Consider the following 57049-nt stretch of genomic DNA (forward strand, 5'->3'; position numbering starts at 1 on the left):
TACGTCACCGTCACGAACACCGTCCTGCTCGGCCTGGTGGCCGGCGGTGGCGTCGGGGTGTACAGCGCGAGACAGCGCGAGGGCCAGCGCGAACTGACCCAGAGCGAGCAGCGGTACCGGTCGTTGACCGAGGACGTCCTCGACAGTTCCGACGTGGGGCTGTTCATCCTCGACTCCGACCTCAACGTAGTCTGGGTCAACGAGGCGACCGAGCGGTACTTCGACCTGGAACGGGAGTCGGTCATCGGGCGCGATGCCCGGACGCTCGTCGACGAGCACCTCAAGCACCAGTTCGACCAGCCCGAGCGCTTCGCCGAGCAGGTCACCGCCGCGTACGACGACAACACCGGCGAGGAGCAGTTCGAGTGCCACGTCGTCGGCGACGGCGACGAGGGACGATGGCTGGAACACTCCAGTCATCCCATCGAGTCCGGCCTGTACCGGGGTGGTCGCATCGAACACTACACCGATATCACCGAGCGCAAGCGGACGAACGACCGGCTCGAAGCCCGCGAACAGACGCTTCGCCGGCTGCACGATGTGCTGCTCGACCGGTCGACTCCCCTCGAGGACCGCACTGACGAACTCCTCGACCTCGGGCTTGAGATGCTCGACGTGGAGCACGCGGTGTTCGCACAGGTCTCCGACGACGAGGTGTTCGTCAAGTCGGTGCGAACCGAGATACCCGTCGACGTCCAGGAGGGGTACGCCATCTCCATCGACGGGACCTACGCGAAACGCGTGGTCGAGAGCAACGAACTCCGGTACGCGACCCACGTCTCCAAGGAGTGGCCCGAGTTCACCGAGTCGCGGTCCTACCAGGAGTACGGGCTGGAGTACTACGTCGGCGTCCCGGTCAGGGTCGAAGACGATCTGGACGGTGTCCTCGCGTTCGGGGACTCCGAGCCCCGCGAAGAGACGGCCGAGTGGGAACTCGCGCTCCTGGATATCATGGCGAACTCGCTGGCGCACGAACTGGAACATCGCCGCAACGAACGTCGGCGTGAGCAGGAACTCCAGGAGACCCGCGAGCAGTTCGAGTCGCTGGTCGAGGACGTCGAGGATTACGCCATCTTCCGGCTCAGCCCTGATGGGCACGTCGAGAGCTGGAACCGCGGGGCAGAGGACATCAAGGGGTACAGCGAAGCGGAGATCATCGGCGAACACGTCAGCTCGTTCCACACCGAGGAAGACCGCGAGGCTGACCGTCCGGGGACCCTCCTCCGGCGGGCGGCCGAGAAGGGCCGTGCCATCGACGAGGGGTGGCGTGTTCGCAAGGACGGCTCGCGCTTCTGGGCGAACGTCGTCATCACGGCCCTCCAGGACGACGACGGCGAGCTTCGCGGGTTCCTGAAGGTCACCCGGGACATCACCGAGCGCCGCGAGCGCGAACAGCAGATCGAACACGAGCGCGAGCGCCTGGAGTTCATGAACCGCATCATCCGCCACAACCTGCTCAACGGGATGAACGTGGTCGATGCGCGGGCGAGACTACTCGAAGGGCACGTCGATGAGGAGATGGCGACCCACCTCGGTACGATCCAGGCCCGTATCGCGGACATGATCGACCTCATCGAGACGATGCGGGCGTTCATGCGGGCCATCGTCGAAGGGAAGGAGCACGACCCCGAGCCGATGGCACTGGATACGGTCCTCGACGCCGAGATGGAGAAGGCGGCCGACGCGTACGACCACTCCCGGTTCGAATGGGAATCGTTCCCCTCGGTCGAGGTGCTGGCCGACGACCTCCTCCCGGAGGTGTTCGAGAACCTGCTGACGAACGCGGTCCAGCACAACGATAAGGAGACGCCCGTCGTCGAGGTCCGGACCGAGGTGACCGCGGAGACGGTCGCAGTCGAGGTCCGCGACAACGGCCCCGGTATCGACGAGGAGCTCAGGGACGCCGTCTTCGAGAAGGGCCGCAAAGGGTTCGACAGCCCGGGAACCGGCTTCGGCCTGTACCTCGTGCGTGAGATAATCGACTCCTACGGCGGCCGAGTCGAGGCGGAGAACGCCCCCGACGGCGGAGCGGTGTTCACCGTCTACATGCCGCGGGTGGACTGACCCGGCTGGGCGCTCGGTTCTCGGAACGTCTCGGCGCGACACGGGAGAATCGGGAGTGCAGCCGCTCTGGGGGGATACTGGTCGAAAGGGAAGGGGAAGGGGGCCTCTGATTGCGCGTCCGAAACTTAGTCGAACGCGATGATGCTGAACTCCGAGACGAGTTGCTTGTCCGGTCCGTTACCGTTGTTGCCCTTCTCGTCGTCGTCATCCTCCTGACCGGGCGCGTCGTTCGACGAACCGCCCGAGCTGTTGGTGCCACCAGCGTTGTTAGCCTTGTCCTCCGGTGGTCCCTGGTCGCCGGTCTGGCCGGGTGCCTCGGTCGGCGGTCCGGCGTGGTCCGGCGCGTTACCCGGGTTGTGTGCAAGCACCCACGATGCGATGAGGCGACCCGGCGTCGAGACGTTGTCATCACCCGTGACCTCCTGGACGTACGAGGTGAGCTGTGCCGAGAACTCGTTCAGCGCGTCCTCGGAGCTCTCCGTCGAATTGGTGGAGTTGGTGGAGTTCGTGGTATTCGTGGTGTTGGTCGTGTTGGTCGTATTCGTCGTGTTGGTCGTGTTCGTCGTATTCGTGGTGTTGTCGTCGGTCGTGTTGTTGTCACCGACGAGGTCGCTGAGCGACGGGGTGCTCGTCTGCACCGTCGTCTCCGGCGACGCGGTCGCCGCTGCGGGGGCGACCATCGCCACGAGCAGCATCAGCACGCCGAACACCGCGAGTGTCGTCTTGGAGCGCATCACGACCCAGGCTGAGACCACAGACACCATAAACCCGTACCGACGTTCACTTGGTTCAGTGGCTTTCCAGCGCCGTTCTCTGGTCGTTTAAACCGTTCAAAAACGGCTCTGGGAGTTTGTTTCTAAACTGTCAGGGTATTACTGAACCCAGCGTGCCGAACACCCATGACGCCACCGAACCGGTGATTTCCGACGGAAAAGGGTTGCCGGCCGGTTCAGGCGCGGTCGACCAGCGCGGTCGCGTGCTCCTGCGCGTCGGCTTTCACGCGGGCTTCGTCCAGCGTCAGCACCTCACGGTCGCGCATGAGGACCTCGCCGTCGCACATCGTGTGGCGGACGTCCGAGCCCGCGGCGGCGTAGACGAGGTGGCTCACGAGGTCGTGAGCGGGGGTCAGGTGCGCCGCGTCGAGGTCGAGTACGATCAGGTCGGCGGCCGCGCCGGGTTCGATGCGCCCGCCGGGGAGGTCGGCCGCGGCGGCGCTGCCCTCGGTCGCCATCCGGACGACAGCCTCGGCGGGGACCGCGCTGGCGTCGTCGGCCGCGAGCTTGCCGAGCATGGCCGCGTCGCGCATCTCGTCGAACATCGAGAGGTCGTTGTTCGAGGCCGCGCCGTCGGTACCCAGGCCGACGGTGACGCCCGCGTCGAGCATGTCCTGGACGGGGGCCATCCCGGAGGCGAGCTTCATGTTCGAGGCCGGGCAGTGGACGACCGCGGCACCGGTCTCGGCGAGCAGTTCGTGCTCGGTCGCGTCGGTGTGGACGCCGTGGGCGAGGAAGTCCTCGGGTGCGAGCAGGCCGTGTTCGCGGGCGTACTCGAGGGGACGCATCCCGTGCTCCTCGACGATGGGCGAGACCTCGTCGGCGGTCTCGTTGGCGTGGATGTGGACCGGGACACCGGCTTCCCGGGCCTGCGGGACGTACTCGTCGAGGAACTCGGTCGCGACCGTCGTCAGCGAGTGCGGCATGAACGCGGTCCGGACTCGGCCGTCGGCCGCGCCGTCGTACTCGCGGGCGACCCGGATGCTCTCGGCCGCATCGTCGTGGGCCGTGTCGGCTTCCTTCGCGATGGTGACGACGCCGTGGCCGACGCGAGCGCGCAGGCCGGCCTCGTCGATGGCGTCGACGATCTCGGGGACCTGGAAGTACATGTCCGCGAACGCCGTGGTGCCGGTCTTTATCATCTCCAGCATGCCGAGTTCGGTGCCGACGCGTACGTCCTCGGGGGTCAGCGCGGCCTCGGCCGGCCAGATATCCTCCTGGAGCCAGGCGTCGAGTTTCTTGTCGTCGGCGTACCCCCGGAGCAGGGTCATCGCGACGTGAGTGTGGGCGTTCACCAGTCCGGGCATGACGAGGCCGCCGGAGGCGTCGAGTTCGTCGTCACCGGTCAGCTCGTCGCCCAGCTCGACTATCTCGCCGCGCTCTGTGTCGACCAGCACGTCCGTCTCTCGAATCGTCAGGTCGGGCAGGAGCACTCGCCCGCCGCTGATGACGCGTTCCATGCCTCGCGGTTTTCCCCCCGGCGGCATGACTCCATCGGGACGGTTTTTCCGGTCGGCCGCCCAAGCATCGGGCATGTCCGCCGCCAGCGACCCCGCCGATACCGCCGCCGCCAGCGAGAGTGAGGTGGTCGACCCTCCCGCCGACTCGCCGCCCGCCCGTGACGACCCACCGTCGTGGACTACGGCTGCGCTTCGGCTCGCGTGGCGCGAGCACCGGCCCTACGTCGGCTTCTCGGTCGCGCTGTTTCTCGTCGGTATCGTCGTCGGCATCGGCATCTACAGCGCCGGCATCGACCTGTTCGCCGCGATGGGGCTGGAGTCGTTCGCGGACCTCCTCCCCGAGGACCCGACCGCGACGTTCGTCTTCCTGAACAACACGCGGGTGTTCTTCATCTTCATCTTCGGGGCGCTCACCGGTGGCCTGCTCACCCTCGTCGGCCTGCTGTTCAACGGGCTCCTCGTGGGGTACGTCGCCTCGCTCGCGGCGGCCCAGGCCGGCATCGGCTTCGTCCTGCTCGCGCTCGCCCCCCACGGGGTGCTCGAACTCCCGGCCCTGTTCGTCGCCAGCGCGGTCGGGTTCCGGGTCATCGGCGTCGTCGTAAGCTACGTCCTCGACCGGCGCGAGACCCTCTGGACCCGCGCCGAGGTGGAACGAACCCTGCTGCTCGTGCTGGTCGCGTGGGTCGCGCTGGGGGTCGCCGCCGTCATCGAGATGCACGTGACGACGTGGGTGCTGGAGCAGGTGTTCGGGACCTCGCCGGTGTGAACCGGCAAGTCACGAACAGAGGGAAAGGCAGTTCCCCCCTGACCGCGAACCCCCGGCAAATGCGAATCGCGGTGCCTAACAAGGGCCGGCTGCACGACCCGACCATCGACCTGCTGGAACGTGCGGGCCTCCACGTCGTCGACGGGGCGGACCGGAAGTTGTACGCCGACACCGTCGACCCGGACGTGTCGCTCCTGTTCGCCCGCGCCGCCGACATTCCTGAATATGTCGCCGACGGGGCGGCCGATCTGGGAATCACGGGGCTGGACCAGGTCTCCGAGGCCGGCGTCGAGATTGAAGACCTGCTGGACCTCGGCTTCGGACAGTGCCGCCTCGTCCTGGCCGCCCCGGAGGAGGACGACACCATCGAGACGCCCTACGACCTCGAAGGCAAGACCGTCGCGACGGAGTTCCCCCGAATCACGGAGAACTACTTCGCAGAGCGCGACATCCCGGTCGACATCGCTGAAGTGACGGGCGCGACCGAACTCACGCCCCACGTCGACATGGCCGACGCCATCGTCGACATCACGAGCACGGGCACGACCCTGCGGATGAACCGGCTGGGCATCATCGACGAGGTTCTCAAATCGTCGGTCCGACTGTTCGCCCGCCCGGACGTGGTGGATGAGGAGAAGGTCGACCAGATTCGGATGGCCCTGAACTCCGTGCTCACGGCCGACGGGAAGCGCTACCTGATGATGAACGCGCCCGAGGACAAACTCGACCGCATCCGGGAGGTCATCCCGGGGATGGGCGGTCCCACGGTCATGGACATCGCGGGCACCGACAAGGTGGCGGTCCACGCCGTCGTCGACGAGCGCGACATCTTCGAGACCATCAACAGGGTCAAACAGGAGGGTGCGAGCGACGTGCTCGTCACCGAGATAGAGCGCCTGGTCGAGTAATCTCTCTCTGTTCCTTACCGGCCGACCTGCGAGAACAGCACCTGCGCCACGCCGATAGCACCGACGACGACCGACTGGGTGACCAGGTTCTCGCTCGGAGTGTCCTGCTGGAGGAAGAGGACGATGGCGGCGACCACCGGGGCGAACCACACTGCCGCCAGAACCGGGTTGTCCAGAACCTGTGACGCGATGGCGACGGCGACGCCGAGGACGACCAGCGCGGCGATGATGCCGTCACTGGGGTAGGTTCGCGTCGCGCCGACCGCGAAGATGACGACCGCCGCCAGCATGAACGAGAGCCCGCCGCGAGCGATACCGGTGCGCTGGGACTGTTCCATACCCGGTCTGGGGGCGTCTCTGGCAAAAACCCCGCTATGTCGGGCCGCCCCACCGACCCAGCTACGTCGGGGCGGTCGACAGCAGCGACACCAGGTTGAACAGCGTGAACCCGAGGATGACCGCGACCGTGTAGTGGATGACGGCGACGAACGCCGTCTCGCGGCGGTCGAGGTCGTACACCCAGTGGATGGCGAACGCGTCGAGCAACAGCAACACCGGAATCACGACCGCGGGGCCGCGGCGCTGGAGCAACAGCGAGACGCCGGCGAGCAGCGGCCCCACGACGAACGCGAGTTTGACCGGCACGCTGCCGAGGACGTTCCGGGCGGCGATGTGCAGCGTCACCGAGTAGAAGAGGGCTGCGAGGAGGAACGTGCCGAGGAACGCCACTGGCGAGCCGGTGGCTGGGTCGAGCTGTGCGGGAGTGAGCATACGGGTGGTTAGGGGGCCGTCGGTTTGTGCCCTACTATTCCAGCAGACCGAGGTCTTCGAGGCGCGAGACGATCTTGTCGACCGCGTGCTCGGCGTCGACGGGCTTCTTGCCGCCGGTGATGACGAGCTTCCCGGAGCCGAACAGGAGTGCGACGACCTTCGGCTCGTCGAGACGGTAGACGAGGCCGGGGAACTGCTCGGGCTCGTACTCGATGTTCTCGAGGCCGAGACCGATGGCGATGGCGTTCAGGTTGAGGTTCCGTCCGAGGTCCGCGCTCGTGACGATGTTCTGGACGACGATCTCGGGGTCGTCGTTCACCTGGATGTTCAGGTCGCGGAGCTTGTCGAAGACGATGCGGAGGCTCTCGTGGACGTCGTCGGTGCTCTTGGCACCTGTGCAGACGATCTTCCCGGAGCGGAAGATGAGCGCGGCGGATTTCGGGTCCTGCGTGCGGTAGACGAGTCCGGGGAACTGCTCGGGGTCGTAGTCCGCACCTTCGAGGTCCATGGCGACGCTCTGGAGGTCGAGCTCCTGGCCGATGCCGGTCGACGCGACCACGTTTTCGATATTGATGGTCTCCTTGGGGTCGGTCATATCTCGACTTAAAAGTCGTATTTAAGGTTTATAAAGGTTGGTGCCATGTGCGTACAGAGTCCAGAATCGAGGGACGTGAGAGCGCTTTTCAGGCGAAAAAGCACTGAATATTGCCGGTATAAGCGTGACTTGAAGGCTTTCAGCGGGGGGTCTGACAGGTCGCGCGCACATGAAGTCGGGTTTCCGGGGCGGCCGGCTCTCGCGCGCGCTCCGCGAGCGACCCGGGTCGCATCACAATCGTATTCAGTCACAGCCGAGTAGGGAGGAGCGTGTATCTGCTGGAACTCGGCGGCGAGGACGACGCCTTCGCCGCCCGCGAGGCCGCGAACGCGGCGACGGGCATCGAGCGCATCGCTGTCGGGCTCGCGACGGCCGGAAGCGTCGCGCCCGAACGGGTGCGTGGCCTCGCGTACACGCACCGGGCGAGTGACCTCGTCGGCCGGACCGACGCCGACATCGACAGTGCGGTCGCCCTGCTCACCGCGGCCGGTATCGACCGCGAGGGGACGGTCGCGGTGCGTGCCAGGGACGTGCGGGGCGAGACCGGTATCTCGACGAGCGACGCCGAGCGCGCGCTGGGGCAGGTCCTCGTCGACCGCGGCTTCGAGGTGGACCTCGACGACCCGGACCACGAACTGCGAGCGATCTTCGCGCCGCTGGACGAGGACGAGACCGAGGTGGTCGAGACCGGTGCCGGGGAGGCCGGGGTCTGCGCACTGGGCTGGCTCGCGGTCGAATCGACCCGGGACTTCGGCGACCGCATGCCCACCGACAAGCCGTTCTTCCAGCCCGGCAGCATGGACCCCCTTCTGGCGCGTGCCGTCGTCAACATTGCCGGGGCGGCCCCGGGCCAGCGCCTGCTCGACCCGATGTGTGGTACCGGCGGCGTCCTCGTCGAGGCAGGCCTCGTCGGCGCGGACGTGGTCGGGACCGACGCCCAGGAGAAGATGGTCAAGGGCGCGACGGAGAACCTCTCACACTTCCTCGATTCGCCAGAACACGCCGTGGACGACCCCGGCGACTGGGACGTCTGCCGAGGCGACGCGACCCGCCTTCCCCTGCGTGACGACGCGGTCGACGCGGTCATCTTCGACGCCCCGTACGGCCGGCAGTCGAAGATAGAGACCCACGCGCTGGACGACCTCGTCGCCGGCGCACTCACCGAGGCCCGCCGGGTGGCCGACCGGTGTGTCGTCGTCGCGGACCGCTCGTGGGTCACCCAGGCCCGCGACGCGGGCTGGACGGTCGAAGACACGTTCGAGCGCCGCGTGCACCGGTCGCTGACCCGGTACGTGGTCGTGCTGTCCTAGCCTGTTACTCCGGCGGCGTCCAGCTCGCCAGCGCCCGCTCCCGCCGCTGCTCGTCCTCCTGCCCCTCGACCGTCAGCTCCGGCACACCAGTCGGTTTTCCGTCCTCGCCCAGCGCCACGAACGTGAAGCAGGCGCTAGTCGTCTGCTCGCGCTCGCCCGACCGGGGGTTCTCCCGGAAGGCCCGGAGGAACACCCGCACGCTGCTCCGCCCCGCCTCGAAGACGTAGGACTCGATGAGCGCCGTCTCACCGACGGGAATCGGTCGTTCGAAGGAGAACTCGTCGACTGCGGCGGTGACGCAGGTCTTGCCCGCAAAGCGCATGGCCGACATCGCACCCACCTCGTCCATCCACTTCATCAGGTTCCCGCCGTGGACGGCCTCGTAGTTGTTCGCGTGGTTCGGCTGGACGCGCTGGCGATTCATGATGTACGTCTCGGAGAGCGTCGGCATACCTCCCTGTTCGCGTGACGACGGCAAGAGTCCTCGCAAGGGTTCAAATACCAGCACGAGCCGAAGACCGACGTGACCTGAGCGTCGCCGTCGCGCGGTCGAGGCAGGTGTGTGGCCAGCCCGCGACGGATTCGAGAGCGGCCACCTGTTCGCCACGCTACCGAGCCACTGCTCTGGTGCCCGAAAACACGATTCTCCGACTCACACGATTCTCCGACTCAGGCCGTCCCGCGCCCGAGCTCCGCCAGCAGGTGCGAGAGATGCACTCGGTCCGAGGTGCCCCCGCTCATGTCCACGTCGATCTCGCCGGCGAGCTCGTGGAGTCGCGCCAGCCGGTCGCCGTCGTAGCGCTTGCGAGCCACCCGCAGGACCGAGTCCAGCACCTCCTGGCCGCTGTAGCCTTCGTCGACGAGCAGGTCGTCAAGCGTGCTCCGGGCGTCCGTGAACTCGCCAGCTTCGGCGTCGTCCAGCATCGACTGGATGACGTCCTCGTCGCCGACCTCACCGATGGTCTCGTAGGCGGTCTGCATCGTCACCTCGCCCTCGTTCGTGTAGACCGTCTGCGTCGCCAGGATGGCCTCACGAAGGTCGCCGTCGGCGTAGCCAGCGACGTACTGCAGGCCGTCGTCCTCGTAGTCGACCCCCTCGGCTTCCACGATGGTCTGGAGGACGTCGACCGTCTCGGCGTTCGTCACGGCCCGGAGCGACACCGGGAAACAGCGCGACCGGATCGGCGGGATGAGCTTCGTCGGCTGGCGCGTACAGATGACGAACTGCGTCGTCCGGTGGTAGCGCTCCATCACCCGGCGCAGCGCCTGCTGGAAGTCGACGCGGATGTCCTCGGCGTTGTCCAGCACGACGGTCTTGTACGTGCCCGAGACCGGCGCGTAGCTCGCGGACTCCTTGAGGACGTGGTTGATCATGTCGCGCTTGGAGAGGTCGGACTTGCCGACGAGGAACGACTCGAAGCGCGGGTCGTTCTTGATCTCGGTCTTCGTCCGCCCGAAGAAGTCCGCGACGTTGATCTCCACGAGGTCGTTCTCGGGGTCGTCGTGGGACTCACGGGCGAGTGCGCGCACCGCCGCGGTCTTGCCACTCCCGGGTGGGCCGTGAAGGATGAGGTTCATCGGTTCCGAGACGGCCTTCTCGAGGTACTCACGAGCCTCGTCTTGCGGGAGGTCCGCGAGGTCCGGGGCGTGTACGTCGGTCCACAGCGGCGCGTCCATCACGCACCGCTATGAGCGGGTCGGGTAAGAATCGGTCGGATTCCCGACCGCGGAGGGCGGGTCGCCGTTAGAAGAGGGCTGTGACTGCGGCGACGATGGCGTTGTTGCCGTTGCCGCCACCGTTGCCGTTGTTACCCGTTATCTTGCGTTCGAGCTCGGTCTCGGCGTCACCGTTCTCGACCTCTATCTCGAGGTCTTCGGCGTCCGGCACGTCGATGCTGAGCGTGCCGTCTGCGTCGGTCTGACCGGCTGCTTCACCGTTGACCGTCACGTTCGCGCCCTCGACGGGGCCGCTCGCGTTCGTGACCGTCAGGGTGACCGTCTCGCCAGCCTTGACCTGCCCCTGCAGTTCGGCGGTCAGCTCGGCGCTTTCGTCGTCGCTGTCGTCACCCGCGGCGCTTTCGTCGTCGACGTCGTCGATCTCGACCTGGTCAGCGGTACCGGACTCGCTGATGACCGGGCGGAGGACGTACTTGCCCGAGTTGCCGGCCTTGTGGATCATGATGTCGAAGACGAACTGGGTGTTCTCGCCTGCCTGGACGCTGAAGTCCTTCTTGATCTGGAGCTTCCCGCTGGGGAGCTTGACGTTCACCGTGTCGCCGTTCTTCAGCGTGCCTTCGACGTTGCTGACGTAGACGAACACCTTGTCGTAGTTCCCAGACTGGACCTGGAAGTCGGCGAGTTTCGAGGCGTTCGCGCCGCGCAGCTCGGTCAGGTCGACGGTCTTGCTGTCGACCTGGTGGGTCGTCCAGCCGTCTTCGGACTCGGCGTCGTCGGCTGCTGCGTCGTCAGACTCGGTTTCGGTCTCGTTGTCAGCCTCGGTTTCCGTCTCGGTTTCCGTCTCGTTGTCGGTCTCCGTGTCCTCTTGCTTCGCGTCGACGGACTGGTTCGTCATGGTGTCCGTCATCGTGTGCGTCGTCTCGTTCGGCTCCTCGACGGTCGTCGTGGTCGACGTATCCGTGGTGGTCGACGTGTCCGTCGTGGTGGTAGTCGTCGACGTGTTCGTCTCGGTCTCGGTCTCGTTCGCGTCCGACTCCGTGTCGTCGCCAGAGACGTCACCGGTCCGGTGCATGCCGACCTTCGTGATGGTCACGTTGAGGTGTTCGAAGTCATCGATCGCACCCGGGCGGTCGCTCACGTAGAAGGACATCGTGGCGTCGCCAGCGGAACCATCGGTTGCTGTACCGTCACTGTTCGGGGAAGCTGTCTGTGTGCCGTCGACTGTGGCACCCATGCAGCCGGCGGTCACGAGCAGGGCGGCCATCGCGAGTGCCGCCAGGACGTTTGATCGCGTCATTACACTGCCCTCTCCGTCTTCCGACCTGATAAACCGGTGACTCCGTTCCAGACCGTTCGGTTTATTCGGCGGATATCAGCAGTATTGAACGATATTGAACGGTTCTAGTTCTTATGTGAATCCTGTCACGGGGCCTGTTTCACGATTCGACACCGGTTTCACGCTTCCGGGCGGACGGGTTCGTATGTCGCTTCGCGTGACGTTCCTCGGGACCAGTGGGGCCGTACCGACGACCCAGCGCAACCCGTCGGCCATCTACTGCCAGCGCGAGGGTGAGGGGTTCCTGTTCGACTGTGCGGAGGGGACCCAGCGCCAGATGATGCGCTTCGGCACCGGCTTCGGTATCGACCACATCTTCGTCACGCACACGCACGGGGACCACGTCCTCGGGATTCCCGGCCTGCTCCAGACGATGGACTTCAACGAGCGCGACGAGGCGCTCGCCATCCACTGCCCGGCCGGTGAGCGCCGTCTCGTCGAGGGACTCGTCCAGGCGACCGGCAACCGGCCGTCGTTCCCGGTCCGGGTCCACGAGGTGAGCCCTGGCGATGTCGCCCTCGACCGTGACGAGTACGAGATTCGCGTCTTCGACGTGGAGCACCGCACGAATGCAGTGGGGTATGCGCTGGTCGAGGCCGACCGGAAGGGTCGGTTCGACCGGGAGCACGCGGAGGAACTGGGCGTGCCGGTCGGGCCGAAGTTCTCGAAACTCCACGAGGGAACCCCGGTCGAACTCGACGACGGTACCGTGGTCCACCCGGAAGAGGTCGTCGGGGACCCCCGTCCCGGCCGACGCTTCGTCTACACCGGCGACACGGAACCGGTGGGTGCGACGGCCGAGATAGCCGAGAACGCGGACCTGCTGGTCCACGACGCCACGTTCGCGGAGGACGGCCGCGAGCGCGCGGGCAAGACGGGCCACTCCACGGCGAAACAGGCCGCCGAACTCGCCCGTCGGGCCGGGGTCAAGCGCCTCGCGCTCACCCACATCTCCTCTCGCTACGCGAACGACGTAACGGCACACGAGGAAGAGGCGGAAGCGGTGTTCGACGGTGAGGTGTTCGTCCCGGAGGACGGCGACACCGTCGAGATTCCGTACCCGGAGAGCGAGTGACGGCAGTCGGGTAGTCGTCCGCATCGCGAAAACGGATGGTCGGCCCGGCGGTCGGCCTCGGTTGCGCCCTCTTCAGGTTGCGACGGTTACGGGTTCGACCGGCCCACCGGCCCGTCGCCAGCCGTCGAACCCGTCTTCGACCCGGATGACGTACGGGAAACCCATCTCGGCGGCGCGCTGGGCCGCGAGTGCGGCTCGGCTCCCGCCCGCAGAGTAGAAGATGAGCTCCTTCCCCGGGTCGATTTCGTCGATAGCGTACGGGCTCTTCGGGTCGAGATAGAACTCGAGCATCCCACGCGAGGCGTGTATCGCGTCGGGTATCTTGCCAGTTCTCCGGAGTTCGATCCCGTCGCGTACGTCGACGAACAGCACGTCGCTGTCGCCGAACCGTGCCAGTGCGTCTGCGGGCTGGTACGCCCTGACGGCCGCTTTCGCTTCCCTGACCAGCTTTCGATACCCCTTCTTCAGTGACACCTGCTGGCGGCGTCCCCCCTGTTCGCTGGACATACCTGTGTCTAGTGTGAACGTTTCCCAGACAGATAGCTCACTCCCCGTTTCTGGGCGGGTGAGAATCGGAGGTGGCGGTGTCGGGCGGGCAGGGGTGCGCCACGGGATTTATGGCCACTGATTGCCTACCCCGGCGTGTGAGCGCCCGTACCACGGCCCTCGACGCCGTCATCTTCGGCGTCGACATCCAGAGCGGGGACGTCCGGGGTGACGCACCTTCTTACGCGCTCGTCGTCTTCGACGGGGAATCCGTCGAACGCGACGTGGTCACCTACCGCAAGCTCCGCCGCCGCATCGACGCCGAGACGCCGGCCATCGTGGCCACCGACAACATGTACGAACTCGCCGAGGACAAGGACGACCTGGTCCGCTTCCTCGGGAGCCTCCCGGACGAGACACGCCTCGTCCAGGTGACGGGTGACGAACAGCCAGAACCCCTCTCCCGCGTCGCCTCGCGCTACGGGGTCCCCTACGGGAAGGACCCGATGCAGGAGGCCGAGGCCGCGGCCCGCCTCGCGGCCGGCAACGTCGGCTACGAGGTCAGCGCCTTCACCGACACGACACAGGTGAAGGTCTCGCGTGGTCGCTCGACAGGCAAGGGCGGCTGGAGCCAGGACCGCTACACGCGGCGCATCCACGGGAACGTCAAGAAGCGTGCCCGCGAGGTCGAGTCGACCCTCACCGAGGCCGCCCTCGACTACGAGATGGACGTGACCGAGAAGTACGGCGGCTACTCTAGCGCGGTGTTCTCGGTGGACGCCCACCCTGCCGACATCCCGCTCTCGCGGAACCGGTCGGGCGATACCCGCATCGAGATAGAACGCGAGCGCCGCGACGGCATCGAGTTCGAACCCCTCGCGAAGCGCCGCGACCACGTCATCGTCGGGGTCGACCCCGGCACGACGACCGCGGTCGCCATCGTCGGCCTCGACGGGCAGGTGCTGGACGTGCTCTCGACCCGGACCGCCGACATGGCTGCCGTCATCGAGTGGGTGGTCGAACGCGGCCGGCCCGTCATCGTGGCCGCCGACGTGACGCCGATGCCGAACACGGTTCAACGTGTCCGCACGAGCTTCGACGCCGTCGGCTGGGAGCCGACGAGTGACTTACCCGTCGACGAGAAGCAACACCGGACCCGCGAGACGGGGTACGACAACGACCACGAGCGCGACGCGCTCGCGGCGGCCCTGTTCGCCTACGACGACCACGAGGACCAGTTCGACCGCATCGCCCGGAAGACGCCGCCCCAGCTCGACTTCGGGACGGTCACGGCCAAGGTGCTCGCCGGCGAGGGCAACGTCGAGGCCGTCATCGACGACCTCACGGAGTCCGAGGACGAGGGCGAGGAGGAACACGAGCACGACCCGCGCGAACTCACCCCGGAGGAAAAGCGCATCCGTAACCTCGAACGGCAGGTCGAACGCCTCGACGAGCACGTCGATTCGCTCGAATCGACCATCGAGGAGAAGGACGAGCGTATCGAGGACCTCGAGCAAGAGCTCTCCGAGGCCCGGCGCGAGGAGCGTCGGGAGGCCCGCGAACGCCGGACCGTCACGCGACTGGAGCGCCGGAACCGGGCGCTCGAACGCGAACTGGACGAGAAGGACGAGGAGATCGAGGCCCTCGAGGGCAAGCTGAAGCGGCTCAAGGAGCTGTGGAAGCTCGACCACTCGAACTTCGCGGACGTTTCGGAGAAGAAGAAGGGCCTCGTCCCGGTCAAACCCGTCGACAAGTTCACCAAGGACGCCATCGACGCCGCCCACGAGAGCTACGGGCTGGCGAAGGGCGACGTGGTGTACCTGCGCGACGCCTCCGGGGCCGGCCCGTCGACAGCCGAGAAGCTGGTCGCCCACGAGCCTCGCGTCGTCATCAAGGACGGCGGTCTGTCGGAGGCGGCCGACCAGATCCTGTTCGAGCACCGCATCCCGGTCGGCCCGGCCGACGACGTGGCGATGCAGGAGGTCGACGAACTCGCGGTCGCCCGCGAGGACGACGTGAAGGCCGTCATCGCGGACTGGAAAGACCGCGCCGAGGAGCGCAAGAAGTCCCAGAAGAACGAGATGGTCGACCAGATTATCAGCGAACACCGGGCCGAGCGCGGCACCGGGCGGTTCTGAGCTACTCTGCTTATATTCCGCTGGCTCTGTCGAAATACGCTGATGATGACGGGAGTGGCCTGCTGAATAGAGAGGGTGCGTTCAACACGTGCCGGCGTCGGATCAGACTGGAGACAAAAGATGTTGGAACGCGGTTGCGACGGGTCACACTGCCCGGAACGGCGACTGCTCAACTTATAGTTTTTCCTCACCCATACCGAGTATGTCGACCTCCTCGCCACTGTTGCCTGTTCCTGTCTCGATTCGTCCATCGAGGTGGACGAGCGGTGCGTCCAGTGCGGTGACACTCCCACGGAACTGTTCTCCGTCGGAAAGCCCGTCGTCGTCCGTATCCCCGTCGCCCTGTTCGCCGAGGACTTTGACATTCACGGCATTGAGTCCTTTCCGTCCCTCATCGGTCTGTAGCGCCGTTGGAATCTCATCGCCATCGTCGTCCATGTCGTGAGCGATTATCCCCGAGCCGTACTCGCTCCGGTCGCGGGCGAACTGCTCGCGGATGCGGTTGTCGTAGTCGTTAGTCTTGATGTCTTCTGGGGTTACGCTCGCAATTTCATTCGGGCCTTCGTCGAACAGGAGCGTCACCGAGTCCTCGTATAGGGCGCCTTCGTCGAGTACCCATCCGCCGGCGTAGATGAGTTGGTCGTCGTGGTGGATTCGCCGGACGTAGAACAGCCCTGGCAGCGGGCATGGGCTGTCCGCGGGCGTCACAGTGACAGGGCAGACCAGCGTCGGTGTTACGGAGATGGTGCCGTCAGCGCTCTCCGTCATCTGCATGTCTCTGTCTTCGCCCAGGATGATTTCCCCTATGCCGTCGTTGCCAGGCGCGACGGAGGCAACGGAAAAGCGAAGCCCCTTGTCCATCGCTACTGGCACGGTACTGGCACTGGCGACAGCGCCGCCCTCGGTGCTGAAGCCGACGATGCGCCGGTTGGCGGTGGTGTAGGTGTCCAGTTCCGCAGAGAGGATGTTCTGACAGGCGATGTCCTCGTGGAGCGAGATGGGGCCGTTGAGCTGAACGCAGCCCTCGTCGTCGTAGGAGATTCCCTGGCCACCGTACTGGTCGTTGAATGGTGCGTGTACACCGTCCGATTCGCGTGACGGGGCGAAGTACGCCAGTATCCGATCCAGCGTCAGCTCCTCAGCTAGTGAGCCACGGTCGCCGGGGAGTGTGGAGTCGGGGAGACACACGGTGAACCGCTCGCCGATGGTCGGTTCGTCTCGCATGTACGCGATGAGGTCGCTGAATCGTGGGCGCGACGGGCGACTCTCTCCGAGTTCGTCATCGAGGCGTTCGATGTCGCCGAGGACGAGCACTTCGGCGGCGGCAAGTTCGCTCGCTGCCACCGTCCAGTCACCGTCGCCTACGGCGTCCCGTGCGCTCTGGGCGCGCTCCTCGGCGGCCGCCATGTTCTCACGGATTGTGCCACAGACGGTGGATTCACACCTGCTGAGTCGGTCGCCCTTCTTCAGGGCCTTCGTGCTGGCGTTGGTGAACGCCTCGAGCGTGGGGTTGGCCCCTGACTCATCACGTGCCTCCACGGCTGCCATCGCGGTCACGAGGTGACCCAGCAGCTCCAGTTCGATGTCCTGAATCGCGACGAACGTGTCGCCGATGCCGTCATCATCGCTATCGTCGTCCGGGCCGCCCCACCACTCGCTGCCTGGTTTATTCGACCGCACGGAGTTGTAGTCTTGGGCCTCCGTGGTCGACTGTATCGACCAGCCTTCGAGGGCAAACTCCTGGCCGTTGGTCTGAATGGTCAACGGCACTCGCTTGGCGGTCGTGGGGCCAGAGCGGAAGAATTGGGGCTCATCAACTGCTTGCATGGAGGCGATGGAGTAGAAAACGTTCGACGCTTCGTTGAATCCGATTGCTCCGATGAGCTGAGGGGAAATGTCCGACGGTGCCCGTCCGGGGTAGAACGCCGCCGGCGAGGACGCCGTCGTCCCGACCAGTTCCTCCGCACCGCGGTCGATAAGTCCTTCGAGCGCGGTACACCCCGCGAGCGACCCGAGTGCGACCGCTCCACCGGCGGCGAGCACCGCCCGTCTCGTCGTTACTCCCTCGGAAACACGTCGCTCGGTCTGATCGTTCTTGGTGTTTGGTTGGCTGTTCATGTCTGTCACATGAATGCTTCGTGAGTATATAAAGAAGGGTACACTTACCATCGTATTCTCACGAATGACGGTTCATACTCGGTGGTTTCTGCGTTTGCCCGGCTCGGAACGATACAGAGCGATGGAAGTAGCTCGGTGCGAATTATCAGTGTGCGAAATTCGCGCCCTGTATTCAGCAGAATTGCTGAAATATATCACCGGTTGAGGGTTTCAACAAGACCATTCAACGTTACCTGTCACCACCGAGCGCCTCACGAACCGCCGCGTAGTCCCCTTCCGTCCCCTGTGACTCGTAGCCGCTATCGGGCCAGCAGTCCAGCCCGTCGTCCGCGCGACGGGGTGCGACGTGCAGGTGGAAGTGCGACACCGACTGCTGTACGCCAGTGTCGTGCAGCAGGTTCACGCCATCGAAGCCGTGCTTTTCGAGGCGGGTCGCGATGTCCCTCGCGTGGTCGGTGACCGCCCGGAGTGCCTCCTCGGAGATGTCGAACAGGTTCTCGTGGTGCGCTTTCGGAACGACCAGCAGGTGTCCCTCGGAGACGGGGTCGAGGGGCGCGAACGCGAGCGTCTCGTCGGTCTCGTCGAGGACGAGGGCGTCGGCGTCGCCCGCGACGATATCACAGAAGATACAGTCCATACCGGGGCGTCGGCCGTGGTGGGGGTAGTCGTTCCCCTGGTGTGTGGTATGTTCTCACGCCAGCCCGAGCAGTGTCGCACCCTCGAACTCCACGAAGAAGAGGTAAATCTGGTAGACGCCAGCGCCCACGAGCAAGACCCCGGCAGCGCGGGTGATGCGTCCGGTGTTCCGGGTGAGTTTGCGGACGAACACGTCCCTCCCGAGCGCGGTTGCGACGGTCAGGAGTATCATCAGGACGCTCATCCCGGCCGCGTAGGCCACCAGCCGGGCGACCCCGGCACCGGGATTCGTCGTCAGCGCGCCGAGGACGACGCTGAAGAAGAGGGGTGCGGTACAGCCCGCGGCGGCCGCGGCGTACACCACGCCGAAGGCGACGTAGCCCCTCGCGGACCGGTTCCGTTCCGGGAGGACGACCTGGCGGAGGCTGAGTTTCAGCCCCAGCGCCATCGCCACGCCGAGCAGTATCAGCAGCACCCCGACGACGAGTTCCAGAATCGCGATGTGCTGGAGGTACCGCGTGCCGAGGGCGACCACAACCCCGCCGAGGACGCCGTACACCGCGAAGAAGCCCACACTGACGAGCAGGGCGACGCCGACCGCCCGGCCGACGGTCGCCGCCGAGACGGACCCGTCGAGGGTCTCGCTCTCGCTCGCGCTGGTTCCGACGTAGTAGGAGACGTATCCTGGTAACAGGGGGAACGCACACGGCGCGAAGAAGGCTCCTGCGCCGAGGGTGAACGCGTACCAGAGCCAGGACGCGGCGAGGAAGTCCATGTCGATTCGAGGCTGTGGTCCGATATATAGCTCGGGCGGTCTGGCGTGCTCAGAACATGCCGCCCATGCCGACCATCGAGAGCATGCTGCTCACGAGCGCCTTGACGAAGAGCGCCATCCCGAGGACGAAGACGGCGAGCCCGGCCGCGACGATGGGGTTCCCGAGCGCGACCACGCCGATGCCCACGAGCATCAGGATACCGCCGAGGCCACCGTAGAGGCCGAGCATCTTTCCGAACTTGCCGCCGAACGCGCTGGACTGGGACGAATCTGCTGCCATGGTCTCCCGTCGCGGGGCCACGGGATTAAACGGCATGGTTCGTGTGTGCTGGCTGGCGTGACCAGTCGCGCGGTCGCGGGCCCGTGCCACTGCGCTCGAACCCCGGCGAGCGGGCTTGAAAAAGTTAAAAACGTCGGCCACCAAGCACCACGTATGAGTGACAACGAGGGCGGCGGTCGACGTAACCTTCGTATGCCAGACGACGACGAGGTGTTCGCGACGGTGACGAACATGCTCGGCGCGAACCGTGTCAGAGTCCGCTGTGCCGACGGCGTCGAGCGCACAGCCCGGATTCCGGGCAAGATGCAAAAGCGCGTATGGATTCGCGAGGACGACGTGGTCCTCGTGAGCCCGTGGGACTGGCAGGACGAGAAGGCAGACATCACCTGGCGCTACGAGAAACAGGACGCCGACCAGCTCCGCCAGGAAGGCCACATTCAGTAACGCCGCAGTCGTCTTCGTTTCTGTGTGCTCGGTTCGCTAGCGGCTGGTGTGGTGTTCGGGCGGTTTCTCTCGCCATCGGCCCGAGTGAATCGCCAATCCACAGTCCCAGCGCTCGGAACTCCAGAACCCTGGGCCCGCCCTGGTCCAGAACCGACCACTGTCCTCTTCCGGATGAAAGAGGAACGCACCGCTTCACGCCCTCATCTCTCCCACCCGGCGATACCAAGGCTGATACCGCTACACCACATGGATTGGACTAGATGACAGAGGAGTACGGACTGGTGGAGCCCGAGGCCGTCGAGACGCCCGGCGACGAGTGGGAGGAGATCGACGTCTCCGACACGGAAGCCGACCGTATCGCACGGAAACGAGACCGAAAGTTCAGTCAGTTCCGGAAACGCATCAAGGACGCCGACCAGTTCAAGGTCGAAGCGTCGGTGTTCGACGACGCGACCTATGCCGCCCTGTACAAGCTGGTCCAGGACGGCTGGGTCGACGCGATCGGGGGACCCATCTCGACGGGGAAGGAGGCGAACGTGTATACCGCACTCGGTGGGGACCGCTCTGCCGAGGCGCTGGTCGAGGAGAACCCGGAGGTGGCCATCAAGGCGTACCGCATCAACGCCTCCGACTTCCGGGACATGCGGGACTACCTGACCGGGGACCCGCGCTTCGAGGGCATCGGCTCGAAGAAGTCACAGGTCGTGCTCGCGTGGGTGCGCAAGGAGTATGCGAACCTCGAACGCGCCCAGAAGGCGGGCGTCAGGGTGCCACAGCCGCTGGCGGTCGAGCGAAACCTGCTCGTGATGGAGTACATCGGTGAGGAGGACGGGCGGGCGAAACGGCTCGCCGAGGTCAACGTCGAGAACCCCCACACGGCGTACGAGGTCGTCCGCGAGTACATGCGGCGGCTGCACCGGTCCGGGCTGGTCCACGGCGACCTCTCGGAGTACAACATGGTCATCCACGAGGGCGAACTGGTCGTCATCGACCTCGGGCAGGCCGTGACGGTCCACCACCCGAACGCCCGGGACTTCCTCGAACGCGACTGCCGGAACGTCGCGAACTTCTTCGCGCGCCAGGGTGTCGACGTGACCGGCGACGACCTGTACGACTTCGTGGTCGAGCAGGGCGACTGGGCCGACGACGACGAGGAGTAGCCCGGGTTCCCACGAGAGCGAAACGGCTAAACGACAGAAGTGGATACCTTCTCCCATGCAGTCCGCTCCCTGCTGGCGGTGGCACACGTTCTCGGGAGCGGACAGTATCGCGTGCGGCGTCGGCGTGGCGTAACCGGGTCGGCGGCGGCGCGGTGCTCCCTTCGTTCTCTCTACGCACTGCTCGCCAGCCGCCAGTCTCACGCATATCACGATGACACATCACGACGACACGACAGACGCACCGCCCGCCACGACCGACAGCCAACACGACGACTTCACCGTCACGCCATACGCCGTCTCCGGGACGGTCGACTACGACCGCCTGCTCGAGCAGTTCGGTGCGGACCGCCTCACCCCCGAGCAGGTGGCGCGGTTCCCCGACCACCCGATGCTCCGGCGGGGCATCTACTACGCCGGCCGGGACGTCGACCCGTACCTCGACGCCGCCGAGAACGACGAGCCCCACAGCATCGTCACCGGTATCGGCCCGTCGGGGCCGATGCACATCGGGCACGTGCTCGTGTTCTACCTCGCGAAGCGACTCCAGGAGGCCACGGGCGCACACGTCTACATCCCGCTGTCGGACGACGAGAAGTACTACTCGAAGGATCTCACGTATCCAGAAATCGGCGAGTACACGCGACAGAACCTGCGGGACCTCCTCGCGGTCGGGTTCGACCCCGACCTGACGACGATCGTCGTCGACACGGCCGACGCCGACGTGGTGTATCCCCTCGCGAGCGCGTTCGCGAAGCACCTCACGCAGGCGACGGTCGATGCGACCTACGGCGACCCGGAGAACGTCGGCCTCTCGTTCTACCCGGCGGTCCAGACCGCCCATCTACTGCTTCCCCAGCTCGTCCACGGCGCACACCCGACGCTGGTGCCGGTCGCGGTCGACCAGGACCCGCACATCCGGGTGTGCCGGGACGTGGCCGCCAAACAGCGCTTTCCAGTACGGAAACCGGGCGCGCTCCTGGGTAAATTCCTGCCGGACCTCTCGGGGCCGGGCAAGATGTCGAGCAGCGCCGACGTGCCGAGCATCACCCTCGACGACGACCCCGAGACGGTCCGCGACACCGTGTTGACCCACGCCTTCTCGGGTGGCCGGTCGAGTCTGGCCGAACACCGCGAACACGGCGGCGACCCGGCGGTCGACGTACCGTTCCAGCTGCTCCGGTTCTTCTTCGAGCCGGACGACGCCGAGGTCGAACGACTCGCCCAAGAATACCGGGCTGGCGAACTCCTCAGCGGCGAGCTGAAAGAACGGGCCGCCGAGCGCATCAGCGAGTTCCTCACGGCACACCAGGACCGGAAGGCCGCACTGGGCCCCCTCGAGGAGGAACTGCCGGCGTATCGGCTGGACGCGGGGGCGAAACGGACCGCACTGGAGGCGGTCGGAATCGGGGGACTCTGAGCCGGACTGACACGAAATCTAGATATCACCCGGTCGCCTGATAGATGTCATGGAAGCGAGGGAATCCGATGCGGACGTCTCCCACGGGGCGGCGTTCGCGCTCCTGGGAAACGAGACACGGGTGGCCATCCTGCGCGAGCTCTGGACGAGCGCGACCGAGGGGCCGGTCCCGTTCTCGGAGCTCCGTGAACGCGTCGGGATGCGTGACTCCGGACAGTTCAACTACCACCTGATGAAGCTCACCGACACCTTCGTCCGGAAGGTCGAACCCGACGAGGACGACGACAGCGAGGGTGGGTACACACTCCGGTTCGCTGGTGTCTCGGTCGTCGGGGCCATCCTCTCGGGGGCGTACCAGCAGGCCGGTTTCGACGACCCGGTTCCGGTCGATGGCGAGTGTATCCGGTGTGGTGGCGCGCTCGAGCTGGCCTACGAGCACGAGCGTGCGAACCTCTCGTGCACCGAGTGCGACAACTTCACCACCCAGTCGAACGTCCCGGCGGGCGTGTTCTCCGAGGTCGACCTCGCGGAGACACCCGCCGTGTTCGACCGGTGGATCCGGTCGCAGGTCGACCAGGTCGCGGCGGGTTTCTGCATGCTCTGTCAGGGTCCGACCGGGTTCGAGGTGTCCATCGGCGGTGGGACCGCGCTCGACGCGGCCGACGAGAACGAGGTACTGGTCCGGTACGAGTGTGAGCGCTGTGGTGCAGCGGTCTTCGTGACCGTCACCGAGGCGATGACTCGCCACCCGGCTGTCATCTCGTTCTACTACGACCACGGACTCGACCTCCGCGACGAACCGTCGTGGGCGCTCGGCTGGCTGCTCGATGAGGTCACCGTCGTCTCCGAGGACCCGCTCGTCGTCTCGTTCGACATCACGCTCGACGACGAGACGGTGCGCCTGACGGTGGACGACCGGCTGACCCTCGTCGAGGAGGAACGACTGCCCGTCGAGCAGGCACGAGCCTGACCCGGAGCCTATCTGCGACAAGACAGAACCTCGTTTCTGCCCGGCAGCGAACAGAAGTGTAATTCTGCGTATATTTATTCCGTCGTTCGCCGTCCCGACTGGTATGACACATTCCGTCGCTGCGGCGGCTCCCCGCGGTCGGGGAGGTGGAGACGCTGGCGGTCGAGTGACCGGCAGCGGGCGAGTCGGCGGCCAGTGCCGTCGTGCGGGCCAGAGACACGGTACCGCGACTGCCGAAGTCTTAAACGGTCGGGAGACATACCGTCGCCCATGCAGCACGTGAAGATTCCGCAGGACCGCATCGGCGTGCTCATCGGTGAAGGCGGCGAGACGATGCGACGGATCGAGAACCGTGCCGGTGTCAGACTCGACATCGACTCCGATAACGGCTCCGTCGCAATCGAGCAGGTGGGTGACCCTATCGACGCGCTGAAAGGCCCGGACATCGTCCAGGCCATCGGCCGTGGCTTCCCGCCCGAGGATGCGCTCTCGTTGCTCGACGACGAGATGCGCATGTTCGACCTCATCGACATCGACGCCGCAGCGCGGAACAAGCGAGACCTGAAGCGAAAGAAGGGCCGGCTCATCGGCGAGAACGGCCGGACCCGAGAATTGATGGAGGAACTCACCGGCTCCAGCGTCGTCATCTACGGCTCGACGATGGGGGTCATCGGTGGACCTGAACAGGTCCAGATCGTCCGGGAAGCCGCCGAACGCATCCTCGACGGGGCCCCACACGGTTCGGTGTACTCGTTCCTCGAACGCAAGCACAACGAACTGAAGCGCAAGGGCATGAACTTCCACCGCTACCCCGGTGGAACCTGAGCCCGAGAACCGGCAAAACCGCACGACTGCACGCCATTTTCCCGGTCCTGTTCGTCACCTGCCGAGACGCATCGCCTGATTTCGGGCGGGTTCGGCACTGTCCACCGGTAGTATATAAACGTGGTGTGTGTCTCTGTCCCACACGGCTCCTATCGGGGTCCTGACGCGGCTATGGGAACCACCACAGAAAGCTTTATGTAGAATGCCATTCAATCAATCGAGTGACTATGGCACAACAGATGGGCGGTCAGCCCCTTATCGTTCTCTCGGAGGACAGCCAGCGAACGTCCGGACGTGACGCGCAGTCGATGAACATCACGGCCGGCAAGGCCGTCGCCGAGGCCGTACGGACCACACTCGGTCCGAAAGGGATGGACAAGATGCTCGTCGACTCGACGGGCGAGGTCGTCGTCACGAACGACGGTGTCACCATCCTCAAAGAGATGGACATCGAGCACCCGGCGGCCAACATGATCGTCGAGGTCGCCCAGACGCAGGAGGACGAGGTCGGTGACGGCACTACCTCCGCCGTCGTCATCTCCGGTGAACTCCTGAAGAAGGCCGAGAACCTCATCGAGCAGGACGTCCACGCGACGACCATCGCGAACGGGTACCGCCAGGCCGCAGAGAAGGCCAAGGAGGTCCTCAACGACGCCGCGATCCACGTCGACGCGGACGACCGCGAGTACCTCGAGAAGATCGCCGCGACTGCGATGACCGGCAAGGGCGCGGAGTCCGCGAAGGACACCCTCGCAGAGCTCGTCGTCGACGCGGTCCTCGCCGTGCAGGACGAGGACGGCATCGACGCCGAGAACATCAAGATCGAGAAGATCGTCGGCGGCTCCATCGAGAACTCCGAACTCGTCGACGGCGTCCTCCTCGACAAGACGCGCGCCCACGACAACATGCCCTTCTTCGTCGAGGACGCCAACGTCGCCGTCCTCGACGACGCCCTCGAAGTGCGCGAGACCGAGATCGACGCCGAGGTCAACGTCACCGACCCCGACCAGCTCCAGCAGTTCCTCGACCAGGAAGAGAAGCAGCTGAAGGAGATGGTCGACAAGCTCGTCGAGGCCGGCGCTGACGCCGTCTTCGTGGGCGACGGTATCGACGACATGGCCCAGCACTACCTCGCCAAGGAAGGCATCCTGGCCGTCCGCCGTGTCAAGGACTCCGACGCGAAGCGCATCGCCCGTGCCACGGGCGCTCGCGTCGTCTCCAGCGTCGACGACATCGAGGCCGACGACCTCGGCTTCGCCGGCAACATCAGCCAGCAGGACGTCGGCGGCTCCGAGCAGATCCTCATCGAGGACGTCGAGGACGCCAAGTCCGTCACGCTCCTCCTCCGCGGCGGCACCGAGCACGTCGTCGACGAGGTCGAGCGCGCAATCGACGACTCGCTCGGCGTGGTCCGCACGACCATCGAGGACGGCACCGTCCTCCCCGGCGGCGGCGCACCCGAGGTCGAGCTCGCGCTCGCACTCCGTGACTTCGCCGACTCCGTCGGCGGCCGCGAGCAGCTCGCCGTCGAAGCCTTCGCCGACGCACTGGAAGTCATCCCGCGCACCCTCGCCGAGAACGCGGGTCTCGACTCCATCGACAGCCTCGTCGAACTCCGCTCGCGCCACGACGCTGGCGAGTACGCTGCCGGTCTCGACGCCTACACCGGCGACGTCATCGACATGGAAGCGGAAGGCGTCGTCGAGCCGCTCCGCGTGAAGAGCCAGGCTATCGAGTCCGCGACCGAGGCAGCCGTCATGCTCCTGCGCATCGACGACGTCATCGCCGCAGGCGACCTCTCCGGTGGCCAGATCGACCCCGACGACGGTGGCGACGCAGGCGGCCCGCCGGCCGGCGGCATGGGCGGCGGTATGGGCGGCATGGGCGGTATGGGCGGTATGGGCGGCGCTATGTGAAATCTGTCGGAGACAGATTTCCATAAGCCGTCGGACGGTAGTCCGACGACGCCGATGTAAGCGAGGCGGCTTACAGCCGCCTCGGGAAGTCGAGCGGGCGAAGCCCGCGAGACACGCCCCCAGACGTTCCCCCCTTCCCCCACCCGACCCCTGCACCGCCAGTTGACCAACGCATTTCTTTCGACGCCGATTCGATAGCTGCAGCACTCTCCCTGGGCGGCCACGACACTCTTGCTCCTCCCCGCGAGTACTGGGGGCATGCAGGTCCGCGAGGTGATGGCCGAGGACGTGGTGACGGTCGCGGAGGACGCCACCCTCCGCGAGGCGGTCGACCAGTTCCTCCGCCACGACGTGGGGAGCGCCGTCGTCATGCGAACCGGCGAGACACGGTCGTACAAGTGCGGTATCGTCACCGACACCGACGTGTTGCAGGCCAGCTATCGCACCGACGCGCCGCTGTCGTCGCTGCGAGTCGCAGCCGAGATGAGCAGTCCGGTCGTCACGGTGCCGCCCGACACAAGCGTCGAGGACGCCCTGGAGACGATGCGGCGAAAGCGGGTCAAGCACCTCGTGGTCACCCACCAGATGCGGGTCGTCGGGGTGGTCACGCCGACGGACGTCGCGATGCACCACTCCGAGGCGGTGAAGGCGGCGCGACGCGTCCGGGCCAGGCGGCCCGACTGGCGTCCCTCGGACGGCTGACCGACCGCCCGGGACGGGAGACTATCACGGAACCGAGAAACTATCGAAACCCGTAGATTCGAGAAGTACAAAGCATTTAACGGCGGTCTTGGTTGTGGAAGACGTGTTCAGCCGCCGTTCATATCTCACCGCAGTTGGTAGCGCGCTCGCGACCGCAACCGCAGGCTGTTCGGGGAACTCGAAGCCCCGGGGCGACGCGGACCCGACGGGGACAGCGCCGGGCACCGTCACGCAGGGGGGCGAGACCGGAACGACGGAGATCGACGCCCCGGACGCACAGCCCTTCGACCAGGCGCTCCAGGCCGGCGACGTGACGGTCAGCCTGTCGAACCCGGTCGTCCAGGACTCCTACTTCACCCGACTCGCGGCGGACGCGGGTGGCGTGATGGCCGTCGAGGGCACGCGCTTCGTCTTCGTCACGGTCGAGTCGACCGGGACGACGGCACCGTCGCTCGAGGACCTCGGGATGGAATCGGCCGAGACCGCTGGCTCCGCGTGGACCGACTACGAGGGTGTCACACCGGCACGTCCCCCGACAGGAGCGGAACCGTACGACCCGGAGCGTGGCACCGGCTGGGTCGGTTTCACCGTCCCCGCGCCGCTGCAGACGTACCACCGAATCGCCCTCTCCGTCGGCGAGGAGACCGCGCGAACGCAGCTCCCCGAATCGGTTCGTGGGCAGCTATCGGCCCCGGTCCCGACGTACGAGGTCTCCGAGTTCTCGGCTCCCGAATCCGCGTCGCCGGGAGACGCGATCACCGTCTCGGCGACCGTCTCGAACACGTCCGACGCCGCCGGGACCTTCCGCGGGGCACTGAACGGTACCGAGACGACGTTCGTCGACCGCGAGCTTCAGGCCGGGGACACCACGGAGTGGCAGACCGAGGTCACGGCGACCGCCACCGACGAGGACGCCAACGAGCTCGACCTGTCGTTCCAGGCGGTCGGAGTTCAGGAGGGGGCGACTGTCTCCCTCGACGAGCGCTGAGTCGGGCGACCGCGTGAACGCGTTACCGATTCACATAAGTGGCCACCGGCGATATTTGCGGCATAATGCAGACACTCCTCCTGAGCAGCGAGGACGTCGACGAGAACGCACAGATGCCCGACGTCATCCGTGCCGTCGAGGAGGCGTTCGCCGCCTACGAGCGCGGCGACGCCCAGATGCCGGCCAAATCCTACATCGACCTCCCGCAGTACGACGGTGACTTCCGGTCGATGCCCGCCTACATGCAAGCAGCGGACTGGGCGGCCGCGGGCATCAAGTGGGTCAACGTCCACCCGAACAACCCCAAGGAGCACGACCTGCCCACGGTCATGGGGACGATGATCTACTCCGACCCCGAGACCGCCTTCCCGCTGGCCATCATGGACGGGACCGAACTCACGATGAAACGGACCGGGGCAGCCGCCGCGGTCGCGACCGACCACCTCGCCGTCGAGGACGCGTCCTCGCTGGGTATCGTCGGGGCAGGTGTCCAGTCCTACACACAGCTCGACGCCATCAGCCAGGTCAGAGACATCGAGGAGGTCGTCGTCGCCGACGTGAACGAGGAAGCGGTGCAGAAGTTCATCGACCGGTACGAGGACGAGTTCGACGTGCGCGCGGGTTCCATCTCGGAGGCCGGTCACTGCGACGTGCTCTCGACCGTGACGCCGGTCGAGGACCCCATCGTCTCCGCCGAGGACCTCGGCGAGCACACCCACGTGAACGCGATGGGTGCCGACGCCGAGGGGAAGCACGAACTCGCCGACGAGGTGCTCCTGAATGCAAAGCTGGTAATCGACGATTACGACCAGACGACCCACTCCGGTGAGATCAACGTCCCGTTCCACGCGGGCGTCCTCGGTGACGACGACATCGACGGCGAGATCGGCCAGATAGTCACCGGTAAAATCGAGGGGCGCACCGCCGACGACGGCGTGACGGTCTTCGACTCGACCGGCCTCGCCATCCAGGACGTGGCGACGGCCCACGTCGTCTACGAACACGCTGACGAGAACGACAACGGCACGCCGTTCGACCTGCTCGGCCTCGGGAACTGACTGGCTGCCTGTCCCTTCTACTTCGGTCGCACCGACTCCAGCGCCTTCCCGACGAGCCAGACGAGCGCGATGACCGGGAGGATGGGGAGCATGATGACCAGAAGCAGCCCGAACATGACGAGGCCGACGGCCGACATCTCCTCGTTGGGGTGGCCACCCGGCAGTTTCGTCACCGTCCTGAGCGCCTTCTTGGCTGTCGACGGCTGCTGTTCCTCCGGTTCTGCTGTAGCCATACACCCCATAGGTGCTACCGACGAATAAGCAAGCACCCGTTAGGGTGTGCTGGTCGGAACCAGCCCGGTCAGTTCGCCTCGAGGTCGATGCTCGGCCGGAACGGGACCGCGCCGGTGTCGGCGTCGTCGGCCTCGGTTTCGACGACCACCTCGGCGTCGAACTCGCGGCCGAGGAAGTCGGCGGCGTCCTCGTACACCTCGGCTTCGGCGAGGTCGGCCAGCTCCACGAGGCGGTCGTCGTCGGTCTCGCGCACGAGGTCGACGAGGTCCTGTACCAGGTCGTTCACCGCGTTCCCCTTCTCGCGCAGGGCGGGGTCGCTCATCACCTCGCTCATCACCGCCCCCTGGTCCGGGCCGACCTCGTGGACGGTCCCGAACACGTCGTGCTTCCAGTCGGCGGCGACCGTCACCCGGACCACGTCGGGGTCGGCTTCGGGCACCTCCTCGGTGGCGTTCTGGAGCGATTTCTGGATGCCCTTGATGTCCTCGGTGAGGCGCTCGACCAGGCTCTCGGCGGCCACGTCACGGGGACTGCGCAGCGACTCGTCCACCTCGGGCCAGGGGGCATCCTCGGCGGCCGTCCCGGTCAACTGCTCGTGGAGTTCGTTCGCCAGGAACGGGACGAACGGGGCGAGCAGGCGCAGGCGGGTCTCGAGGACGGTGCGCAGGGTCCACTTCGCGCCCGCTCTGGCCGTATCGGTCCGCCGGCGGTACCAGCGCAGGTCCTCCTCGAAGTTGTAGAAGGCGGCCTGCGAGGCGGTCCGCGTCTCGAAGCGGTCCATCGCCCCGGTGACGGTCGCGACGGTGTCCTGTAGCCGGGAGAGGAGCCAGCGGTCGATCTGGTCGAGGTCGCGCTCGCCTTCCGTGCTCTGGATGACCTTCTGGGCCCGCCGCCAGAAGCGGTCGAGCTGGTCCCTGGTACTGGAAACCTGCTCGGCGCGCCAGTCGTAGTCCTGCCACGGCTCGGCCGAGTTCATCAGGAAGAACCGGACCGTGTCCGCGCCGTACTTCTCGATGGCTTCGCCCGGCAAGACGACGTGGCCCTTCGAGGAGGACATCTTCTCGCCTTCCAGCAGGCCCATTCCCATGACGGTGATGCCCTGTGGCCACTTCGAGGACTCGAACAGCTCGGCGTGGTGGAACAGGTAGAACGTCAGGTGGTTGGTGACGAGGTCGTTGCCCGAACACCGATAATCGACCGGGTACCAGTACTCCCACTCCTCGCGGAGGTCGAGGGCGGCCGGGTGCGGTTCATCGACGTTCTGTGGCCCGTAGAACAGGGTGTCGAAGAACTCGTGGTCCATCTCGTCTGGCGGGACGTCGTCCAGCCGGTGGGCGATGGTGTAGTACGCCATGTAGATGGTCGAGTCCGACAGCGGCTCGATGACGAACTCGGGGTCCCACGGCAGTCTGGTCCCGAGCCCGTAGTTGCGGATGCAGGGCCACTCGTTCAGCCAGTCGATGGTGCGGTCGTACCGCTCGCGGGTGTTCTCGGGGATGGCGTCCAGCCCGGCGACGGCCTCGTGGGCCTTGCGCTTCCAGTCCTCGTCGTTGTAGCGCAGGAACCACGTCTCCTGTTTGGCGACCTCCACGTCGCCGCCGCAGCGACAGACCACCTCCTCGGAGAACTCCTGCATGGTGGCGAACGCATCGCCGAGGTACTCCTGTTTAAAGCGGTCGCGCACGTCCTCGACCACTCTCCCGGCGAATTTCCCGTACTCCGCCAGCAGTTCCCCCGAGTGGAACTCGGCGTTGTAGAGGTCCTGGGTGACCGCCTTCAGGTCGGGGTCCTGGCTGTCGGTGATCCCAGCGTCCTCGACCGCGGACTTCGCGGGAATCTCGCCGTAGCCCTCGATTTCGAGGATCGGCACGGGTTCGATGGCTGCCACTTCGTCGGCGTCGATGCCGTACTCGGCCATCTCCCCGGCTCCGGCCGCCTCCTTCGCCTCCTGCAGTGCGAGGTAGTCGTCCGGCGAGTGCGCCGGCACCGACATCACGACCCCGGTGGCGTTGTCGGCATCCACGAAGCTCGCGGGGAGGACCAGCACGTCGTCGCCCGTCACCGGGTTCTCGACGTGCTTGCCGACGAGGTCGGTCCCCGAGTACTCGTAGCGGACTTCGACCTCGTGGCCCTGCAGGTCGAGCTTCTCGGCCGCTTGCTTCGAGACGAACCAGAACTCGTCGTCCACTTCGGCGACCACGTAGTCGGCGTCGGGGTCGACGAAGGCGTTGGTCACCCCGCGGACCGTCTCCGGGCGCAGGGTCGCCATCGGGACGGTCACGTCCGCGCCGTCCAGTTCTGCGCCGAACTTGACCAGCGTGTACTCCTGGAACTCGGCCTCCTCCCCTTCGAGGAGGTCGTGGGTCGTCACCGGCTGGCGCTCCTCGGTGCAGTACTTGACCGGGTGCAGCCCCTTCTCCAGCAGTCCCCGGTCGCGCAGCGTCTCGTACTGCCACGTGATGAACTTCGAGTAGCGCTCGTCGTTCGTCGTGAACTCCCGCCGCCAGTCGATGGAGAGCCCCAGTTGCTGCATCCCCTTCTTGTAGTGCTCCTCGATGAAGTGGTGGGCGAAGCCCATCGGTGTCTCCAGTTCTTCGAGGGTGTCCTCGGAGACGTTGTACGTGTTCGTGAGGACGTCGAGCTGCTTCTCCTCGCCCTTCTTCAGGCGCTCGACCGCCCCGATGATGGGCGTCCCCGTGACGTGCCACGCGATGGGGAACAGCACGTTGTCGCCCTGCTGGCGGCGATATCTGGCATAGACGTCCGGGACGGTGTAGGTCCGGGCGTGCCCGATGTGCATCCCGCCGCTGGGGTACGGGTACGGCACCGTCACGAAGGTCGGCTCGGCGTCCGAATCGGGGTCGGGCGTGGCCTCGTACCGGCCCGCCTCGGTCCACCGCTCCCGCCACCGCTGTTCGAGTGTCTGGGGGACGTACTCCATACCCTTCGATTCGCGTGGAGACGATAAAAAGCCAGCCGCAGGGGGGTGGGGGCCGGCTCGGCACCCGGGCAGAATCGCCGGGAGCCGACCGGTCCCGCGCTGTCGGATTGAAAAGCCTTTCACGCTGCGTATCGTCGGCTCAGGCAACGAGATATCTATGCAGCGACAGCAGGGGTTCGACCACACACGAATCGAGCCACGATGGCAGGATGCATGGGACGACGCGGACGTGTTCCGCGTCGAGGACGACGCGACCGACCCGCAGTACGTCCTGGCGATGTTCCCGTACACGTCCGGCCAGCTCCACATGGGCCACGTGCGGAACTACGCCATCACGGACGCGTACGCCCGCTACCAGCGCCTCCAGGGCGAGGACGTGCTCCACCCGATGGGCTGGGACTCCTTCGGCCTCCCCGCGGAGAACGCGGCGAACGAGCGCGACACCAACCCCCGCGAGTGGACCGAACGCTGCATCGAGCAGATGCGCGACCAGTTCGAGTCGCTGGGCTTCGGCTACGACTGGGAGCGCGAGGTCAAGACCTGCGACCCGGACTACTACCGCTGGAACCAGTGGATGTTCTCCCGGTTCAAGGAGGCCGGGCTGGTCGAGCAGAAGGCCAGCGAGGTGAACTGGTGTCCCTCCTGCGAGACCGTGCTGGCGGACGAACAGGTCGAGGGCGACGACGAACGCTGCTGGCGGTGTGACACCCCGGTCGGCGAGCGCGAACTCGACCAGTGGTTCTTCCGCATCACGGAGTACGCCGACGAGCTGCTCGACGCCATCGACGACCTCGACGGCTGGCCGACGAACGTCCGGGACATGCAGCGCAACTGGATCGGCCGCACCGAGGGCGCGGAGATCCCGTTCACCATCCAGACCCCGGACGGCGAGGAGGACGTGACCGCCTTCACCACCCGGCTGGACACCATCCACGGCGCGACCTACTTCGCGCTCGCCCCGGACCACCCGCTGGCCGAGGCCGCCGCCGAGCGCGACGACGACGTGGCCCACTTCGTCGACGAAGTGGCGGACCCCGAGGGCGACGAGCCTCAGGGTGTGAAGACCGACCTCACCGCGACGAACCCGGCGACCGGCGAGGACCTTCCTGTCTATGTTGCCGACTTCGTCCTGAGCGACGTGGGGACGGGCGCGCTGATGGCCGTCCCGGCCCACGACGAGCGCGACCACGCCTTCGCGCAGTCCCACGACATCGACATCACGCAGGTCGTGGCTCCCGAGGACGACGATGTCGAGGTCGACGTCGACGACGCGGCCTACACCGAGGACGGCGTCCTCGTCAACTCCGGCGAGTACGACGGCCTGTCGAGCGCCGAGGCCCGCGATGCCCTGACCGAGGACCTGCCCGGTGCCGAGTCCGCGGTCCAGTACCAGCTGCGTGACTGGGGCGTCTCCCGGCAGCGCTACTGGGGCACTCCGATTCCCATCGTCCACTGTAACGAGTGTGGGCCGGTCTCGGTCCCCGACGAGGACCTGCCGGTCGAACTCCCCGAGTTCGTCCACACGACCGGAAACCCGCTCGACGCCGCCGAGGAGTGGAAGCACACCGACTGTCCCGAGTGTGGTGGCGACGCGGTGCGAGAGACGGACACGATGGACACGTTCGTCGACTCCTCGTGGTACTTCCTGCGCTTCATCGCGCCCGACATGGTGGACGCCCCGTTCGACGTCGAGCGCGCCAACGACTGGATGCCGGTCGACGAGTACGTCGGCGGCATCGAGCACGCCGTGATGCACCTGCTCTACTCCCGGTTCGTCACGAAGGCGCTCGCCGACCTCGACCTGCTGGACCACCGCGAGCCGTTCGACACCCTCGTCACGCAGGGGATGGTCCTGGGCGAGGACGGCGCGAAGATGTCCAAGTCGAAGGGTAACGGCGTCTCGCCCGAGCGCATCGTCGAGGAGTACGGCGCGGACACCGCCCGCCTGTTCGTCCTGCGCGCGGCCCGCCCGGACAAGGACTTCCCGTGGAGCGAGGAGGGCGTCCGCTCCAGCCACGAGTTCCTCCAGCGCCTCTACCGGCTGGCCGAGGACGTCGACCTCGACGCCACCCCGGACACCGACTCGCCCGCCGCGGCGTACGTCTCCCGTGAGACCGACGCGACCATCGCGGCCGCCGCGACCCACTTCGACGAGATGCAGTTCAACCTCGCCGCCCGCGAGATAGACGAACTCGTCACCCTGCTCGTCCGCTACCGCGGCCGCGACGACGCCGACCCCGGCGTGGTCGCCCGCGGCGTCGAGGCCGCCGTCACGATGCTCGCACCCATCGCGCCCCACGTCTGCGAGGAGGCCTGGACCGAACTCGCCGGCGAGGAGTCGGGCTTCGTCGCCACCGCCGACTGGCCCGCGCAGGCCAGCGACGTGACCGACCACGAGCGCGAGCGCACCCTGGTCGAGAACACCCGCGAGGACGTCCGCCAGATCATCGACGTGGCCGGCATCGAGGACCCCACCGGTATCGACGTGGTCGTCGCGCCGCAGTGGAAGCACCGCGCCCTCGAACTCGCCATCGACGCCGACGACGACGTGGTCGGCTCCGTGATGCGCGACGAGGAACTCCGCCAGCAGGGCTCTGCTGCTGCGGACTTCGCGAAGGACCTCGCCGCCGAACACCCCGGGCTCTCCGAGGCGCTCCCGCCCGAGCGCGAGCGCGAGGCCCTGGAACGCGCGACCTGGCTCGTCGAGGACGAGTTCGACGTGCCCGTGCAGGTGCTCGCGGCCGAGGAAGCCGACGAGGGCGTGGCGAAGAAGGCCCGCCCCGGGCGTCCCGCGATTCAGGTCCACGAGGACTGAGCCGCGAGTAGCTGGTTTCTGTTTTCTGCCGGATTTTCTATCTGGCGCGCGCTGAGTCGGTCGCGAGCGACAGCGAGACGGCCGACTCGAAGCCGCGCGAGGGATGAGGACCGGAGCGGAACGGAACGTAGTGGAGTGAAGCGAGGACCGCAATCGGCTGGGGAGGGTGTGGTGCGGTCGTGGTGCTGTGCGGGGCGGTCTCCATTACCATCGGCGCGAGTCACATGCTTGTCACCACCAGCACCACTCCCGAGCGTTGTCGCTGGATGATAGAACTGGCCCGAACGAGAAATACCGAAGACGGCCGATATCAGCTGATGTCGATGGTGTGCCCCTCGTCTTCCGCTGCCTCTTCCTTCGGCAGCCGAATCGTCAGCGCGCCGTTGTTGTACGATGCGGTGATGGCGTCCTCGTCGACCGCCTCCGGAATCCGGACGCTGCGACTCACGGATTCGCGGCGCTCCCGGTGGATGTAGTGACCCTCGCCTTCCTCCTCGGTCTCCTCCTCGCGCGAGGCGTCGAGGTGGAGCGTGCCCTCCGAGAACGTCAGGTCGATGTCGTCGCTGTCGAACCCGGGCAGGTCGGCGATGACCTCGTACTCGTCGCCGTGGTCCTGCATGTCGATGGGGACCGTCTCCAGCGGTGTCATCCCGGTCTGTTCGAACTGGCGACCCATGCGGTCGAACATCTCCTCGATCTCGTCGAACGGATTTCGTCGCATCACAGGCGACTGATACGGTCGCTGATACCTTAAAATCGACTCCCTCCGGGCCCCTGTCGTGTGGGTTTGAAGTATTCAGGGAAATGCGTGTTCAGCAGGCTGCACTACCCCGATACGTACATATCTCCGCACTCCGTACGCATGGGTAGGCGGCGACAGCCGACAGGAAGGGGGAGTTGGCCAGCCGCCCTCGCTGCTCATTCCGGCCGCACGTCCATCCACCGACGTGTCGCGCCGCGCTTTTCAGAACGCTCAGAACGAGGTGTTCCCGTACAGCGAGTAGAGTACGAACAGCATCCCGATGGCGACGACGAGCGTCTGGACCAGCCCCGCGAGGAAGATGGACCAGCCCACCACGTCGAAGAGGACGCCCTCGATAACAGCGCCGATACTGATGATGGCGAACCCGATAGCCACGTACAGCATCGGGGCACTCCGGTGTGTCTGGTATCCCCGGAACGCCTGGTAGGCGATGAGCAGGCCGAGCACCAGAGTGATGAGTTTCGCGATGACGAGTTCGATGTGCATGGTTACGAGTTCTTGATTCCCTCCCAGATCTGTGCGAACCGCTGTGCCGGGTCGTCGAGCAGGTCGAGGTCGAGTCGTAACTCGCCGTCAGCCAGCCCGACGTGGAAGCCCTCGACGGCTGTCTCGTAGACGCTGACGTGGGTCCCATCGGCGTCGATCCGCGTCGATTCGACGAGCAGGTCGTGTTCCAGCAGGTCGTCGACACGCCGGTAGACGGTCGACAGCGAGGCGTCACACACCTCGCTGAGGTCGCTGGCGGAGTGCGGTTCACGACTCGCCGCGGCCAGTATCTCGCGGACGTACTCGTCACCGAGTAGCGAGAGGACCGCGTCGGCGTCCTGCTCGTCGGCCACGTCGGAGAATTCGGCGAACAGCACTTAAAAGAACGGGCGTTTCGCACCACGAGCAAAACGGCGACGTTTGCTTTTTCCCCCGTCTCGTACACTCAGGTAGAGGTGCCCCGAATATGGTAGACGAAAGCGATTCCCGGACGCGACGAACCGTGCTGAAAGCAGCCGGCAGTGCGTCGATACTCGCGCTGGCTGGCTGTGTCGGTGGCAGTGGCGCTGGGACTGCCACGGACACGACGGCAGACGAGGCGGGCCACCACGACGGGACGGAGACCGGCCACCACGACGAGGACAGCGAGCACGACGAGGAGGGTCACCACGACGAGACGGAGACCGGCCACCACGACGAGACGGAGACTGGCCACGACGACGGACACGGCCACGGGAGTTCGCTCCCTGAATCGCCCTCTCACAGCGCGACGGTCACGATGAAGACGACCGACTCGGGCCAGCACTTCGAACCCCACGTCGTCTGGGTCGAGCAGGGTGGCACCGTCACGTTCGAACTCACCAGCGGTGCACACACCGCGACGGCGTACGCCCCCGACAACGACCAGCCGCGGCGCATCCCCGACGCTGCCGAGGGCTGGGACAGTGGAACGCTCACCGAGTCCGGCGCGACGTTCGAGCAGACGTTCGAGACGCCGGGCGTGTACGACTACTACTGCATCCCGCACCACGGGATGGGGATGATCGGGAGCGTCATCGTCGGTGAGCCCGGAACCGACGGCCAGCCCGGCCTGGCGGAACCACAGTCCGAACTCCCGGCGGACGCCCGGTCGAAGATCACCGAGCTGAACGAGATGTGTATGGACGTGCTGGGTGGCGGTCACGACCACAGCTGACGGACGCCGCGGCTCTCGATTTCGTCGTTCTCACCCGGTGAGACCCAGCAGTATCCCCTTCTCCTCGACAGCCGTATCTACTGCTGGAGAACCATGCGCGAGCACACGAGACGGGCAGTCCTGCGGGCCACCGGCGGGGGCGTCCTGCTGGGGCTCGCCGGCTGTCTCACCGAGGCACGTCCCGGGGCGACGCCGACGACTGGCTCACCCGGCGAGGAGCACGGGCCGCACTACGGCCCACATCACGGTGAGGGGTACGGCCCACATCACGGCGAGGGCGAATACGGCCCACATCACGGTGAGGGGTACGGCCCACATCACGGCGAGGGCGAATACGGCCCACATCACGGTGAGGGGTACGGCCCACATCACGGCGAGGGCGAATACGGCTCGCATCACGGACACCACCACGGCGACGGCACCGACCGCGGAGCCATCGCGACCCCGTCCACGCCGAGCGACGGCGCGACCGTCCGGATGGTGACCGACACCGTCGGGAACCGGTTCGACCCGCCGCTGGTCTGGGTGACGGCCGGCTCGACGGTCTCTTTCGAACTGGCCAGTGGCGTCCACTCGACGACCGCCTACACCACGGCGAACGGCCAGCCTAACCGGATACCGGTCGGTGCCGCGTCGTGGGATAGCGGAACGCGCACCGAAACCGGCGACACGTTCGAGCAGACGTTCGCGCAGGAGGGGGTGTACGACTACTACTGCATTCCACACCACAGCCTGGGCATGGTCGGGACCGTCGTGGTCGGGTACCCTGATTTCGAGGGCCAGCCCGGGCTGGCGGCAGCACAGTCGAGTATCCCCGAGATGGCTCGAGAACGACTCGCGGAACTCAGGGACGCAGCCAGGTGGACGCTCATGGAGGACTGAGCTCCCGAGCGACTCCAGCCCGAGTTACTCCAGGACGGTCCGGACGTCGTACGACCCGAGCACCCGCACCCAGCCGTTGCCGGCGATGTCCTCGATGACCGAGAGGGCGTCCTTCGTGCGCTGTTCGTACAGGCCGGCGTCGACGTCGATGTGGAACACGTAGTCGCCGAGGCGCTCGCCAGAGGGTCGGGACTCGATGCGGCTCAGGTTGATGTCGCGGTCCGCGAACGGCTGCAGGAGTTCGAGCAACAGCCCCGGGTAGTTCGTGTTCGGGTACACCACGAACGAGGACTTGCCGCCGGCTTCCGACCCCGCGCTGGGCGGGGCGACGACGAAGAAGCGGGTCGCGTTCGAGGTGCGGTCCTGGATGTCCGAGGCGAGCACTTTGACGGTCTCGTCGGCGGTGCCCGGGTGGGCGATGGCCGCGACGGTCTCGTCCTCGCGAGCGTGCTCGACGCCCTGGGCCGTGCTCGCAGCGGGTTCGCGCGCCACGTCGGGGTAGTTCTCATCGAGGTACTCCCGGCACTGCGCGAGCGCCTGCGGGTGACTGGACACCGTGTCGAACTCGTCTGACTGGGCGAGCAGCGCGTGCCGTATCGGCGTGACGACCTCCTGGAGGACTGCGACCTCGTAGCTCGCGAGGGCGTCGAGCGTCTCCGTGACGCTGCCCTCGATACTGTTCTCGATGGGGACGACACCGCGGTCGGCCTCGCCCTCGGCGACGGCCTCGACGATGCTCGTCACCGATTCGCGGAACGACACGTCCTCGGCGACCGCGCGGGCGGCACGATGCGAGTACGTGCCCTCGGGCCCCAGCGTGACGACTGTCATGGCTGGCGATACACCCGCCCCGCGGAAAAACACGTCGGGGCCACAGTCAGCCCAGTCATAACGTCTGGCGCGACCCGGATGCCCGCATCGCCCGGAGCGTCAGCCGGTCGGGCCCATCGAAGGAGGCGACGTGACTCGGTTCGAGGACGAACTGTCCGCGCGTGTTCTGGTCGACGGCGTGGCGGACCCGACTGGCGGGGAGGCCCCTGCCGAGATCGACCACTGCCTGCCCGTCATCGACGCGCTCGATTCGGCCGACAAGTTCGCCGTCCGCTGTGAAGACGTGCTTACCCTCGTCGGTGCGCCGGAAGCCGCGAGCCATATGGCGGACTTGGCGGTCGGGGACCTTTGAGAGGTAGCCTAACAGGCTTTGGTCGGTGGCGGCGAACGCGAACGAGAAAACGGGTCGGGTTACCGGTTCAGCGTGTGGATGGCGTGGCCGAGCGCGTTCTCGGCGGCCTCCATCACGGCCTCGGCGAGCGTCGGATGGGTGTGGACCGTCGCCGCCACGTCTTCGAGCGTGGCACCCATCTCGACGGCGAGCGAGAGTTCGGCGATGAGTTCGCTGGCCTCGGGGCCGACGATCTGTGCGCCGAGCAGGAAGCCCGAGTCCTCGTCGGCGACGACGCGGACGAAGCCATCGGTCTCGCCCGTCGAGAGGGCACGACCGCTGGCCTGGAAGGGGAACTTGCCCGTGACGGGGGTGAAGCCCTCCTCCTCGGCCTGCTGCTTCGTGAGTCCCACCGTCCCGATTTCGGGGTCGGTGAACACCGCGGCGGGCATCGCCATGTAGTCGAGCGCGGCGGGTTCGCCGGCGATGAACTCGGCGGCGACCTGCCCCTCCTTCGACGCCTTGTGGGCGAGCATCGGCTCGCCGGCGACGTCGCCGATGGCGAAGATGTTCTCGACGTTCGAGCGGGCGCGGTCGTCCGTCGGGATGAAGCCCTTCTCGTCGGTCTCGACGCCTGCCGCTTCGAGGTTCACCGTGTCGGTGACGGGCTGGCGGCCGACCGCGACGAGCACCTTGTCACAGTCGAGCTGGAGTTCCTCGGCCTCGGCTTCGGCGGCCTGGCCGCCGTCGGTTGCTGCCGGGCTCGCGGTGACGGTGATGCCGCGGCCGTCGGCACGCTCCTCCCAGCCGGAGGCGGAGTAGCCGAAGTGGAAGTCGATACCGAGGTCCTCGGCGTGCTTGCGCACGATACGGCTGATGTCGTCCTCGTACGGCGGGAGCACGTCGTCGAGCATCTCGACGACCGTGACGTCGGTGCCGAGCTTCGCGTAGACGGTCGCGAGCTCCATGCCGATGTAGCCCGCGCCGACGACGACGAGTTCGCTCGGAATCTCCTCCAGTTCCAGCGCACCCTTCGAGGAGAGCACGTGCTCCTCGTCGAACTCGAAGCCCGGGATCTGGATGGGCCGCGAGCCGGTCGCGACGATGCAGTGCTCGAACTCGATGGATTCCGAGCCCTGGCCCTCGCCGCTGTGGACGATGCGGACCTTGTCGTTGCCGGCGAACTCCGCGGTGCCCTCGACGAGGTTGACGCCGTTGGCCTTGCAGAGCTTCTCGACGCCGCCGGTGAGCTGGTCGACGATACCGTCCTTCCAGTTCACCATCTGCGAGAGGTCCACGGCCGGGTTGGCGTGGATACCCATCTCCTCGGCGCTGCCCGCGTCGTGGGCGAGCGAGGAGGCGGTGATCATCGCCTTCGACGGGATGCACCCGCGGTTCAGGCAGGCACCACCGAAGGCGTCCTTCTCGACGAGCGTGACGTCGAGCCCGAGTTGTCCGGCGCGGATGGCGGCGACGTAGCCGCCCGGTCCGGCACCGATTACCAGTACGTCCGTTCCTGTCGTGACGTCTCCAACGACCATATTATTCGAGTAGCAGGAGCTTGGGGTTCGAGAGGTACTCCTTGACCTTGTTGGTGAACTGTGCCGCGTACGCCCCGTCGACGATCCGGTGGTCGAACGAGAGCGAGAGCGTCATGACGTGGCGGATCTCGATGCTGTCCTCGCCGTTCTCGTCGGTGACGACGCGCGGTTTCTTCTTGATGGCACCCAGCGCGAGGATGCCGACCTCGGGGTGGTTGATGATGGGGGTGGCGTACTCGCCGCCGATGACGCCGACGTTCGTGATGGTGAACGTCCCGCCCTGCATCTCGTCGAGGGCGATGGAGCGGTCCCGGGCCTTCGCGACCAGCTCGTTCATCTCCGAGGAGAGCTGGAGCATGCCCTTCCTGTCCGCGTCCTTGACGACGGGGACCATCAGGCCCGCGTCGGTCGCCGCGGCGACGCCGACGTTGTAGTAGTTCTTCTGGACGATCTCGCCGTTCTCCTCGTCGAGCGACGAGTTGAGCCGCGGGTACTCCTTGAGGGCGGCGGTGACCGCCTTCATCGCGAAGGGCATGTACGTCAGCTTGATGTCCTTCTCCTCCGCGTGGGGTTTGAGCTCCTTGCGGGCTTCGACCAGCCCGGTCACGTCGACCTCGTCGTGGTGGGTGACGTGCGGGGCGGTGTACTTCGACTTCTGCATCTGGTCGCCGATGGCCTTGCGGACGCCCTTGTACGGGATGCGCTCCTCGCGCGGGCGGTCCTCGCCGGCTGCGAGTGTGGCCACGTCGGCCTGCTGGGCCTGCTGCTGGGCCTCGGCGTACTCCGTGACGGCCTCGGGCGTGACGAACGCCTGCCCCTCGCGCTCCTCGGTGGCGGGAACGGCGTTGAGGTCGACGCCCTTCTCCTTGGCGAGTTGCCGCGTCGCGGGTGCCGCGAGCGTCTTGTCGCGGTCGGCGGCCTCGCGCTGGATGGTCTGGGCTGCCTGGCCGCCCGAACTGCCGGAGTCGGCGGTTGCGGGCTCCGAGGCGCTCTCGGCTGCGCCTGCCTCTGCCGACGCGGGCTCTGCGGGTTCGGGCTCGCCGCCGGACTCCGCGTGGGCGCGGACGTCCTGCTCGGTGATGCGGCCCGACGGGCCGGTACCCGAGACCGCGTTGATGTCGACGTCGAGTTCGCGGGCGAGCCGGCGGGCGCTCGGGGGTGCGAACACGCGGCCCGAGGGCGTCTCGGCTTCGGCCTCTGCACCGGCGTCGGCTTCTGCCGCGCCTTCCGCCTCGGCCTCTGCCGGTTCGTCTGCGCCGACGGCGTCGAGGTCGTCCTCGCCTTCGACGTTGTAGACCATGATGACGTTCCCGACGGGAACCATCTCGCCTGCCTCGGCGCGGAGTTCTTTGACCGTCCCGTTGTACGGGGACGGCACTTCGACCAGGGCCTTGTCCGTCTCGACCTCGGCGACCGGCTGGTCCTCGGTGACCGTGTCGCCCTCTTCGACGAGCCACGACACGAGTTCGCCTTCTGCGACGCCTTCGCCGACGTCGGGGAGTTTGAATTCTCGGGCCATCTTAGAAGTCCATCGCCTCGCGGATGCCCTTCTTGATGCGCGCCGGCTCGGGGAGGTAGTAGTCCTCGAGCGCGTAGAGCGGGAACGGCGTGTCGAAGCCGGTGATGCGCTTGACCGGTGCCTCCTGGTAGAGGAGCGCCTCCTCCTGGATGATGGTCGCGATCTCGCCGCCGAGGCCGCCCGACTTGGGTGCCTCGTGGACGACGGCGGCGCGACCGGTCTTCTTGAACGACTCGACGATGGTGTCCTCGTCGAGCGGGGAGATGGAGCGGATGTCGACGACCTCGGCGTCGATACCGTCCTCCTCCGCGAGCTCCTCGGCGGCTTCCATCGTCGGCCGGGTCATCGCACCCCACGTGAACACGGAGATGTCCGCGCCCTCGCGGCGGACCGCGGCCTCACCGAGCGGGACCTCGTAGTCGCCGGTCGGGACCTCGTCGCGGAACGCGCGGTAGATGAGCTTCGGCTCGAGGAAGACGACCGGGTCGGGGTCGCGGATGGCCGAGATGAGCATCCCCTTCGCGTCGTAGGGCGTGCTCGGAATCTGGACCTTCAGGCCGGGCTGGTGGGCGAACATCGCTTCGGTGGACTCGGAGTGGTGCTCCGGGGCGCGGATGCCGCCACCGTAGGGGGCGCGGACGACCATCGGACACGTGAACCGGCCGCGGCTGCGGGTGCGCAGGCGTGCGGCGTGGCTCACGATCTGGTCGAAGGCGGGGTAGATGAAGCCCATGAACTGGATCTCGGGGACGGGCTTCAGGCCGTAGGCAGCCATGCCGATGGCGGTGCCGATGATGCCGGACTCCGCGAGGGGCGTGTCGATGACGCGGTCCTCGCCGAACTCGTCGTAGAGGCCTTCGGTCGCGCGGAACACGCCGCCGTTCTTGCCGACGTCCTCGCCCATGACGATGACGTCGTCGTCGTTGCTCATCTCCGTGTACAGACCGTCACGAACGGCCTGTACGAGAGTCAGGTTCTCGGTCTCGGTTTGGGTATCTTGCGTAGACATGTGTATCACTCCAGCAGGGCGTCGTCGCCGAACTCTTCACGGACCTCGTTGAACCACTCCAGCTGTCTCTGGAGCTTGCGGGGGGTGTCGGCGTAGACGTGTTTGAATATCTCTTCCGGCTCGGGACGTTCGAGGGCCTCGGCCGCACTGATGGCGTCGGCGACCTCGTCTTCCACCTCGGCGGTGATGGTCTCGATGCGCTCGTCGTCGAGCAGTCCCCGGTTACGGAGGAACGTCTCCATCCGTGGTATGGGGTCCTTCTTTTTCCACTTCTCGACTTCGGCGTCGTCGCGGTAGACGCTCGGGTCGTCGGCGGTGGTGTGTGCGCCGAAGCGGTACTGGACCGCCTCGATGAGGGTCGGGCGCAACTCGTCGTCGTCGGGGTTCTTCGCCTTCTCTACGGCATCGCGGGTGACCTTGTATACCGCGAGGGGGTCCATCCCGTCGACCTGGACGCCCTCGAAGCCGTACGCGGTCGCCTTCTGGGCGATGGTCTCGCTGGCGGTCTGTTTCTCGCGCGGCACCGAGATGGCCCACTGGTTGTTGTTACAGAAGAATATGTTCGGCGTGTCGAAGACGCCGGCGAAGTTGAGCCCCTCGTGGAAGTCCCCTTCCGAGGTCGCGCCGTCACCGAAGTAGGTGATGAACGCCTTGTTCTCGCCCTTGAGCTTCGAGGCCCAGGCGGCCCCGGTGCCGTGGACGACCTGTGTCGCGATGGGGACGGCGACGGTGAAGATGTTGCACCGCTCCGGGATGGCGTTGCCCTGTTCGTGGCCCATCCAGTAGAGCAGCGTTCGTTTCAGCGAGAGCCCACGGACCATCGCGGCGGCGTGCTCGCGGTACGACGGGAACAGCCAGTCCTCGTCGTCCAGTGCGTGGGCACTGCCGACCTGTGCGCCTTCCTGCCCCGAGAGAGGCGGATAGGTGCCCATGCGGCCCTGCCGTTGCAGGCTGACGGCTCGCTTGTCGAAGTGGCGGGCCAGCCGCATCTGTTTGTACATCTCGACGAGCTTGTCGTCGTCGATGTCCGGCACCTCCGCACCGTCGAGGACTCGACCCGCGTCGTCGAGTACCTGCACACGGTCTCGGGGGTTGTGCTGTAGCGTGCTCACGGGAGAACCCACCTTGACATGTATGACACGTCTCCCGCTCGCGTTATATTGTTTTCGTAAAAACGTTGCTTTCGGACTCATTCTTGCCACACTGTCGCAAAGATTCACGGGAATCTGCGGATAATCCGAACAAGTTTAAAATTCACGGGGCGAATACACCGTGTTTGTTGGTCTGTCACGGTTTTCCCCGCGGGATTCTGGACGATTGGGCGGGTTCTATCAGTGGGTCACGGTACCATACGGCGGTCGATTTCGGGCTGTCGCGTGTTACCGGAACCCACGTTCTGCGTCGACATCTCACCCCTGCATGAATCTCAAACGGTTGGCAGTTTCGCCGGGGCGAGCATCGGCTTCCGTGGCGTGTCGCTCACGGGTTTAAATACTGATTCGTGAGTCCGCTTCACGCCTCGCTTCGCTCGCCGTTCAGATACTGGAGACGCTCCCGTCGGTCGCGTCTCCCATTCGCCGCTCGCTAGTCCGAGGCGACCCTACGGGCCGCCTCGCGTGCCTCACGGCTCATAAACTCGCCGTTCGGCTAATCGGAAGCCACCCTTCGGGCGGCATCCCTTGCCTCCTCCACGCTCTTCCCATCCCGCAAAATCGCGTCGACGAACAGCTCGCCGGCCTTGTACGACGACCGGACCATCGGCCCGGACGCGCAGTACAGGAACCCCAGCTCGTCCTCGGCGACCTCGCGCCACGTATCGAACTCGTCGGGGTGGACGTAGCGCTCGACGTCCAGGTGGGTCAGTGAGGGCTGGAGGTACTGCCCCAGCGTCACCACGTCCACGTCTCGCTCGTGGAGGTCCGAGAGCGTCTGGTATATCTCGTGGTGGTACTCGCCGACGCCGAGCATCAGGCTCGTCTTGGTGTAGATGTCGGACTCTCGCGAGACCTGTTCGAGCACCGAGAGCGACTGCTCGTAGCCGGCGCGGCGGTCCCGGACCGGCCACTGGAGGCGCTCGACGGTCTCGATGTTGTGCGCGATGACGTCCGGTTCGGCGTCGATGATCTTCCGGACGAGGTCGGGTTCGCCCTGGAAGTCCGGGATGAGAACCTCCACGAGGATGCCGGGATGTCGCTTCTTTATCTCGCGGATGGTCTCCGCGAAGTGGCCCGCGCCCTGGTCGGGGAGGTCGTCCCGGTCGACCGACGTGAGGACGACGTAGTCCAGTCCGATCTCGGCGATGGCGGAGGCGACGTTCGCGGGTTCGTCCGGGTCCAGCGGCTCCATCCCGCCGGTCTCGACGTCACAGAAGTTACAGCCACGCGAGCAGCGGTGGCCCATCAGCATGAACGTGGCCGTCCCGCCGTCGCCCGACCCGTTACGGCCGCTCCAGCACTCGCCGAGGTTCGGACAGTTGGCCTCCTCGCACACCGTGTTCAGGTCGTGCTCGCGGAGCGTCTGCTTGATGTCCGTGAACTGGCGGCCCGATGGCGGCCGCATCTTCAGCCAGTCGGGCTTGCGCGAGCGACTCATGGCAAAACCTGCGGTTCGGGTGGACAAAAAGCGTGGGGATTGTGCCGACCGGCAGTGAACTCGCCACCGAGTGCCCGTTTCCATCGGTGATGGTCGACAGGGTTTTATGTGATAGGTGTACCAGTTTACAAACACGAAATGTTCGACGTGTCACGTGATGACATCACGTCAGGGTCGCTCACACAGGCCCTGCTCCTCCTTGCCGCCCCCCTCATCGCGCAGAACCTCGTCCGGTTCGCGCAACTCGTCGTCGACGCCTTCTGGGTCGGGCAGCTCGGCGAAGAGGCGGTCGCGGCGGTCGGGCTGGTCTTCCCGCTCGCCTCCATCTGTCTGGCGGTCGCCACCACCGCGATGATCGGGACACAGATAATCGTCTCCCAGCGCATCGGGGCCGACGACGAGGCCGGTGCCCGCCGCGTCACCTTCAACGGACTGGTGCTCTTCGGTATCGTGCTCATGGTCCCGATCACGGCGCTCGCGATTCTCGGCGCGGGCCCGTTCATTCGGTGGAGTGTCGAGACCCTCAACCCGGGGACCGACGTCGCCTCGCCAGCGACCGCCTACTTCGTCGCCTACGCCCTCGGATTCCCCGCGATGGCGGCCTCGGACGCCGTCGAGGGTGGGTTCGTCGGCTGGGGCGACGCCCGGGCCGCGCTGTGGGTCAACGTCACGACCGTCGCGGTCAACCTGGTGCTCGACCCCATCCTCATCTTCGGCTGGGGCCCCATCGAGCCGATGGGTGTCGAAGGCGCTGGCCTCGCGACCGCAATCGGGGGGGTCGCCGGCATGGTCCTGATATTCGCGTACGCGCTCGGCCTGCGCGACACGCTCCGGTTCACGTGGGCGTCGGCGACCGTGGACTTCGGCGACTGGCGGGAGATGCTCGACGTGTCGCTCCCGAACGTCGGCCAGCGCGTCGCCCAGGACGCGGTCCGACTGGTCATGATAAGCGTCGTCCTCGTCGCAGGCGGAGCCGCGGGACTCACGGCCTACACGCTCGGGTCGCGCATCTCGGCCATCGCGTGGATCCCGTCCGGCGGGTTCCAGCAGGCGGCCCAGAGCATCGTCGGCCAGAACCTCGGCGCTGGCAACACGGGGCGCGCCCGCCAGACCACCTGGACCGGCGTCGGCATCATCACGGTCGCGATGGCGGTCCTCGGCGGGCTCCAGTTGCTGTTCCCGGAGACCATCGCCCGACTGTTCGTCCCCGACATCTCCGGTGACGGGCTCGCGTTCACGGTCGCGTACCTCCAGATACTCGCGGTCGGCTACTGGGCAATCGGCGCGTCGTACCTCCTGCGGGCGGGATTCAACGCGGCCCGGCGCACCCGGACCAGCATGGTGGCCTCGCTGGCGCAGTACTGGGGCGTCCGCCTGCCGGTCGCACTCGTCGGCGTCTACCTGCTCGACTACGGCGTGGTCGCGGTGTTCTGGGGTGTGACGATTTCGAACGTGCTGGTCGCCATCGGCCTCGGCCTCTACTACTGGTACGAGACCAGCGACGGCATGATGGAGCGAGCGGCTGACCGGGCCGCCGAGTCGGCCAGCTAGCGGGTTCGACCCCGCACACCACTTTCGCCCCGGTACGGAAACGTTCTTGACACCAGGGAACTGGCTATGGAACGAGAATGGAGGTCGCCGAGGTCGTTCCAGATTTTGCCGACGCCTTCGCCTTCGAGGAGTTCAATCGCATGCAGCGGGAGGCGCTGCCGGCGTTGCTCGACTCGTCGGAGAACGTCGTCGCGAGCGCGCCGACCGCCAGCGGGAAGACCGCGCTGGCCGAACTCGCCATCTGTCGGGCGCTCGATATGGGGGGCACTGCGCTGTTCATCGCGCCGTTACGGGCGCTGACGAACGAGAAGGAGGCGGACTGGGACCGCTTCGAGGAACTGGGCTACTCGGTGTACGTCGTCACCGGCGAGCGCGATCTGAACCCGCGCCGCGCGCGCCACGCGGACATCCTCGTGATGACACCCGAGAAGCTCGACTCGGCGACCCGCAAGCACGACACCACGCGGTACGACTTCATCACGGACGTGGACGTCTGCGTCATCGACGAGGTCCACCTGCTGGATTCCGACCGCCGCGGCGCGGTTCTGGAGGTCACGGTCTCCCGGCTACGCCGGCTCTGTGCGCCCCGCGTGGTGGCGCTCTCGGCGACCATGCCCAACATCGACGACGTGGCCGCGTGGCTCGACGCGCCGCCCGAGAACACCTTCGAATTCGACGACGAGTATCGCCCAGTCGACCTCCACGCCGACGTGAAGACGTACAGTCACGGCGAGAACTCCTTCGCGGACAAGTACCGGCGGCTCTACCGCGCCATCGACCTCGCAGAACCGCACCTGAACGACGACGGTCAGGCGCTCGTGTTCGTCTCCTCGCGCCAGGACACCGTCCAGGCCGCGAAGAAGGCCCGCGACGAGGTCGCAGAGCGCGACGTGGCGATGGGTGCGCGCGGCGACTACGACTTCCACACCGAGACGCAGGAACTCGACAACGATACCCTCAGAAACTCCTGTATCGACGGGGTGGCGTTCCACCACGCCGGCCTCTCGAAGAACGACAAGGACCGCGTCGAGGAGTGGTTCAAGCAGGGGAAACTCCAGTTGCTCTTCTCGACGTCGACGCTGGCGTGGGGCGTGAACCTCCCTGCCCGGTGTGTCGTCATCCGGGACACGAAGCTCCACGACCCCCTGGAGGGCGAGGTCGACATGAGCCCGCTGGACGTGCTCCAGATGCTCGGGCGCGCCGGGCGACCGGGGTACGACGACGTTGGCTACGGCTACGTGGTGTGTGACGCCGCCGACGCGGGCAAGTACCGACGCCTGCTCCGCGAGGGCAAGGAGATAGAGAGCCGACTCGCGGAGAACCTCGACGCGCACCTCAACGCGGAGATCGCGATGGGCACGGTGCGGGACCTCGACGACGTGATGGACTGGCTGGAGACGACGTTCTACTACCAGCGCGCCCAGTCCGAACCCGAGCAGTACGACTTCGCGAACCTCCGCGAGCGAGTGCGCGAAGTGCTCAAGTCGCTGGTCGACCACGGCTTCGTCAACCTCGGTGACGACCTCGCCATCTCCGCGACCGGCCTGGGTGTCCTCGCCTCGAAGTACTATCTCAGACTGGAGACCGCGGAACGGTTCAAGACGCTCGCCGACTCGGAGGGCATCACCGAGAAGGGTGTGCTTGGGGCGGTCGCGACCGCCGCCGAGTTCGACAGCGTGAGCGCCCGCCAGTCCGAGAAGGAGGCGGTCGACGCGATGCTCGTCGGCCAGGACACCGGCGAGATGGACGCGGGTGGCCGGAAGGTACTCGCCATCCTCGTCGGGTCGATGAACGGGACGACCCCGGGCGACCTGCGCTCTGACGCCTGGGTCATCAAGCAGAACGGCCTACGCCTGCTCGCCGCCCTGCAGGCGTTCCTCGACCGCTTCGCGAACCCCCACGCGACAAACGTCGCCCGCCGGGTCGAGGCCCGCGTCGAGAACGGGGTCGCGCCCGATGCGGTGGGACTGACCGCCATCGACGGGGTCGGCCCCGGCCGCGCCAGCAAGCTCGCCAAGGAGGGCCTGCAGACGCCCGCCGACGCGGTCGACGCCGGTGTCGAGGGACTCGTCACGGCTGGCCTCTCCGAGGGCGTCGCCGAGCAGGTGTACGAGGGTGCGAAGAAGCTGCCCGATATCTCGGTGGAGTGGGGCGACTTCCCGAGTACCATCGCCCGCGGTGAGAACGAGATGTGCGACGTGACGGTCCGCAACGACGGCGGCAGCGGCTCTGCCGGGGTCCGCGTGACTGTCAACGGCGTCGAGATGTCCGCGGCCGAGACGTACCTCGACGGGGAGACCACGGTCCCGGTCGGCGTCTTCGGCGCGACCGACGACGAGCTCACGTACGAGGTGTCGGTCGCGTTCGCGAACATCCCGCTGGTGCCGGTTACTGAAACGCGGACGGTGCGGGTGCAGGACTGATTCTCGCGAGGCGGCAGCTGCTTTTCGGTTCGGATGAATGGCCGGAAATTAAATACTCGTGGTCGGTACCGCCGGGTATGTCCCCCGCAGGTGGTGACGGCAATCCAGCAGCCGACGGATTCCGGATTCCGCCAGCGGCCGTCGGCGACCGGGTCGACGTGGTGCGGTATCCCGGTGCGGACGAGGGTGAAGCGAAACACCGGGCCGTGCCGGCGGGTGACGGGGCGGGCATCGTCCAGGAGCGTGAGAACGCGGCGAAGCGCCAGTGGTTCACCACCCAGAGCACGTTCTGGTGGGGAATGATGGGACTGGCACCGATTTCGCTATTCGCTGAACTCGCGACCTCGGTCGGACTGCCGAATTGGACTGGCTTCCTCTGGTTGGCTGTCGTCGCGGCGCTCCGGTGGTGGCACGCCCCTGACGACCCGCGAGAGTCGACACCGGAACTCGTCGCGGAGAACGTGTCTGTGGCAACCGCCAGGGACTGCTTCGACCCGGTTCTCGACGACGAGGTCGACGCCGTGGCCGCGACTGTCGAGAACGCCCCGGTTCAGCCCTCGATGCCTAGCAGCTCGTCCACCGTCGCCAGCAGGTCCTCAGGCGAGTCCACGACGAACTCGGCGTTGGAGAGGTCGACCGACGCGTCCGCGCCCGAGTGATACCCGATACAGGTCGTGCCCGCGGCGACCGCCGAGTCGATGCCGTGTTCGGAGTCCTCGACCGCGATGCAGTCTTCGGGTGCGAAGCCGAGTTCGCCCGCGGCGTGTTCGAAGATGTGCGGTTCGGGCTTGCCCGGAACGTCGATGTCCTCGGCGCTGACGACCGCGTCGAAGTCGAGGTCGAACCGGGCACAGACGAGGTCGATCCAGTCGTGGGGCGAGGAGGAGACGATGGCCATGGGAATGCCCTGCTCGCGGCGGGCGACCAGCCAGTCCGCGAACCCGGGCAGGAGTTCGACCTTCTCGGTGTAGATGGCCTCGGCCGTGTCGTCGAAGCGGTCGACCCACTCCTGCTTGGTGACGGCCACGTCGTAGTGCTCGGCGAGGTAGTCGTGTATCTCGCGGTAGTTCATGCCCGTGATTTCGCGGACTTCTACCTCTTCGTCGGGGACCGCCCAGGGGAGCAGTTCCTCGCGCTCGCGCTCGACCCAGTAGTCCTCGGAGTCGACCAGTACGCCGTCCATGTCGAAGAGGACTGCATCGTGACTCATGTGTTGGTTGCGTGGATGGGGTCGGGGTACTTCGTTTGGGTGGGTCTGTGCGTTGGCATCTGCTTCTGCTGTGGCTGGTGTTTCGACTGGTGTTTCGGGAGTTGGTGTCGCTGTTGTTCGTGGCGACGAGCAGTTCACTCGCGCCGATGGCGATGGAGACCGCCACCGCCCCGCACAGCACCGTCCCGCACCACACCCTCCCCAGCCGATTCCGATGCTCGCCTCCGGCTGCGCTTCTCATCCCTCGCGCGCTTCCGACTCGCGGCCTCCGGCACGCGAGTCCCCGCACGCCACCCGGAAATCCAGCGACAGTCGCGATACCACCCTTCAAATACCAGTACGGGACCAACCCCGGCATGACAGCCGGAGCAGCAGTCCGCGTCTTCGCGGGGGATTGCAGCGTCGTCTTCGACGGCGCAGACAGAGTCGAGCATCGCGGTCACGTCGTGGTCGTCGTCAAGCCGGACGACACCGTGCTGGTCCACGACGCGAAGGGCTACCAGCCGGTCGCGTGGCTCACCCGGGCGAGCGAGGTGTGGGTGACCAACGATGGCAAGCTGGACCTGCGGGCCAGAGACGGCGACCAGACCCTGCTCGTGAAGTCACACCAGCTCCACCTCACTGGCTCGTATCCGACCAGTACGGCCGGGACACCGGCGGGTCGGTGCCCCGACTGTTCGGGGGCACTCGTCAGGATCCGGCGGGCCGTGACCTGCCTCGACTGCGAGCGCCACCACGGGATTCCAACTGATGCGGTGGTCCACGGCGGGCGGTGCGAGTGTGGGTTGCCCCGGATGCGGGTCGAGCGCGGGGCACCGCTGGACCTCTGCATCGACCGGGACTGCGAGTCGCTGGACAGTGCGGTGGTCGAGCGGTTCGACCGGGCGTGGGACTGTCCGGAGTGTGGCGACGACCTGCGGGTGCTCCGGCGGGGTGGCCTGCTCGCCGGGTGTGACGCCTACCCCGACTGCGACACCGGGTTCTCGTTCCCGGCCGGGACCGTCGTCGCGTCCTGCGAGTGCGGGCTGCCGGTGTTCGAGACTGCCAGTGGTCGGCGGTGTCTGGACAGCACGTGCGAGGGCGACTGGGTCGATGCGGGCGGGGTCGAGGCCGAGACGGGGCCGTAGGGTTCGGCGGTCACTCGTCGCTGTCGCCAGCGTCGGTGCCCGCGGCCTCGCCGTCGTCGGCGGCCACGCCGGTCGCCCCTGCGGTGTTCTGCTCGTCGTTCATGCGGTCGAGTTCGTAGCTCACCCACTGCTTGGCGATCCAGACGAACGACCGTTCTTCGACGCTGAAGTCCAGGTTCCGGGGGTCACGGCTCGCGAAACAGAGGGTCCCGTACAGGGTCTCCTCGACGTTGGTGGTCCCGCCGATGTAACAGCCGAGTTCGAACGTCTGGTACCCCGGGTCGTCGCGCATCCCGGCGTCGATGGCGTTCTGGATGCCGAAGAGGTCCTCGTGCTGGATGGTCAGCCGGCAGTAGGAGTTGCTGAGACGGTTCGACTCGCCCGCCTGGAGCAACTCGTGGTCACCGACCGAGAGGACGATGGTCTGGGTTCCCCTGGTCGGGTCGGCTGGGTCCGGGCGCTCGATGCGGGTGAGAAACCCGTAGGAGACGCCGAGGTATTCGGTCCCGAGTTCGAGCACCGCCCTGACCCGGTCCTCGAACGACCGGTCGGTGTCGTTCGTTATCTCGTAGAACTCGACGAGGGCGTCGATGTAGCGCTGGCGGTCTCCCCTGGCCCGGTCCTGCTCGACGTAGCCGACGATCTTCCTCGCCAGGAACGCGAACTGGTCGGGGCTGTGTTGTTTCCGGAGGTAGTCGGTGACGTTGGCCGAGAGCGCCCTGTTCGCGACGGTCTCGGAGTCCTTCCCGGTGAAGAGGATGAACGGGAGGGTCGCGTCGGTCTCGCGAACGGCCTCGAGGAACTCGACACCGTCCATCACGGGCATCTCGTAGTCGGAGACGACGCAGTCGAACTGCGCTGACTCGAGGCGTGCGAGCGCCGACCGGGCGTCGGTCGTCGACTCGACGGTGAGGCGGTCGTCGAGCCGTTCGAGGTACTCTGCCGCGACGGCGACGAGGTCCGGCTCGTCGTCAACCAGGAGGACACGGTAGCGGTCGCTCCGGTCGCTGGCTGCCTGGCGCGTCTCCGCCGTGGAGTCCGTCTCGTCCTCCGTCATCGGGGATGGTGCTTGCTCACGGCTGCTGTACGTTCCGTGCCAAGATAAGTCTGGACGCGGGAGCGTCGTGGCCCGGTCCGGCCCCGGTGGCCGTGCGGACGACCGGCGACCGTCATCCCTTTGCCCGCCCGGGGCGCATCCGCGGCCATGGACGGACACCTCGACGGCGGCGTCGTGCACGTGGGGCAGGACGCTCGCCAGCGGTACTACGACTCGCGGGGCTATGGCTACCCCCTCGGCGGGAACGACGTGGCGCTCGCGCCGGTCGAGGCGGCCCACCTGCTCTACCGGGGCGACCTCGATTCGGTCGACGGGATGGCCTTTCGCGAGTTCATCCGCGACGCGACCGACCCCGGCTTCATGCCGCGGTTCCTCGTCTACGCCGACCTCCGCGAGCGCGGCTTCTACCTCTCGCCGGCGAAGGCGGACTGGCTCCACGGGGTCGATTCTGGGACGGCGGACTTCGTGGTCTACCCCCGCGGGAAGGGCCCGACCGACGGCGAGGTCGAGTATCGCGTCCGGGTCGTCGGCGAGCGCGAGATGGTCGACGCGGTGGCGCTGGGCGATGGCGTCCTCGCGGTCGTCGACGAGGAGTCCGAGATAACCTACCTCGACACCGACCACCCCGACATCGAGGGTTCGGCCGGTATCGCGCTCCCCGCCGGCATCGACTGCGACCTGCTCGCGGACCGCGCGACCTGCTGGAACCCACCCGAGAAGCTGTACGAGCAGGGCTTCTACGGCACGCCACTCGACGGCCGGGACTCCGACCTCGACGCCCTCCAGCTCTCGCTGGTAGAAACGGCTTACCTCGCGACCCGCGGGGCGGTCGACGTGGACCCTGAGACGGTCTGTGCCCGCGGCCGGGAGGTCGAGGGCGAGCGCTTCGACCGCCGGCTGCGGGTGTATGCGGCCCTGCGCGAGGCCGACGTGGTGCCCAAGACCGGCTTCAAGTTCGGCGCGGACTTCCGGACCTACGCCGAGTTCGAGTCCGTCGACGACTTCGGGCACTCGGAGATGCTGGTCCGCGTGCTGCCCATCAGCCACGTCTTCGCACCCCGGGACCTGGCGCTGGACGTCCGACTGGCGAACGGGGTGCGCAAGGAGATGGTGTTCGGGCTGGTCGACCGGCCCGGGAATGGCGTGACGTGGCTGCGGGTCGGTAGACTGACGCCCTGACCGTCTGGAACCGGTTCTGTTCTGAGGGAGTGTGACCAGTCACTGTGGCGCGTGCTGGCGAGCGTGGCGTGCGAGGCACGAAGTGCCTCGATGTGAACGGCGATAGCGCGGAACGAAGTTCCGCGAACCATTCGAGCGGGCCGAGAGCCCGCGAGAAGAAGCCGTGAGCGAGGCCGCGAGTCAGTGGCGCGCGAGGGATGACTGGAACGGAGCGAAACGCAGTGGAGCGACGTGGAAGGAATCGGCTGGGGAGGCTGTGGTTCGGGGCGGGGCGGTGCAGGGCGGTGCGGTCCCCACTGCCATCGGCGCGAGTGACCTGCTCGTCGACACGAACGCCAGAAGCACAGCCTCATGTCCTCTCGACAGCAGTCCCAGCCACAACCACCACAACCACCACGACCACCACAACCTCCACAACCGACCAGACCACAGAACACGGGAAGCGAAGCTTTTTGCGCGGCCCGACGCCACTCTCGGGTAGTCAAATGACGCGCGATTCCGAGTCGTCGACACCCGACGACGAGCTGGTTCCGGACGGTGGCGAGACGGCAGCCGAGGGAGCCGACGAGGTCGCACTCGACCCGTGGGGCTCCTCGACCGTCTCCGACTACCGCAAGCTGTTCGAGGAGTTCGGTATCGAGGAGTTCGACGAGGTCCTGCCCGAAGTCCCGAACCCGCACTACCTGATGCGCCGCGGGGTCATCTTCGGCCACCGCGACTACCGCCCCGTGGCGGAAGCGATGCGCGAGGGCGAGCCGTGGGCCGTCCTGTCGGGATTCATGCCGACGGGGGACCCGCACATCGGTCATAAACTCGTCTTCGACGAGATAATCTGGCACCAGCAGCAGGGCGGCGAGGCATACGGCCTCATCGCCGACCTCGAGGCCCACAGCGCCCGCGGGCTGACGTGGGACGAGATCGACGAGCACTCGCGGGACTACATCCTGAGCCTGCTCGCGCTCGGGTTCGACCCGGAGGAGGGCGAACTGTACCGGCAGTCCGACAACCGCCCGCTGCAGGACCTGGCGTTCGAGCTGGGCATCGAGGCGAACTACTCCGAGCTGCAGGCCATCTACGGCTTCGACGGCGAGACCGACGTGAGCCACATGCAGTCCGTCGTGACCCAGATGGCGGACATCCTCTACCCGCAACTCGACGAGCCCAAGCCGACCGTGATTCCGGTCGGGCCGGACCAGGACCCGCACATGCGCCTGGCCCGTGACCTCGCGACCCGGATGCGCTTCTTCAAGGTCTCGAAGGCGTACGCGAGCTTCGAGGCGGACGACGACGAGCGCGAACTCATCGCGGCGGCCTACGCGGCCCTCGCCGACGAGGCACCCGAGGGCGAGCCGGTCCGGTGTGAGGACGGCGCGGCGTGGCTGCGCGAGCACACGCCCGAGCCGGCGGACGCCCGCGATGCGGCGGTCAAGAAGCTCGATTCGGCCGGGAAGGAGCCGCTTCGCCCGCGGACTCGCTTCTTCGACCGGCAGGCGACCGACGAGGCGTTCGAGGCGCTCATCGACGCGGTCGAGGGCGAGAAGCGCGTCTACGAGGGCCACATCGACGCGTTCGACCTCGAACGCGGTGAGGCCGAGGAGCTGGCGAGACAGGTCGAGGTCGACCACGGCGGCTACGGCTTCATGGCTCCGTCCTCGATCTACCACCGGTTCATGACCGGTCTCACTGGCGGGAAGATGTCCTCGTCGGTCCCGGCGAGCCACATCTCGCTGCTCGACGACCCCGAGGACGGCTACGACAAGGTCAAATCGGCGACGACTGGCGGTCGCGAGACGGCCGAAGAACAGCGCGAGAAGGGCGGCGAGGCCGACAAGTGCCCGGTGTACGAGCTGTACGCCTACCTGCTCGCGGGCGACGACGACGAGTTCGCGACCGAGGTGTACGAGGAGTGTGTCGGCGGCGAACGCCTCTGTGGTGGCTGCAAGGAACAGGCGGCCGAACTCATGGAGGAGTTCCTCGAGGAGCACCAGGAGAAGCGCGAGGAGGTCGCCGAGCACCTGGACGACCTCGACATCGACCTGGACTCGGACCGCAAGCACGCCTGAGACACGACCTGTTCGATTTCTATCTGTTTTCACCCGCGCTCGAAAGTGCCAACAGAACGTCCAGAACTGGACACATGATGCTCCTTTCACATCTTCCAGAGGTAGATTTAACCCGCTCGTGATACATCTGCAGGTAGATGGATTTCCGGTCGAGTCGCGATTCCGACGACGTCCGTGACGTGGTCGTCTGTGCGGACGTGCTGGGTGGGTTCGGTGTCTCGACCGACGCGGTTCGCCAGCAGGAGGACGTCCCGGGTCGGGCGCTGGAGGACATCATCGCGGACTCGCTCGACGGTTCCGAACATCCCGCCGAGTTCGTCCGCCGGACCATCGTCCGGTCGGACCGCGGTATCGACGCGCCGGCACGCCACTGGCGGCACGCGCCACAGGTCCAGCTCTCGGCGGTGTTCGAGGCCCTCGACTGGGCGGCGGAGCTCCGGGACGCCAACGGTCGCCGGCTCGACGAGGAAGGGTTCGCGGACCTCCCGTGGACGATCTCGCTCACGGACGCGAACGGCATCACCCGTGAGGCAGCCTTCGAGTACCCGGACACCCCGCTGGGTGACGACAACTACCCGGCGCTCATCCACGCGGTGAACACCCGGCTGCTGTACGGGCTCGGCGTCGAGTTCGTCCAGCTTTCGGAGGGGAC

52 protein-coding genes (2 of these 52 cut by a window edge) are annotated in these 57049 nt (G+C 66.6%); 25 read left to right on the plus strand and 27 right to left on the minus strand.

Features of this window, described 5'->3' with window-relative positions:
* Positions 1-2064, plus strand: the 3' portion of a protein-coding gene (locus ACSC1S_RS17935) for a PAS domain S-box protein (RefSeq protein ID WP_435365475.1). It extends 327 nt beyond the left edge of the window; 2064 of the gene's 2391 nt are visible here — the last part of the coding sequence; its start codon lies beyond the left edge, outside the window; the stop codon is at positions 2062-2064.
* Between the two features lie 125 nt (positions 2065-2189).
* Here the strand turns inward: ACSC1S_RS17935 and ACSC1S_RS17940 are convergent, their stop codons facing one another.
* Both ACSC1S_RS17940 and ACSC1S_RS17945 read right to left on the minus strand, forming a co-directional pair.
* Positions 2190-2798 (minus strand): hypothetical protein, encoded by a 609-nt coding sequence (locus ACSC1S_RS17940; RefSeq protein ID WP_435365476.1) that lies wholly within the window; start codon positions 2796-2798, stop codon positions 2190-2192.
* A gap of 215 nt (positions 2799-3013) precedes the next feature.
* Complete coding sequence (locus ACSC1S_RS17945; RefSeq protein WP_435365477.1) at positions 3014-4297, minus strand: amidohydrolase; 1284 nt, start codon at positions 4295-4297, stop codon at positions 3014-3016.
* Positions 4298-4370: 73 nt separating this feature from the next.
* Between ACSC1S_RS17945 and ACSC1S_RS17950 the strand changes: the two genes are divergently transcribed.
* Both ACSC1S_RS17950 and hisG read left to right on the plus strand, forming a co-directional pair.
* Positions 4371-5063, plus strand: a complete 693-nt coding sequence (locus ACSC1S_RS17950; protein ID WP_435365478.1) for a stage II sporulation protein M — start codon at positions 4371-4373, stop codon at positions 5061-5063.
* 59 nt (positions 5064-5122) lie between these two features.
* A complete protein-coding gene (gene hisG, locus ACSC1S_RS17955) occupies positions 5123-5971 on the plus strand; it encodes an ATP phosphoribosyltransferase (protein ID WP_435365479.1) in 849 nt (282 codons plus the stop codon).
* A 14-nt stretch (positions 5972-5985) separates the two neighbouring features.
* Here the strand turns inward: hisG and ACSC1S_RS17960 are convergent, their stop codons facing one another.
* The 3 genes from ACSC1S_RS17960 to ACSC1S_RS17970 all read right to left on the minus strand — a co-directional run bounded on the left by ACSC1S_RS17960 (position 5986) and on the right by ACSC1S_RS17970 (position 7337).
* Positions 5986-6309: a hypothetical protein gene (locus ACSC1S_RS17960; RefSeq protein ID WP_435365480.1), complete on the minus strand. Its 324-nt coding sequence runs from the start codon at positions 6307-6309 to the stop codon at positions 5986-5988.
* 61 nt (positions 6310-6370) lie between these two features.
* Complete coding sequence (locus ACSC1S_RS17965) at positions 6371-6742, minus strand: DUF7473 family protein (protein ID WP_261649444.1); 372 nt, start codon at positions 6740-6742, stop codon at positions 6371-6373.
* Between the two features lie 34 nt (positions 6743-6776).
* Positions 6777-7337: a TATA-box-binding protein gene (locus ACSC1S_RS17970; RefSeq protein WP_261649445.1), complete on the minus strand. Its 561-nt coding sequence runs from the start codon at positions 7335-7337 to the stop codon at positions 6777-6779.
* A 269-nt stretch (positions 7338-7606) separates the two neighbouring features.
* Here ACSC1S_RS17970 and ACSC1S_RS17975 point away from each other — a divergent pair, with 269 nt between their 5' ends.
* Entirely contained in the window at positions 7607-8647 is a 1041-nt protein-coding gene (locus tag ACSC1S_RS17975) for a methyltransferase domain-containing protein (RefSeq protein ID WP_435365481.1), read from the plus strand.
* 4 nt (positions 8648-8651) lie between these two features.
* On the opposite strand, the gene ACSC1S_RS17980 is transcribed toward ACSC1S_RS17975, so the two are convergent.
* From ACSC1S_RS17980 to ACSC1S_RS17990, 3 genes are all read right to left on the minus strand, one after another.
* Positions 8652-9098: an acyl-CoA thioesterase gene (locus tag ACSC1S_RS17980; protein WP_435365482.1), complete on the minus strand. Its 447-nt coding sequence runs from the start codon at positions 9096-9098 to the stop codon at positions 8652-8654.
* 218 nt (positions 9099-9316) lie between these two features.
* Positions 9317-10324, minus strand: a complete 1008-nt coding sequence (locus tag ACSC1S_RS17985; RefSeq protein WP_435365483.1) for an AAA family ATPase — start codon at positions 10322-10324, stop codon at positions 9317-9319.
* Between the two features lie 67 nt (positions 10325-10391).
* Positions 10392-11621, minus strand: a complete 1230-nt coding sequence (locus ACSC1S_RS17990; protein WP_435365484.1) for a DUF4382 domain-containing protein — start codon at positions 11619-11621, stop codon at positions 10392-10394.
* Between the two features lie 184 nt (positions 11622-11805).
* Between ACSC1S_RS17990 and rnz the strand changes: the two genes are divergently transcribed.
* Positions 11806-12735 carry a ribonuclease Z gene (gene rnz, locus ACSC1S_RS17995; RefSeq protein ID WP_435320163.1) on the plus strand — a complete coding sequence of 310 codons (930 nt, stop codon included), beginning with the start codon at positions 11806-11808 and terminating at the stop codon, positions 12733-12735.
* A gap of 72 nt (positions 12736-12807) precedes the next feature.
* Here rnz and ACSC1S_RS18000 read toward each other — a convergent pair whose 3' ends face one another.
* A complete protein-coding gene (locus tag ACSC1S_RS18000) occupies positions 12808-13242 on the minus strand; it encodes a rhodanese-like domain-containing protein (RefSeq protein WP_435365485.1) in 435 nt (144 codons plus the stop codon).
* Positions 13243-13379: 137 nt separating this feature from the next.
* Here ACSC1S_RS18000 and ACSC1S_RS18005 point away from each other — a divergent pair, with 137 nt between their 5' ends.
* Positions 13380-15359: a DUF460 domain-containing protein gene (locus tag ACSC1S_RS18005; RefSeq protein WP_435365486.1), complete on the plus strand. Its 1980-nt coding sequence runs from the start codon at positions 13380-13382 to the stop codon at positions 15357-15359.
* A 174-nt stretch (positions 15360-15533) separates the two neighbouring features.
* On the opposite strand, the gene ACSC1S_RS18010 is transcribed toward ACSC1S_RS18005, so the two are convergent.
* The 4 genes from ACSC1S_RS18010 to ACSC1S_RS18025 form a co-directional block, all read right to left on the minus strand.
* Positions 15534-17477 carry a hypothetical protein gene (locus ACSC1S_RS18010; RefSeq protein ID WP_435365536.1) on the minus strand — a complete coding sequence of 648 codons (1944 nt, stop codon included), beginning with the start codon at positions 17475-17477 and terminating at the stop codon, positions 15534-15536.
* A 229-nt stretch (positions 17478-17706) separates the two neighbouring features.
* Positions 17707-18114 (minus strand): HIT family protein, encoded by a 408-nt coding sequence (locus ACSC1S_RS18015; protein WP_435365487.1) that lies wholly within the window; start codon positions 18112-18114, stop codon positions 17707-17709.
* 54 nt (positions 18115-18168) lie between these two features.
* Complete coding sequence (locus ACSC1S_RS18020; protein WP_435365488.1) at positions 18169-18888, minus strand: cytochrome c biogenesis CcdA family protein; 720 nt, start codon at positions 18886-18888, stop codon at positions 18169-18171.
* Positions 18889-18937: 49 nt separating this feature from the next.
* Positions 18938-19168, minus strand: coding sequence for a DUF7470 family protein (locus ACSC1S_RS18025; RefSeq protein WP_261649464.1), 231 nt, complete (start codon positions 19166-19168; stop codon positions 18938-18940).
* Positions 19169-19321: 153 nt separating this feature from the next.
* Here ACSC1S_RS18025 and eif1A point away from each other — a divergent pair, with 153 nt between their 5' ends.
* The 9 genes from eif1A to ACSC1S_RS18070 all read left to right on the plus strand — a co-directional run bounded on the left by eif1A (position 19322) and on the right by ACSC1S_RS18070 (position 28648).
* Complete coding sequence (eif1A, locus tag ACSC1S_RS18030) at positions 19322-19612, plus strand: translation initiation factor eIF-1A (RefSeq protein ID WP_261649466.1); 291 nt, start codon at positions 19322-19324, stop codon at positions 19610-19612.
* A gap of 260 nt (positions 19613-19872) precedes the next feature.
* Positions 19873-20772 (plus strand): serine/threonine-protein kinase Rio1, encoded by a 900-nt coding sequence (gene rio1, locus ACSC1S_RS18035; RefSeq protein WP_435365489.1) that lies wholly within the window; start codon positions 19873-19875, stop codon positions 20770-20772.
* Positions 20773-20983: 211 nt separating this feature from the next.
* The gene (locus tag ACSC1S_RS18040) at positions 20984-22189 is read left to right on the plus strand and encodes a tryptophan--tRNA ligase (protein WP_435365490.1); all 1206 of its coding nucleotides are present in this window, start codon (positions 20984-20986) and stop codon (positions 22187-22189) included.
* Positions 22190-22238: 49 nt separating this feature from the next.
* Positions 22239-23159, plus strand: a complete 921-nt coding sequence (locus tag ACSC1S_RS18045) for a winged helix-turn-helix domain-containing protein (protein ID WP_435365491.1) — start codon at positions 22239-22241, stop codon at positions 23157-23159.
* 270 nt (positions 23160-23429) lie between these two features.
* Positions 23430-23984, plus strand: coding sequence for a KH domain-containing protein (locus tag ACSC1S_RS18050; protein WP_435320174.1), 555 nt, complete (start codon positions 23430-23432; stop codon positions 23982-23984).
* A 227-nt stretch (positions 23985-24211) separates the two neighbouring features.
* Positions 24212-25900: a thermosome subunit alpha gene (gene thsA / locus ACSC1S_RS18055; RefSeq protein WP_435320175.1), complete on the plus strand. Its 1689-nt coding sequence runs from the start codon at positions 24212-24214 to the stop codon at positions 25898-25900.
* Positions 25901-26158: 258 nt separating this feature from the next.
* Complete coding sequence (locus tag ACSC1S_RS18060; protein WP_435365492.1) at positions 26159-26602, plus strand: CBS domain-containing protein; 444 nt, start codon at positions 26159-26161, stop codon at positions 26600-26602.
* Between the two features lie 103 nt (positions 26603-26705).
* Positions 26706-27590 (plus strand): hypothetical protein, encoded by an 885-nt coding sequence (locus ACSC1S_RS18065; protein ID WP_435365493.1) that lies wholly within the window; start codon positions 26706-26708, stop codon positions 27588-27590.
* A gap of 65 nt (positions 27591-27655) precedes the next feature.
* Positions 27656-28648, plus strand: coding sequence for an ornithine cyclodeaminase family protein (locus ACSC1S_RS18070; RefSeq protein ID WP_435365494.1), 993 nt, complete (start codon positions 27656-27658; stop codon positions 28646-28648).
* A gap of 17 nt (positions 28649-28665) precedes the next feature.
* On the opposite strand, the gene ACSC1S_RS18075 is transcribed toward ACSC1S_RS18070, so the two are convergent.
* Entirely contained in the window at positions 28666-28881 is a 216-nt protein-coding gene (locus ACSC1S_RS18075; protein ID WP_435365495.1) for a DUF7535 family protein, read from the minus strand.
* Between the two features lie 68 nt (positions 28882-28949).
* Positions 28950-31823: a leucine--tRNA ligase gene (gene leuS / locus ACSC1S_RS18080; protein ID WP_435365496.1), complete on the minus strand. Its 2874-nt coding sequence runs from the start codon at positions 31821-31823 to the stop codon at positions 28950-28952.
* Between the two features lie 157 nt (positions 31824-31980).
* Here leuS (ACSC1S_RS18080) and leuS (ACSC1S_RS18085) point away from each other — a divergent pair, with 157 nt between their 5' ends.
* A complete protein-coding gene (leuS, locus tag ACSC1S_RS18085; protein ID WP_435365497.1) occupies positions 31981-34638 on the plus strand; it encodes a leucine--tRNA ligase in 2658 nt (885 codons plus the stop codon).
* Between the two features lie 310 nt (positions 34639-34948).
* Here the strand turns inward: leuS (ACSC1S_RS18085) and ACSC1S_RS18090 are convergent, their stop codons facing one another.
* The 3 genes from ACSC1S_RS18090 to ACSC1S_RS18100 all read right to left on the minus strand — a co-directional run bounded on the left by ACSC1S_RS18090 (position 34949) and on the right by ACSC1S_RS18100 (position 36264).
* Entirely contained in the window at positions 34949-35359 is a 411-nt protein-coding gene (locus ACSC1S_RS18090; RefSeq protein WP_435365498.1) for an Hsp20/alpha crystallin family protein, read from the minus strand.
* A 252-nt stretch (positions 35360-35611) separates the two neighbouring features.
* On the minus strand, positions 35612-35887 hold the full coding sequence (locus ACSC1S_RS18095; protein WP_261649488.1) for a DUF7521 family protein: 276 nt from the start codon (positions 35885-35887) through the stop codon (positions 35612-35614).
* 2 nt (positions 35888-35889) lie between these two features.
* Complete coding sequence (locus ACSC1S_RS18100; protein ID WP_435365499.1) at positions 35890-36264, minus strand: ArsR/SmtB family transcription factor; 375 nt, start codon at positions 36262-36264, stop codon at positions 35890-35892.
* An 89-nt stretch (positions 36265-36353) separates the two neighbouring features.
* Here ACSC1S_RS18100 and ACSC1S_RS18105 point away from each other — a divergent pair, with 89 nt between their 5' ends.
* Positions 36354-37082 (plus strand): cupredoxin domain-containing protein, encoded by a 729-nt coding sequence (locus ACSC1S_RS18105; RefSeq protein WP_435365500.1) that lies wholly within the window; start codon positions 36354-36356, stop codon positions 37080-37082.
* A gap of 93 nt (positions 37083-37175) precedes the next feature.
* Complete coding sequence (locus ACSC1S_RS18110; RefSeq protein ID WP_435365501.1) at positions 37176-37964, plus strand: plastocyanin/azurin family copper-binding protein; 789 nt, start codon at positions 37176-37178, stop codon at positions 37962-37964.
* 24 nt (positions 37965-37988) lie between these two features.
* Here ACSC1S_RS18110 and pheA read toward each other — a convergent pair whose 3' ends face one another.
* The 7 genes from pheA to lipA form a co-directional block, all read right to left on the minus strand.
* Positions 37989-38795: a prephenate dehydratase gene (gene pheA, locus ACSC1S_RS18115; protein WP_435365502.1), complete on the minus strand. Its 807-nt coding sequence runs from the start codon at positions 38793-38795 to the stop codon at positions 37989-37991.
* 55 nt (positions 38796-38850) lie between these two features.
* Positions 38851-39117 carry a DUF8593 domain-containing protein gene (locus ACSC1S_RS18120; RefSeq protein WP_435365503.1) on the minus strand — a complete coding sequence of 89 codons (267 nt, stop codon included), beginning with the start codon at positions 39115-39117 and terminating at the stop codon, positions 38851-38853.
* Between the two features lie 89 nt (positions 39118-39206).
* Entirely contained in the window at positions 39207-40667 is a 1461-nt protein-coding gene (gene lpdA / locus ACSC1S_RS18125) for a dihydrolipoyl dehydrogenase (protein WP_435365504.1), read from the minus strand.
* Position 40668: 1 nt separating this feature from the next.
* Positions 40669-42186, minus strand: coding sequence for a dihydrolipoamide acetyltransferase family protein (locus ACSC1S_RS18130; protein WP_435365505.1), 1518 nt, complete (start codon positions 42184-42186; stop codon positions 40669-40671).
* A 1-nt stretch (position 42187) separates the two neighbouring features.
* Positions 42188-43195, minus strand: a complete 1008-nt coding sequence (locus ACSC1S_RS18135) for an alpha-ketoacid dehydrogenase subunit beta (protein ID WP_435365506.1) — start codon at positions 43193-43195, stop codon at positions 42188-42190.
* 5 nt (positions 43196-43200) lie between these two features.
* Positions 43201-44307 carry a pyruvate dehydrogenase (acetyl-transferring) E1 component subunit alpha gene (gene pdhA / locus ACSC1S_RS18140; protein WP_435365507.1) on the minus strand — a complete coding sequence of 369 codons (1107 nt, stop codon included), beginning with the start codon at positions 44305-44307 and terminating at the stop codon, positions 43201-43203.
* A 535-nt stretch (positions 44308-44842) separates the two neighbouring features.
* Positions 44843-45787, minus strand: coding sequence for a lipoyl synthase (gene lipA / locus ACSC1S_RS18145; protein WP_435365508.1), 945 nt, complete (start codon positions 45785-45787; stop codon positions 44843-44845).
* Positions 45788-45925: 138 nt separating this feature from the next.
* Here lipA and ACSC1S_RS18150 point away from each other — a divergent pair, with 138 nt between their 5' ends.
* The 3 genes from ACSC1S_RS18150 to ACSC1S_RS18160 all read left to right on the plus strand — a co-directional run bounded on the left by ACSC1S_RS18150 (position 45926) and on the right by ACSC1S_RS18160 (position 50420).
* A complete protein-coding gene (locus tag ACSC1S_RS18150) occupies positions 45926-47338 on the plus strand; it encodes an MATE family efflux transporter (protein WP_435365509.1) in 1413 nt (470 codons plus the stop codon).
* 77 nt (positions 47339-47415) lie between these two features.
* Positions 47416-49761 (plus strand): DEAD/DEAH box helicase, encoded by a 2346-nt coding sequence (locus ACSC1S_RS18155; protein ID WP_435320194.1) that lies wholly within the window; start codon positions 47416-47418, stop codon positions 49759-49761.
* Positions 49762-49838: 77 nt separating this feature from the next.
* Positions 49839-50420, plus strand: coding sequence for a hypothetical protein (locus ACSC1S_RS18160; RefSeq protein WP_435365510.1), 582 nt, complete (start codon positions 49839-49841; stop codon positions 50418-50420).
* Here the strand turns inward: ACSC1S_RS18160 and ACSC1S_RS18165 are convergent.
* Positions 50312-50971, minus strand: coding sequence for an HAD family hydrolase (locus tag ACSC1S_RS18165; protein WP_435365511.1), 660 nt, complete (start codon positions 50969-50971; stop codon positions 50312-50314). The genes ACSC1S_RS18160 and ACSC1S_RS18165 overlap by 109 nt on opposite strands.
* 356 nt (positions 50972-51327) lie before the next feature.
* On the opposite strand from ACSC1S_RS18165, the gene ACSC1S_RS18170 reads away from it, so the two are divergent.
* Positions 51328-52098 (plus strand): topoisomerase DNA-binding C4 zinc finger domain-containing protein, encoded by a 771-nt coding sequence (locus tag ACSC1S_RS18170; protein ID WP_435365512.1) that lies wholly within the window; start codon positions 51328-51330, stop codon positions 52096-52098.
* Positions 52099-52108: 10 nt separating this feature from the next.
* Here ACSC1S_RS18170 and ACSC1S_RS18175 read toward each other — a convergent pair whose 3' ends face one another.
* The gene (locus ACSC1S_RS18175) at positions 52109-53155 is read right to left on the minus strand and encodes a response regulator (RefSeq protein WP_435365513.1); all 1047 of its coding nucleotides are present in this window, start codon (positions 53153-53155) and stop codon (positions 52109-52111) included.
* A gap of 147 nt (positions 53156-53302) precedes the next feature.
* On the opposite strand from ACSC1S_RS18175, the gene endA reads away from it, so the two are divergent.
* The 3 genes from endA to ACSC1S_RS18190 all read left to right on the plus strand — a co-directional run.
* A complete protein-coding gene (gene endA / locus ACSC1S_RS18180) occupies positions 53303-54334 on the plus strand; it encodes a tRNA-intron lyase (protein WP_435365514.1) in 1032 nt (343 codons plus the stop codon).
* A gap of 485 nt (positions 54335-54819) precedes the next feature.
* Positions 54820-56397, plus strand: coding sequence for a tryptophan--tRNA ligase (locus ACSC1S_RS18185; protein WP_435365515.1), 1578 nt, complete (start codon positions 54820-54822; stop codon positions 56395-56397).
* Between the two features lie 137 nt (positions 56398-56534).
* Positions 56535-57049 carry the 5' end (the start) of a hypothetical protein gene (locus ACSC1S_RS18190; protein ID WP_435365516.1) on the plus strand. The gene runs 1102 nt beyond the window's last position, so 515 of the gene's 1617 nt are visible here — the first part of the coding sequence; its start codon is at positions 56535-56537; its stop codon lies beyond the right edge, outside the window.

This window comes from Haloarchaeobius pelagicus, from assembly GCF_051207375.1.
Lineage (GTDB): Archaea > Halobacteriota > Halobacteria > Halobacteriales > Natrialbaceae > Haloarchaeobius.

Bases quoted from the DNA above. Each gene is read 5' to 3' on its own strand.
- ACSC1S_RS18025 (WP_261649464.1), bottom strand. From the start codon at position 19,168: ATGGCAGCAGATTCGTCCCAGTCCAGCGCGTTCGGCGGCAAGTTCGGA.
- ACSC1S_RS18010 (WP_435365536.1), bottom strand. From the start codon at position 17,477: ATGAACAGCCAACCAAACACCAAGAACGATCAGACCGAGCGACGTGTT.
- ACSC1S_RS17940 (WP_435365476.1), bottom strand. From the start codon at position 2,798: ATGCGCTCCAAGACGACACTCGCGGTGTTCGGCGTGCTGATGCTGCTC.
- ACSC1S_RS18020 (WP_435365488.1), bottom strand. From the start codon at position 18,888: ATGGACTTCCTCGCCGCGTCCTGGCTCTGGTACGCGTTCACCCTCGGC.
- ACSC1S_RS18175 (WP_435365513.1), bottom strand. From the start codon at position 53,155: ATGACGGAGGACGAGACGGACTCCACGGCGGAGACGCGCCAGGCAGCC.
- ACSC1S_RS18045 (WP_435365491.1), top strand. From the start codon at position 22,239: ATGGAAGCGAGGGAATCCGATGCGGACGTCTCCCACGGGGCGGCGTTC.
- ACSC1S_RS17950 (WP_435365478.1), top strand. From the start codon at position 4,371: ATGTCCGCCGCCAGCGACCCCGCCGATACCGCCGCCGCCAGCGAGAGT.
- eif1A (WP_261649466.1), top strand. From the start codon at position 19,322: ATGAGTGACAACGAGGGCGGCGGTCGACGTAACCTTCGTATGCCAGAC.
- ACSC1S_RS18160 (WP_435365510.1), top strand. From the start codon at position 49,839: ATGTCCCCCGCAGGTGGTGACGGCAATCCAGCAGCCGACGGATTCCGG.
- pheA (WP_435365502.1), bottom strand. From the start codon at position 38,795: ATGACAGTCGTCACGCTGGGGCCCGAGGGCACGTACTCGCATCGTGCC.
- ACSC1S_RS18015 (WP_435365487.1), bottom strand. From the start codon at position 18,114: ATGGACTGTATCTTCTGTGATATCGTCGCGGGCGACGCCGACGCCCTC.
- ACSC1S_RS17970 (WP_261649445.1), bottom strand. From the start codon at position 7,337: ATGACCGACCCCAAGGAGACCATCAATATCGAAAACGTGGTCGCGTCG.
- ACSC1S_RS17990 (WP_435365484.1), bottom strand. From the start codon at position 11,621: ATGACGCGATCAAACGTCCTGGCGGCACTCGCGATGGCCGCCCTGCTC.
- ACSC1S_RS18000 (WP_435365485.1), bottom strand. From the start codon at position 13,242: ATGTCCAGCGAACAGGGGGGACGCCGCCAGCAGGTGTCACTGAAGAAG.
- ACSC1S_RS17965 (WP_261649444.1), bottom strand. From the start codon at position 6,742: ATGCTCACTCCCGCACAGCTCGACCCAGCCACCGGCTCGCCAGTGGCG.
- ACSC1S_RS18105 (WP_435365500.1), top strand. From the start codon at position 36,354: ATGGTAGACGAAAGCGATTCCCGGACGCGACGAACCGTGCTGAAAGCA.
- ACSC1S_RS18090 (WP_435365498.1), bottom strand. From the start codon at position 35,359: ATGCGACGAAATCCGTTCGACGAGATCGAGGAGATGTTCGACCGCATG.
- leuS (WP_435365496.1), bottom strand. From the start codon at position 31,823: ATGGAGTACGTCCCCCAGACACTCGAACAGCGGTGGCGGGAGCGGTGG.
- ACSC1S_RS17960 (WP_435365480.1), bottom strand. From the start codon at position 6,309: ATGGAACAGTCCCAGCGCACCGGTATCGCTCGCGGCGGGCTCTCGTTC.
- lpdA (WP_435365504.1), bottom strand. From the start codon at position 40,667: ATGGTCGTTGGAGACGTCACGACAGGAACGGACGTACTGGTAATCGGT.
- endA (WP_435365514.1), top strand. From the start codon at position 53,303: ATGGACGGACACCTCGACGGCGGCGTCGTGCACGTGGGGCAGGACGCT.
- ACSC1S_RS18075 (WP_435365495.1), bottom strand. From the start codon at position 28,881: ATGGCTACAGCAGAACCGGAGGAACAGCAGCCGTCGACAGCCAAGAAG.
- ACSC1S_RS18120 (WP_435365503.1), bottom strand. From the start codon at position 39,117: ATGGCTCGCGGCTTCCGGCGCACCGACGAGGGTAAGCACGTCTTCACA.
- ACSC1S_RS18040 (WP_435365490.1), top strand. From the start codon at position 20,984: ATGACACATCACGACGACACGACAGACGCACCGCCCGCCACGACCGAC.
- ACSC1S_RS18130 (WP_435365505.1), bottom strand. From the start codon at position 42,186: ATGGCCCGAGAATTCAAACTCCCCGACGTCGGCGAAGGCGTCGCAGAA.
- ACSC1S_RS18095 (WP_261649488.1), bottom strand. From the start codon at position 35,887: ATGCACATCGAACTCGTCATCGCGAAACTCATCACTCTGGTGCTCGGC.
- leuS (WP_435365497.1), top strand. From the start codon at position 31,981: ATGCAGCGACAGCAGGGGTTCGACCACACACGAATCGAGCCACGATGG.
- ACSC1S_RS17985 (WP_435365483.1), bottom strand. From the start codon at position 10,324: ATGGACGCGCCGCTGTGGACCGACGTACACGCCCCGGACCTCGCGGAC.
- ACSC1S_RS18135 (WP_435365506.1), bottom strand. From the start codon at position 43,195: ATGTCTACGCAAGATACCCAAACCGAGACCGAGAACCTGACTCTCGTA.
- ACSC1S_RS17980 (WP_435365482.1), bottom strand. From the start codon at position 9,098: ATGCCGACGCTCTCCGAGACGTACATCATGAATCGCCAGCGCGTCCAG.
- ACSC1S_RS18165 (WP_435365511.1), bottom strand. From the start codon at position 50,971: ATGAGTCACGATGCAGTCCTCTTCGACATGGACGGCGTACTGGTCGAC.
- ACSC1S_RS18150 (WP_435365509.1), top strand. From the start codon at position 45,926: ATGTTCGACGTGTCACGTGATGACATCACGTCAGGGTCGCTCACACAG.
- ACSC1S_RS18110 (WP_435365501.1), top strand. From the start codon at position 37,176: ATGCGCGAGCACACGAGACGGGCAGTCCTGCGGGCCACCGGCGGGGGC.
- rio1 (WP_435365489.1), top strand. From the start codon at position 19,873: ATGACAGAGGAGTACGGACTGGTGGAGCCCGAGGCCGTCGAGACGCCC.
- ACSC1S_RS18185 (WP_435365515.1), top strand. From the start codon at position 54,820: ATGACGCGCGATTCCGAGTCGTCGACACCCGACGACGAGCTGGTTCCG.
- hisG (WP_435365479.1), top strand. From the start codon at position 5,123: ATGCGAATCGCGGTGCCTAACAAGGGCCGGCTGCACGACCCGACCATC.
- lipA (WP_435365508.1), bottom strand. From the start codon at position 45,787: ATGAGTCGCTCGCGCAAGCCCGACTGGCTGAAGATGCGGCCGCCATCG.
- ACSC1S_RS17945 (WP_435365477.1), bottom strand. From the start codon at position 4,297: ATGGAACGCGTCATCAGCGGCGGGCGAGTGCTCCTGCCCGACCTGACG.
- thsA (WP_435320175.1), top strand. From the start codon at position 24,212: ATGGCACAACAGATGGGCGGTCAGCCCCTTATCGTTCTCTCGGAGGAC.
- ACSC1S_RS18060 (WP_435365492.1), top strand. From the start codon at position 26,159: ATGCAGGTCCGCGAGGTGATGGCCGAGGACGTGGTGACGGTCGCGGAG.
- ACSC1S_RS18170 (WP_435365512.1), top strand. From the start codon at position 51,328: ATGACAGCCGGAGCAGCAGTCCGCGTCTTCGCGGGGGATTGCAGCGTC.
- ACSC1S_RS18050 (WP_435320174.1), top strand. From the start codon at position 23,430: ATGCAGCACGTGAAGATTCCGCAGGACCGCATCGGCGTGCTCATCGGT.
- ACSC1S_RS18070 (WP_435365494.1), top strand. From the start codon at position 27,656: ATGCAGACACTCCTCCTGAGCAGCGAGGACGTCGACGAGAACGCACAG.
- rnz (WP_435320163.1), top strand. From the start codon at position 11,806: ATGTCGCTTCGCGTGACGTTCCTCGGGACCAGTGGGGCCGTACCGACG.
- ACSC1S_RS18155 (WP_435320194.1), top strand. From the start codon at position 47,416: ATGGAGGTCGCCGAGGTCGTTCCAGATTTTGCCGACGCCTTCGCCTTC.